The following is a 57,018-nucleotide window of genomic DNA, read 5'->3' as shown; positions in this document are numbered from 1 at the left end:
GAGCCCGGACTGGACAAAAACGGCTCACCCTCGCTGTTTAGCACATAGATGTTTCTCCACTCCGTATTTTGTCGTAAGTCTTGTTCCAGCTCATTGTAAGACAAATCGACGATCAGCATCCCTTTCGGCTGAGAAGAGGAGTTGATCATGGGCAGCTTGACAATCAGGCGGATTTTATAAGGTTCGGCCACTTCGTCGGCCGGCTGATCCGCCTGATTTGCAGCCTCCGCGCGCCAATACATCTTCTTCGATTGCAAAGCGTATTCGCTCATCCGGTCGCGGTCTGAGAATGTCCCGGAAGGAGTAAAACCGAGCTCGCTAATCATCCAGTTGTGGTCGAGATTGATCAGAAAAGTGTCTGTCACGCCTGCAATGGAGTGAAGATTGTATAAACCCTTAGACAAAGCCGTTATGTTTTGAAAATCGTCGGCCGTCAAGGCGCGGTCGTACAAGTTGGCCGCCAGGGGAGAGTTGATATACTGCACCGCGCCCATTTCCACATTTTTGAATATTTGCTCGATTCGCGTTTTGTTTTGCAGCAAAATCTGCTCATTGCTTTCGTTGACTTTTTTCTCGATATCCTGCTTGGCAATGAAGTAGGAGATCGTCCCGGTGGAGACGACCGGAACGGCAACCAGCAGCAGGGTGAAGACGAACAAACGGACTAAATATCTGGGCATCGGGCATCCTCCCCCTTCGACTACTGTATCAGGCGTGCAAGGTTATACCGACACCCATTATACCAGAAATTTGCTTTCGAAAGTCTGGTTCCGGCTCTCCTCTTATTTGTCCAGCTTGTTGTACCCTTCCGTAAACTCTTCCATGACCTTGTCACCACCGGCTTTTCGCCAGTTGGCTACTTCCGCTTCCCAGCCTGCTTCATCCACTTTACCCATGATGAATTTGGTCTGGGCGTCGCGGATCATCGTATCCAGTTCGCTGCCTCTTTCCGTATAAGTCGGCGACAGCAGCGTCAACGCCACATTCGGAACGGCATGCTCCAGGTTCGCAGCAACGATATCCCAGCCTTTAGCCTGCAGCTCGTTCAGCTTGAGCGGAAGCCCTTGTCCTCCCACCTCGAACGACGGCAAGCTGTCACGGTACGGCTTCACCTCGAGATTGAACAGCGCCAAATCGGTAATTTCCGCTTTGCCGTCCTCTGTTTTTTTGAAATGCTTGCCTTCGAACCCGCGGCTCAGCAGTGTGGACATGTCAGGCTCCAGCAGCTTGTCGAAGAAGGCGAGCAGCCGCTTCAATTCCGCTTCGGATGTCACGGACGATTTCGGGAATACGAAGAAGCCATTATTGCCCGGCTCCGCTGGCAGGCGATAGCCCGACGGTCCTTCGAACTGCGCAACATCAACAACCGCATGAGGCACCGCCTTGGATACATTGATGTACGAAGTGGCCGCAGCGGACGCCACCGCATTGCGCATCGCGGCTTGACCCGCATTCCATTTGTTATCGGCATCGGCCGTTTGCACGACAGAGAAATCCTGATTGATCAATTTTTCCTCATATAGTCTGCGGAGCAGCTTCATGGCGTCCATATAAGGCTCGGTCATGAATTCCGGAATAACTTTGCCGGCCACAACTCCCCACTTGTTCGGGGCGCCTTGCGATACGGCGAGCCGTGTCAGGAATGCGCTGCTGGCGGCCGGATCGTTGTACGATTTGTCAAGGAACAGCAGATATGAATCCCGCTGCCCATTTTTATCCGGGTCCTTCTCGGCTACGGCCTTCGCCGCCTGGTACCAGTCGTCCAGCGTAACCGGAATCTTCAGCCCCAGCTCGTCGAACCAGTCCTTACGGTAAACGATGCCAGCGCGGCCGATATCCCGATAGAGCGGCAGTCCGTACAGCTTGCCATCCACTTTGATATTGTCGTAATGCATGGGGTTGATCTCTGCCAAATTTTTGTAGTCCTGCAGGTACGGGCCGATCTCCCAAAACAGGCCGGACTGAATTGCGTTCAGCGTTGAAGCGTTATACGTAATCTTGAACGCTTTCGGCATTTCGTCGGAGGCGATCATGATGTTTTTCTTGTCTTCAAACGCGGCGGCCGGAATCCATTGAATATCGATTTCCGTATCCGTGTATTTTTCGATGGCCTGCTCGACCTCCGTGTCTTTGCCCGGGGCTTCCCCGACCTGCGGTGTGGCGATGGTCACTGCCAGGGGCCCATTCTCCGCCTGCGCGCTGTCCTGTCCTGCTTCGTTCTTCTCTCCACAGGCGGCGAGAATGCTTGCTGCGGCGATCAGGATGCCGAATGCTGATACGACGGATATGACATGCTTTTTTTTCATTGACGAAACCTCCTGTATGATGGGTATGATGAAGACGCTTAACCTTTAACCGAGCCCAGCATGACACCTTTCGCAAAATATTTTTGCAGGAAAGGATATACGATGACGATCGGAATCGTGGCGATCACGATCGACGCCATGCGAATCGTCTGCGGCAAATACTCCATCGGCTCCGCCTGTGCGGTGGAATCACCGATCATGTCCTGGGACAGCAGCACAATTTGTCTTAACACGATCTGCACCGGCCATTTTTCGGAATCGTTGATATACATCACCGCATTGAAATACGAATTCCAATGAGCGACCGCGTAAAAGAGCCCGAACGTCGCCATTGCAGGCATCGACAAGGGCAACACGATCCGAAACAGGATGCCCAGGTCGTGACAGCCGTCGATTTTCGCCGCTTCTTCCAGTCCTTCCGGAATCTGTTGGAAAAAGTTTTTGAGCACGATCAGGTTGAAGGCGCTGATAGCGCCGGGGATGATCAGAGACCAGTAGGTGTCGATCATACCGAACGCTTTGACAACGAAATATGTCGGGATAATCCCGCCGCTGAACAGCATCGTGAACAACACCAGGAACAGCACGACGCCTCTTCCCCGTAATATCGGTCTGGCCAGGGGATAAGCCATAAATGAGGTGAGCAGCAGATTGATCAGTGTGCCGAGCACGGTCACATAGATCGATACCAGGATGCTGCGGACCAGCGTTTCGGTGGAGAAGATGTACTCGTACGCGCCGAGAGTAAACTTCGTCGGCAAAAGCATAAGTCCTCCCTTCGCCACTTCCTCGGGGGTCGCGAACGATACGGCCACGATGTAAAGAAAAGGAATAATGGTAATGATAGCACTGAGAGTCAGCAGCGAATAGTTGATGATTGTGAAAATACGACTGCTGATCGATTTATCCGCCAAAGGCATGGCTCGATCGACTCCTTCCGCTTAGTAAACGCCTTCTTCGCCCATTTTTTTGGCCAACCGGTTCGCCCCCATGACAAGCACCAGGCCAACCAGCGATTTGAACATGCCGACGGCTGCGCTGTAGCTGTATTGCGCTTGCGTCAGCCCCTTCATGTACACGTAGGTGTCGAACACCTCGCCGACTTCCCGGTTCATGGAATTCAGCATCAGGAAAATATGCTCGAAGCCCGTATCCAGGAAACTGCCCAGTCTCAAAATAAACAGGATCACAATCGTGCTGCGGATGGCCGGCAGCGTAATATGCCACAATTGGCGCCACCGTCCGGCTCCGTCGATGCGGGCCGCTTCATAGAGCTGAAGATCGACGCCGGACAAGGCCGCCAGGAAAATAATCGTGCCCCAGCCTGCTTCCTTCCAGATCGATTGGCTGACGATCATCGTCCTGAACCATTCCTCGCTTAACAGGAACGGAATTTTCTCCATGCCCAGACTGGCGATGAATTCATTAACAACGCCTCCTTCAGTCGTGAACAGCACGTAAAAGATGCCGACAGCGACAACCCATGACACAAAGTGCGGCAAATATACGACCGTTTGCACGAATCGCTGGAACAGCTTCATGCGCACTTCATTAAGCATCAGCGCCAGAATGATGGGCAGCGGGAAAAAGAAAACCAGGTTATACACGGCAAGCACGAACGTGTTGCGAAACAGCATCCAAAATTGCGGCTCCGTAAAAAAACGCTCAAAATGCTTCAGACCGACCCAAGGGCTTTCCCAAAAACCCAAATGCGGTTTGTAGTCCTGAAAAGCCATGACCAGACCGGCCATCGGAAAATATTTGAAAATAACGAAATACAAGACGCCCGGAAGGAGCAGAACGTACATCCAACGGTCTCTTAAGATGTCTTTAACAAACTGCGACTGGATCCGTTTCTTCTTCATTTCTAGTGGCGCCTGGGCAGCGTATTGCTGGTCCATCTCCTGATCCTCCCAACCTGATGATATCTTTTTTTGAAGCGCTTACATTTCACATCATAGGTTCTGCCTGCATGACAGGCAATCATACGCTGCTAACCGTTTTGAATTTCAAGCAATTCTGCGCCCTTTTAGCGCGTATTCTGGGCGAATCATCATCTCTTTCAGCCGGATCGTACTGATTTAACCTACTGATTTAGCCTGCAGAATTTTTCATTTCACACCACCATAACGTGCCTCCACTCATCTTGCTAAAAGAAGCCTTCAATGCAGCCGTATCGGGATTAAGCTTATAGTTCAAGTCCATAAAGTTCGTGGCAAGAATACCGGTTAAGTCGTATGATTAGTTACAAGTTACTGCAAGGAGGACATTCATGGACATTCCCAGAGGCACCTACGGCTTTCGGTTTGCTGAAGATCAGGAGCTCCAGCTCTCCGTACTATTTGCGGCCGGCTGCGATTCTATCACTGCTCCCTCTTATCACTGGGACGGACTGGAGCGAACCGATGGGCCTCTCCTGCTGTTCCAGTACACCCTCTCCGGCGAAGGCATGTATGAGTCGGGGGACCGTATACATCGTGTCAGCGCTGGACAAGCTTTTCTCGCCGAAATTCCAGGACCCCATCGCTATTATTATCACCCGGAATCAAAAGAGCCTTGGGAGTTCTTGTTCCTGCTGTTCCGGCCCAACCTCATTCTGCCCCATTGGCGCAAATTTCTGCGTGAAGCCGGAGAAGTCCCTCATCTGCCCGCAGACTCTGCACCAGTCCGGCTGTTGCGAATGATGGTAATCGATGCAGGTGCAGGCAGAATCTCTGATCCCCTGATCGCGTCGTCCTGTGTCTATCAGTTCGTGACAGAACTGGCCAGAATGCAGATCACAACGCTGCGGGATAGGGAGAACTGGCCGGAGAACGTTAAGCAGTCAGCCGAATTTATAGAGCTCAACTATTCACGGATGATCAGTATCGATCAGCTTTCCGAGCATGTCTCCCTATCCAAATACCACTTGATCCGCCGATTTTCGGCCAGTACGGGTCTGACACCCGGCGCTTACCTGACCCGTGTCCGCACCGAAAAGGCCATGGAGCTGCTGCGGGGGACCAGTCTTAGCGTTGAGGCCATCGCCGAGCGGCTTGGCTACTCTAGCGGAAGTTATTTTATCAAAGCGTTCCGCAGCTTGACAGGGCTCACACCGGGAGAATTCCGCAGCGGAGGCGAAAGCCTTGCCTATCGCAAGCTGTTCTTCGATTAACCGCAATATTGTACAATCAGACTTGTAAGATTACTGTAGATATCGACAATATCCTTTATTATGATGAACATGGCAAGAGCAATAATGAATCAGTAAAGGAGCTTTACAATGGATCATAAGCTTACTGCGCCTACTCCGCCGCTCGGCTGGAACAGTTGGGACTGCTACGGTGCGGCCGTAACGGAAGAGGAGATCCGAGGCAATGCGGAGTACATGGCGGAACATCTTAAAGCATTTGGCTGGAGCTACATCACCGTCGATATTCAGTGGTACGAGCCCTACGCGAATTCTTCGCAATACCGACCGTTTGTTCCGCTCGTGATGGATGAATATTCCCGGCTCATGCCTGCCGAGAATCGCTTCCCTTCCGCAGCAGGCGGCCAGGGTTTCAAGCCGTTAGCCGATTATGTGCACAGCCTCGGACTGCAATTCGGCATTCATATCATGCGCGGCATTGCACGGCAGGCCGTTCATGCCGCCACTCCAATTCTGGGTACAGCCGCGACAGCACGCGATATCGCGCATACAAACTCGATCTGTCCATGGAATACAGATATGTACGGGGTAGATGCCTCGAAGGAAGGAGCACAGGCCTATTACGACTCTCTCTTTGAGCTGTATGCAGAGTGGGGCGTTGACCTGGTAAAGGTGGACGACATCGCAGCCTCCAGGCTGTACGACACCCATCAGCCAGAAATCGCCCTGATCTCCAAAGCGATCGAGCGCTGCGGCCGGCCCATGGTGCTAAGCCTGTCTCCCGGACCCGCTCCAGTGCAACACTCAGCATTCTTCGCCGAGCATGCCAACATGTGGCGAGTCACGGACGACTTCTGGGACCAATGGCCGCTCTTGCTGGATATGTTCGACCGTTGCCGGACATGGCAGGGCATACCGCAGGCAGGCTGCTGGCCGGACTGCGACATGCTGCCGCTCGGTCATATCGGCATTCGCTCTGTAGATGGCGGAGGCTCGGACCGTTGGACCCGCTTCACACGTGACGAGCAATTGATAATGATGTCGCTTTGGAGCATCTTCCGCTCGCCGCTCATCTTCGGCGGGGAGCTGCGGGACTGCGACGACTGGACGCTGTCGCTGCTGACGAACCGCGAGGTGCTGCGGATGCACCGGGAGAGCTTCGGAGCGAAAGAAGCGCTGCGCAAGGACGACCTTATCGTCTGGACGGCTGAAGATGCCGCAGGCTCCTGTTACGCCGCCGTCTTCAACATTGGCGAGAGCCCGCTGCCGCTGGACCTGGCCAACGAACAGCTTGGCCTGACAAACACCACCATAGGCACCGAGCTCTGGAGCGGAACACCAGCCGAACTTACGGAAGGTACGCTGCAGACCACCGTGCCGCCGCACGGGGTACGCCTTTACCGATTCTTTTGAAAATACCCCCATAAGAAAAATCTCGCTTGCCGCAGTCTGTATCGTGCCCCCCTCACTATAAGGTCCATTCGTGTCTTGGTGTCCCTGTATGCCCCCTTTGCACGATTATCCCTTTCGCTCAGGGGGGGACAGGGGGCGACTGCGGCCTGATCGTGGCGCTTGGATCATGGAGCTTTGACGATAGGGGTAATCACGGTCTGCTCGTTCCCCATGTTTGTCCTCCATCTACTGTCCGGTCTGCTTTACTTCACCTCTCCCTGCTCCCTCCCCATTTTCCTAAACTTATCTATTTTATCTTTAATATATCTTATTATCCTCAAAATATTATTTTCTCCCAAAATTATCTATTTTCTTTGCTACCAACCTGATCAAATGGGATAATCATGCAAGGCAGCTGGACAGCGAGTATTGATCTTCTTTCAATTATTTTTGCCGTTAAGATACGCGCGGATGACAATATCTTGATCATGATTACCAAATCCGGAACCATAGAGTGTTAATCCCCCTACGTTAACTGCCTGCTCATCAACCGCGAATCGAAGCGTCCAGAACGGTTCTTGCAGCTTGATATCCGCGAGGGTCACCCGCGACATCTGCTCACCATCTATAAATGTACCCGATGCGTCAATGCGGATCGTCTTCAATAACCCGTATTGATTCACATTACGATGCCACCATTCAGGTGTAAATCTCCCCCGCGCAGCTCTTCCGAAGTCAGCCGGGCTTGTCCATGTGCCAAGGGAGATGCCATTGAATATGAACTCAATATCCGAAGGCCAATAATCTCTTAAGCCAGGAGCTTCCGAAGCAATCTCCATTGAGATTTCGATGGCCTTCGCGGTTTGGTCGGCAAGCAAATAGTTAGGCATTTTGTATTCAACATAACCCCACCCGAACCACAGAATGGCGGCGTGAACCCGCTCGGGATCAAGAAAGTAGCGCGGGTCATCCCACACTCCGATTTCTTTCTCTCGCGTACCGAGCCCGCAAGTAGGATGGACTTCAAAAGCGGTGTAGTGACCGACTGAAATACTCTGCTCGCTGATCTTCGTGATGTGGCTGGCAGACGGCAGCTCAATCTCGATGTTTTTTTGTTTGAGGAAACACATTTTATGCGTTCCCCCACTCAGCCGTACCCTGTGGCTTCCGACGAGCCCGGCTTGTTCGAGTTTTCGGATATGCATGGTAGTGATAGAGGGACTGAGCCCCAACCGATCCGCAATATCCTTCACATTCATCTCGTGATTGGCAATAAGGTCCATAATTCTCCATCTTACCTCACTGGCCAACGCCTCGTATAACGGCATAAATTTCGCTTCCCCGTTCGCTTTGATGATCATCATCATCTCCTGATTGGTTCTATTGAAATCACATATATATTAATTTAAAAGTTTTAACAAGAACCATCAAGCCTAATCCATTGCAAGGTTCTAAACAATAGTGTTTAATTTCCTTAGCTACTGATCACATTAGATTTATATCATTGTGAATTTATAAAAGAGGTGGAACGATGAAATACAATAACCCGGTCATCAAAGGATTTTATCCTGACCCCAGTGTATGCAAAGTAAAAGATACCTATTATCTGGTATGCAGTTCCTTTCAGTACTTTCCCGGTGTTCCGATTTTTGAGAGTAAAGACCTGCTTAACTGGAAGCAAATCAGTCATTGTCTAACGAGAGAGAGTCAGGTCCAGCTCGGCAAGGTGGGTAGTTCCGGCGGAGTTTTCGCTCCCACGATCCGGTACAATGACGGGAGATTCTACATGACCACGACCAACGATACCACCCGTCAAAATTTCTATGTATGGACTGACGATATTTATGGTGAATGGTCTGAACCGATCTATGTGGATCAGGGAGGAATCGATCCCGATTTGTATTTTGAAGACGGAAAGGCCTTCTTTATGAGCAACGGGAAAGACGATTACGGGATTGGCGGGATTGCTCAGTGTGAAATTGACATTGAAACAGGCAGCAAGCTGTCGCCAAGCCGTTCGATTTGGCGCGGAACAGGCGGAAGATACTTGGAAAGCCCACATATGTATAAAATAAATGACCGATATTACCTGATGGTGTCTGAAGGCGGAACGGAATATGGCCATATGGTCACTTATGCACGGGCGGATTCGATCTCTGGTCCATTCGAAGCCTACCCGAACAATCCGGTGCTGACCAATCGCAATCTGGGCGGTTATGAGGTGCAGGGGGCTGGCCATGGTGATCTGATTCAAGATCATGACGGAAATTGGTGGATGCTGCATCTGGGCTTCCGTCAAATCGGTCGCTGGCTGACCTACCATCACCTTGGCCGCGAAGTTTTCCTGACACCGGTTACTTTCAGTGAGGATGGCTGGTTTACAGCAGGACATAACGGCACCACCCTTACCAGTTTTGAGACCGACCGTATCCCAAGCCATGTCGTGCAGCAGGAGAAAAAGATCTTTACTTTCGAGAACACGGAATGGAATCTGGACTGGTGTTATCTCCGTCATCCTGTTGCGGAGAATTATGTGTTAGAGCTTGATAAGATAAAGCTTAAAGGAACCAGGGTAAGTCTGGATGTGCCGGAATCCCCGACATTTATAGGCATTCGCCAGAGAGACTTCAATGCGGAAATCTCTTGCGATGTACAACTTGCAAACGGGGAAGCTGGCATCACGCTCTATATGGATGAAAATCATCATTATGATTTAGCAGTACGTAAAGGTGAGAATGGGTATAAAGTGATCGAGCGCCTGAATATCGGTGATATTAAATCCGTTGAACATGAAGTGGACTTGGGGAGTGAGAACCAAGCTGCTCTGATTATACGGGCAAGTCATGAACGCTATAGCTTCTTCATTCACGCCAACGGAAAGGACATCCCCTTAGGCACGGCTCAAACCAGATACCTTTCCTCTGAAGTTGCGGGAGGATTTACAGGCGTACTCATCGGTCTATATGCCTCAGGAGAAGGCTCTATGGCTGAGTTTTCAAAATTTAAGTGCGAGTACCTTTAACAGATAATATATCGCAGATGAACAGGCAGTCCTGATTACGGCGACTGCCTGCTTTACATTTCGTCTCAAATTCAGCAAACCCTATCAATTTTAAAGCATAACCATACCTTTTTCCTTTAATAGCGACATATGTCCTTCCACTTTTCCATTCTCTCATTAATTGGACAGATTAAGCAAGCGGTGAACCAGAATGCTATAATAGAAATTGACAGAGATCTGAAAAATGTCTCGATTTTATCGAATAAAAAAAGAACGATGGTTCAATTAACGCTAAGGATGTGAATCCCATGTTTGAAGTGATCAGAAGTGAATACGGCAAAGAACTTGGAAGATTCAAACTCGATTATTTAGGGGAGCATCCCCGGTTAGACGCAATTGTTATGAACGCATCGGTCAAACTGTTTGAGCAAGGGCTTCTTATCAGTTAGTCATGCTTGAACGATAAAACCTGAACAACGGTTGCTTGGAAAGCGTTATTTCCTTTATGCTGGTGGTAGGAAATATTCAACTCCCAGAATGTACAACATTCAAATAAATGGCAGGTGATAACATGGCCACTCATTATCAAATTGACGAGATCAAATCAAAACTCCGTCCCATATTTGCTGCGGTTCCCGTGTATCAAGCCGTTTTGTTCGGTTCCTATGCACGCGGCACCGCAACCGCTGAAAGCGACATCGATATTGTCATCGACAGTCAAGGTAAGTTATTAAATCTTCACTTCTACGGCTTGCTGGAGGAAATTACCGAACAACTGGAAAAATCGGTCGACTTGTTCGAATGGACTGAACTGAAACGCAATCCCGCCATGTGTGCTGCCATTGAGCAAGAAGGAGTTGTGCTGTATGAAAAGTAAAGAACGGATTATTCTGCAGAAACTGAGTAGTTACGTGCAGGATATATTACAATACGTGCAGGGCTACACCTTTGAGCAATTTATGGACGACAAAAAAACGATCTCTGCCTGTGCTTTTACGGTTTCGCAAATGGGCGAGTTAGCTAAACACATCAGTCCGGAGACGCAAGCCGAACATGCCCACATCCCTTGGAGAGGCATACGCGGCATGCGAAATCGAATCGTTCATGAATATGAAAACATTGACCTGGTTGTACTTTGGGGTACCATTTCCAGCAGTCTGCCTGAGCTCCAAAAACAAATCGAAAAGATCCTGCTCCGACAAGCGCAAGAAGCGGATATTTTATCATCGATTGAAGACAAAGAAGAATACGAGCGGTAAAACGTTTAATAACAGCAAACCAGCCACATTCCAAATGAGGGATGTGGCTGGTCTGCTCTGTTCCGTTCTAGCGCTGTGTCCCGGAAGAAATCCAACATTTAGATACAAAGGGCTTTACTCTTGTATGTCCACTTGAAGGGCTTGGCCATGGTCCTGAAAAAGCATAATTTACGGCGGATTCGATTTCACGATCTTCGCCATAGTTGTGCCAGTTTACTCCTTGCTAACGGAGTCAGCTTAAAAGATATTCAGGCATGGTTGGGGCACAGCCATTATTCCACGACCGCCAACATTTATATTCATCTTGAATGCAGCTCGAAGCTTTCTTCGGTTCAAGTAACGAGCAATACTTTACAAATTCCGAGTATGCAAAAAGCTCCTGAGTCGCCGCCAAGGACAGATTCAGGAGTTCGTTCATTTAAATATAATGCGGTCGAGAGGACTCGAACCTCCACGGGGGTTAGCCCACACGGACCTGAACCGTGCGCGTCTGCCAATTCCGCCACGACCGCAAATTGTAACGTCTTCTTTGAAATTATTATTTCGCAGCGACAAGACAGATCATAACATATATATCATTAAAAAGTCAACAATTATATAGATATTTTGGGCAGAGGCATTTCTCAGAAGCGATTTCGGAAAATATCTGTACGAAAAGAGCTGATTTTTCCATATTTATATTGATTACCGCTCATACGTTCGGTTATAATGAAGAAAAACAAGAACATGAGTTCCTCTCAATGTGGTTATGCTGCACACAAATAATCGAAAGCGGTGACTGGATATGATTACTGCAGTCGTTACGAAAGAAGATTTTGCTTTAATTAAGAGCTATCTGTTGCTGCTGTTTATTCAGAAGGTTTTCGAGCGGGACAGTCATATATTGGAAGACAGCGGTGTGCTGAGAACACCGGATTTATATGTCGAGCTTGTCCACTCCGGAGCGGACCGAACCGGCATTCTGATGTCCGAGGTCAAACATGAGTTCAGAAAGCGCGGCATCGCTGTTCATCATATCCGGCAGAACGAATCCGCTGTGCAAGCCTCCTGCACCTGCGGGGATTCCCAAGGTGAAATCAGCATCCCTATGCCTGAATTCCGTCAGGAAATGTACGAAAGAATGCGGGCTTACCTGGGATTGACAACCTCCCTGCCCGTCACTTCAGTGTCCACAGGAGCTGAACTGTACAAACGTATCGGACCGTCCCGCTATACCGGACGCCGTTCCAGACCAGTTGCAGCAATGTTCACCTCCGCGCAGCGCAGACCGCTTCGCCGTCCCGCTGCTGCAGCGGCAAGAGGTTAATTGAGCAATAGGGTAGGAAAACCTGAAGATTTCCTGTCTTATTGTTTAGTCCTGTCTTTGTCAGTGGCGTCATTCTGTTCCATGCTCAGGATATCCGGGCGGGGTTCTTTGAACGGCTGCACCTTATAACTTCTGCTGAGCTTGACGACTCTCCGATTCGGTCTGCGGATCAGCAGATGCTCATCATCCCATGCCAGGACGATACCAACAACATCATTTTCCTTCAGACTGTCCCGAATCACGCGAACTTTTTCACCGGAAACCCGATAGGCATCAAGTACTTCATCTCTGCTCATTGACTCACCTTCTCTCTTCTCTAAATCATCGATCCTATGGAGAAGAGACCTAAACATAATCATTTAGGCCTCGCTTTTGTATATTGAATGCCGACTAAGCAACAATTGTCCTGAATGATTAACGCTGTGCGTGCTCTTTGCTGTCGTTCTTCTCAAACCAGAAATCAAGCACTTTTGCAGACAACACACGTTGTTCTACATACGCTACCTGGTGAAGAGTAAATTGTTCCTTCCAAGGAAAAGACAGGTCCTCGCACAAATTAACGAGCGTCAGTAATTCAGACCAAGCTACATATCGCTTATACCAGAAAAATTGAGGATGCTCGATCATATAGGGATACAGATCATCAAACTCTGTGTGCTTACAATCCAGGGCACGTTCAAAATGAGTTTTTGCCGCCGCCAACTTTTCCAGAAAGTATTGCTCCGTCAATTGCTCTTTCCCCATGTTGCTGCCTCCTCTCCCAAAACCTTATCTATATTATAAGCGATAATACCTTCGTTGCAAAGGTATTGCAATAAATTAGGTCAAGGAATTGGAGGAATGTTACTATTCTGCAAACTGGACAGTTCCATCAGACAAGGATGCGATTCGGACAAGCGATTCAATCCGGATTCCCTGCTCGCGAATAGTCCGTGCCCCTGCCTGAAAGCATTTCTCAACGACTACTCCAAAGCCGACCAAATGCGCGCCGGAACGCTGGATAATTTTCACCATTCCTCTGGCCGCATCACCGTTCGCAATAATATCGTCAATAAACAGCACCCGGTCATTCTCATGAATAAATTGCCGGGACAGCATGATGTCTGTAACGATCCCTTTCGTAAACGAAGGCACCCGCTCGGAGAGCGCATCAGGATCTGCCAGCAGCGTTTTCTTGCGCCGGGCAAACACAAGCGGTACCCCCAACTCATATGCCGTGGCGAATGCTACAGCAATACCGGAGGATTCTACTGTGACTACCCTGGTAATATTCTCATCACGAAACCGTTCAGCAAATTCTTTTCCCATCTGCATTGTCAGCACAGGATCCACCTGATGATTCAATAGTCCGTCCAGCTTCAGAACCTGATCCGAAGCGACAACGCCTTCTTCCAATATGCGTTTTTTTAAAGCTTCCATATTTATTACCTCCCATGCCGAACCTACTGCCGTAAAATTACCACAGTGGGCTCCAGCTTTCAAGCTAAAGTGCTCAACCTGTAGAATTGCGCCCGACGATCGTGCGGGTAATACTTTTAAGATCTGAAGTCATGTCCATCACCGGCAGGACATACCTTGTATTATGCGCAGTTCTCATGAGTACAAGGATTGGGGGAGGGACATGAGACGCAATATTCACGTACTTCAGATCGCTTTTACATACATAGGGACCATCGTAGGGGCCGGTTTTGCAACTGGACAGGAAATTTTACAGTTTTTCACCCGGTTCGGAAGCCTTGCGACCGCTACAATCATGCTGGCAACCGCTATTTTCATTTGGCTTGGCACAAGGCTCATGCTCATCGCTCATGAGATCTCCGCACATTCCTACGAGGATGTGAACCTGCATCTGTTCGGCCCGAAAGCAGGAAAATGGATCAGTTGGATTACACTGGTCATTCTGCTCGGTGTGAACAGTGTCATGCTGGCGGGCTCCGGCTCGGTATTTATGGAGCATCTGCATTTAAACTACCAGACCGGCCTGCTTCTCACCCTGCTCTGTACGTTTTTGCTGCTTAGAAAAGGCATGCATGCCATCCTGCAAATGAACTCCATCCTGGTGCCTGTAATGATGCTCCTGTCTTTTTTAATGATCATCAGTACACTGAATACGCCCAATTATGACAATTTCATTGTCATCAAGACTGATCATCACCCGCTGGCCGTATGGCTGGCTCCGATTCTCTACACTTCCTTTAATCTCAGCATGGCGCAGGCCGTGCTTGTCCCCCTTGGAAGCCAAACGGCATCCAAAAGCACTATCCGCTGGGGGGGCGTACTCGGCGGAATCGGTGTCGGGATTATGCTGATGGCGGCCCATTTCGCCATGTCAGCCCAAATGCCGGGTATTCAGCAGTTTGAAATTCCAATGGGAAATGTCGCTGTCCAGCTTGGAATCGCCGTGCAAACCGTCTATATGATTATGATTTTCCTGGAGATTTTCAGCACCTTCGTAGCCGATATCTATGGCTTGACCCTGCAGCTGCAGAAGTATGTGTCCGTTTCGCCCCGCATCATTACATTGTTCATTATGCTCGTCTGTTTTCTGATCAGCCAATTCGGATTCAGCTCGCTGCTATCCCTTTTGTATCCCATCTTCGGCATGGTCAGCGTGTTTTGGGCAGGGGTGCTCATTTATTACGGGCATAAAGGGCATCCCCTGACTCCATTTAACCGTAGAAACGGTATCCTTACAGGCAGACTCAAGCAGACTACCTACAAAAGGTGAACATCACTTATTGGCGTATTCAAGATACATCTTCTTCAGCTCATGGACTGCCCTGCTGAGCGAATAATTGGCCTTCGCCCGCTCACAGGCAGAACGGGCAAGCTCATATCTGTACATGGGATCGGCAATCACCCCGGCAAGCGCCTCCGCCAAGGCCACAGGGTCATTCGGTGGAACGAGCAGGCCGTTGACTCCGTTCTCAATCTGCTCGGCGATACCGCCCACCTCCGTACCGACGAGGGCAAGACAGCTGAGCGCCGCTTCCGCGAATACCGAACCGAATGCCTCCGCCCGGGAAGGCAGGACAAAAATATCGAAAAAAGGCATAAATTCTTCCGGGTGGAGCGTGTAGCCGTAAAAAATCGTTTCATTGTAGATGCCTAGCTGCTGTGCCATCTCCTCAAGCTCAGTTCGAATCGGACCGTCTCCAATAATATGAAGCACGTATTCAACCCCTTGCTTCTTCAATTCCGCACATGCCCGCAGCAGCACATCGAGCCCCTTGGCAGGGACGAGACGGCATACCGTAATCAACTGGGCGACCTCGTTTTCATGCGGGATCGGCTTAAATCTCCGTTCATCATAGCCGTTCGGAAGAACTCTGATATCTTCATGGCGATCCACATAAGCAGCCATATACCCGCAGAACGATTTGGAAACCGTCATCAGTTGGTCCGTACAATATTCAAGCTCCCGGTACATGGATATCAGAAATTGATGCTCAGGTCCTCCTTCTGCAATTTTGCCATTGAGGATCAGCTCACGTTCGTAGGAGGAGTGAAGCGTCTGAATCAACGGAGTATCGGGAAAGACAGTCCTCATAGCCAGACCGGCAATGGGGTGATGCGCATGAATCAGGTCAAACGGTTTATGAATGCGCAGCCGGGTCCACCATAGATAGTCGCGGTAGGTCTGGATATATTTCTGTACGACCGGGCTCTCACCGTATTGAGTCCAATCAAAGGTGTGGAACTTGATTTCTTCCTTCCCCTTGTTGCGAATTCGTTTCGGCAGCGAGAACAATTCCATCTCCCAGCGCGGTGAGGTGAACCGTTCCTGCAAATAAGGAATCATCGACGATACGCCCCCCGGCTGTTCCGGAGGGAAAAACAATGCCTGCAGCAGTCTCATATGTGTTGCTTCCCCTTTCAAGCACGACCGTACTGCACGATAGTGATCATCAGCATGCAGTTGAATGATTTGTATGATATATTGATTTCTGATGAACTGAAAAGGCCACCTTCAACAGATCGTATGGAATGGATTGCCTTGCCTTGTGCAGTGCGAACATCTCTGTATATTATATTCCTTACAGTCTCACGATGTCAGAGGGCGGCGAGCGGAAATAAATGATCTTCTCATATTATCGCATGTGCCGCCACACACAGCAAAGCGTAACTGTTTATGCAATTTTAGCACTAAAGGAGCCTCATCATATGGACAAGCCAACGTTGCCATCAGCATACACCGAACAAATCGCCGGCCTGCTCGGATCAGAAACCCGGGCATTTCTGGAGTCCTACAGCCAGCACAAAGTACAAGGGCTCCGCATCAATCCGCTGAAAGCCACCCCGGAGCTGCGGGAAACGATCATCAGCGAGTGGAATCTGAAAGCTGTTCCGTGGTGCTTCGAAGGCTATTATTATGAAGAACCTCACCGTCCTGGCAAGCATCCCTGCCATGCAGCCGGGCTTTATTACATCCAGGAGCCGTCGGCCATGTCAGCGGTGGAGCTCCTTGATCCCCGTCCCGGTGAAACTGTTCTGGATATGGCTGCCGCCCCTGGTGGCAAAACAACACATATCGCCTCCAAATTAAGGGGACATGGGCTGCTCGTATCCAATGAAATCCATGCCGGAAGAGCGAAGATACTGGCTGAGAACGTCGAGCGTATGGGTCTGAGCAATGCGATTGTAACCAACAGTACGCCTGCGGGACTGTCCGAGCGCTTTCCCGCTTGCTTCGACAGAATCATGCTTGACGCCCCCTGCTCGGGTGAAGGCATGTTCCGGAAGGACCCGGAAGCCGTCCGCGAATGGAGCCCTGAACTCGTCGCCATGTGCGCCTCAAGACAGCAGGACATTCTCCGGGATGCATATAAGCTGCTGAAGCCAGGCGGCTGGCTCGCCTACTCGACGTGCACGTTTAATAAAACGGAAAACGAAGAGGTCATGGCCTGGTTTGTATCCGAATTCCCGGATATGAGCCTGGTGCGGGCCGAACGCATCTGGCCCCATCTACAGCGGGGGGAAGGGCATTTCGTCGCCCTGCTTCGCAAGGACGACACTGAAACGAATGAAACAGCCCGCACTAAGGACACCACCAAAGCCAAAAACAGCCGCAAGCGACCGTCCAGAGAGCTGGACAGTGCCTGGGCAGGCTTCAATGCCTGGCAGAAAGCCGATCTTCCGGGATACACTTCTGGGCCGGGAAGGCCACTTTTATTCGGCGAATCCCTCTACTGGCTGCCTGAAAACGGCGGATTCGCCATTCGGGACGAACATTTGACCGGATTAAAGCTGCCCCGGGCAGGGCTTCATCTGGGGGAATGGAAGAAAAACCGCTTTGAGCCTGCCCATGCGCTGGCCATGGCTTCCAGGCCCGATGAAGCTCGCGGTGTATTCAACGCTCCTGCGGAATCGGAGGAAATCCGGTCATTCCTGCGCGGGGAGACGCTGGCAGTGGATGCTGCGCTTAAAGGCTGGGTGCTTGTTACGGCAGAGGGGCTTCCATTGGGCTGGGGCAAAGCAAGCTCAGGCCAATTAAAGAACCATCTTCCCAAAGGACTGCGCCAGCTTCATTAAAACATCAGCCTCCATCTGTGGAAATCGCAGCATGGAGGCTGTTTAATTTTGTAAGGGTTCCCTTCAGCTTAAGCAATATTTGATGAGGGCATGTCTCACACCCTGTTCATTATTGGATAAAGTGACCTCATCAGCCGCAAGCTTCACTTCTTCAGGAGAATTGGCCATGGCAATGCCTTTGCCAGCATAAGTCAGCATGCTGAGATCATTGTAATAGTTGCCGATCGCCATAATAGCGTCGGGTGTTATTCCCCGCCGCAGCGCCAGTTGATGCAGTGCTTCTCCCTTGGATGCCTGCTTGTGCATCAGATCGATAAAAAAGTCTCCACTGCGCAGCATATTAAACGGCTGCTCCCAACTGCTCCAATCCCGGTATATCTCGTCCAGCCGCTCCATGGAGCCAAACGCCGTAAACTTGACGAGCGGTTCCGACCAATCAGCCCATCGCGGCAGTTGCAGCGGCTCCATCAGAAACGCCTCATACATGCTCCGTACTTCCAGCTTCAGTCCCTCAAGCTGATCCACATACAATCCAAATGCCGTATTGACGTCAAAATGAACTCCGTTTTCCTTGCAGTAGCTTATGTATGGTTCCAGACTGCGTGTATCCATTTGGTATTGGAGCACGATCTCCCGGGTTGTCGCATCCACTATAGCCGCTCCGTTATGAGAAATGACATATCCAGTCAGACCCATGCGTTCCATGAGCGGAATGGCTCCAAACGGAGCGCGTCCCGTACAAAGTACGATTTCCGCGCCCTGGGCAGCAACCTCACGGATCGTATCCACTGTTTCAGGGGCAAGCTCATGCTGATCATCAAGTAGCGTGCCGTCGACGTCAAGCGCAATTAGTCCGTAACTCATCCATATCCCATCCTTATCTGTTTAATCAGCAATCCCTTTAGTGTCCTTCCGGCATCTCCCGGTTCAGCGAAGCGAGCTCCTCTGCACTCAGCTCACGGTACGCACCAAGAGGAAGCCCCGGATCAAGGCGCAGAGGGCCCATTTCCGTTCTTTTTAAATACAGCACTTTTTTGCCGACAGCTTCAAACATCCGCTTCACCTGGTGGAACTTGCCCTCATGGATAACAAGCGAGATATAAGAAAGCGGGCCATCCTCCGTTTGTGTTTTGGACAAAAGCGTCAGCCGGGCAGGCAGTGTTACATACCCGTCATCCAGCTCAACCCCCTCCGCGAAACGGGCTGCATCCTCTTCCCCAACGTCCCCCGCTACTGTTGCCTCATAGGTTTTGGGGACATGATGGCGCGGGGAAAGCAGCTCATGGGCGAGCTTGCCGTCATTCGTCAGAAGCAGCAGCCCCTCGGTATCCTTGTCCAGCCTGCCTACCGGAAAAGGCTCAAAATGGCGCTCTTCCTCATCCAGAAGATCAAGGACCGTCCGCTCACGCGCATCCTCCGTCGCGGATATCACCCCTGGAGGCTTGTGCAGCATGAGGTAAATGTACCGTTTATAGCTGACCGCCTCCCCGTTTACCTCAATCCGGTCCCGATAAGGATGAACCTGCATGCCGCTGTCTTTGGCAACCGTGCCGTTAACGGTGATGCTGCCCTGCTTGACCTGTCTTTTAATATCGCTGCGGGAACCGAAGCCCATGTGGGTGAGCAGCTTGTCCAGGCGCTGTGTCTGTTTGCCCTGCCCCTTCATACGGAAGTCCACCTCCATCCTGCCGGATATTCATTTTTCAGCATGCCGTCCTGCCATTTCCCCCATCCTGAAGCATATCCGTCAATACAGATCAAAGCGTAGCCCTTTGTGGAAGCTCCTTCGGTAAGCATAACTCTGTCTTCTTCCAGCGGCAGCGTTTCGCCTTTAAGATAGCGGACAGCCTCCGGACGGCTCCCGTCCAGCATAATGGACCTGACAGCGTCATTTCTATGCAGTGCCGTTGCCAGCGGATGAGAGGGAGCAAAGCGCCCGTTTTTGACCGTGCCCACGAACCAACCCGGCCGGACCACCTTCAGGCCGTTCAGCATATCCGGATTCAGCGGCGATTGGTAGACACGGTCTCCGTATACAACGGTGCGGCCCGGAAGCTGCAGCTTGAGCTGCCCTGCGGCAAATGCAGCCAAAGCCTCTGCAGCGGTCTGCTCTGTCCCCGCCTTGCCGCTGCGGCGGCCCTCCCCGGTTTGCCCGCGGCCGCTCTTGTGCCGCTGCGCTTTGGCTCGGCCGCGTGTACCCGCCTCTTCCCCCGCTGATCGCTCAGATATAGGCAGCGTTCTGGCGGAAGCTGTCTCCTCCACGGCATCCCCTTCCCATTGCAGCACGGCTGCAAAATGGCCTTCTCCTTCAATCCGGTGCGGCCACAGTCTACCGGTCCCTGCTAACTGCTCAATATCGGGATAACGCTCCTGGGACGGAATCCATTCCGGCCGCCCCGGGGAAAAACCGGGCCTACCAGTTAACGGCACCACACGGAATCCAGGATTTGTATTCAGAAATTCCGCGATCATCTCCTCGTTCTCCTCCGGTGCAAACGTACAGGTCGAATAAACGATGACACCACCCGGAGCGAGCAGACGTGAAGCGATACGCAGGATATCCCTTTGCATCACCGTACATTTCTCGACCGAATGGGTCTCCCACTGACTCGCCATGTTCTCGTCCTTTCGGAACATGCCTTCACCGGAGCAGGGAGCGTCAATCAGCACCTTGTTAAAATAATGCGGAAAAGCTTCCGCAATCCGATCCGGGGATTCATTCAGCACCACCGCGTTGCGTACTCCGTAGAGCTCGATATTTTTGGCCAAAGCCTTGGTGCGCTCTGCATGAATATCATTGGTGACGAGAACGCCGCTCCCCTGAAGCTTGGCCGCAATTTGTGTCGATTTCCCTCCCGGTGCGGCGCACAGGTCCAGAACCCGGTCCCCGGGCTGAATACCAAGCAGCTCCACGGGAGCCATGGCACTCGGTTCCTGGATGTAATACAGGCCCGCATGGTAATAAGGGTGCAGCCCTGGCTTGGACCCGTAAGGAACATAGAAGCCTGTCGGACACCAGGGAATAGGCCGCAGCTCAAAAGGTGATATTCTCACAAATTCCTCTACTGATATTTTCAGTGTATTCACGCGTATTCCCGTATGGGGCACCGTATCATAGGCCGCCATAAAAGCCGCAAATTCTGTCCCCAGCAGCCTGCGCATTCTCTCTACAAAAAGTGCCGGAAGTTGTACAGCCATGTCATCTGATCATCCTGTTCTGTTGAAAATCATTCGCTCTTCATTTTATCAGCGCTCTATATTTTAACACAAATGACGGACGGGTTATCCTGTACGCTGAAAAAAGCATGTCAGGTTTTATGTATTCCCCCTTGTTTCACTACACGCTGTAATGCTGTATAATGATAGACAGTCGCCATACTATTTATACTTTGATAGGAGAGATTATTTTGAAAGCAAACAACAAAAAACTTATTCCGATTATCGGCTTCTTTGTCGTACTGGCCGTGCTGATCGGTGTTCTGATTGCCATTAATGCAGGCAACCGGAGCGAGCTGTACAACAAATCTGTTTCCACCCTCGACCCTGCTACCCGAGAGCAGCTGAATGACCCTAACTATCAGCAAATCATTCTGCCGGATGCTCTTCAGCAAAAGATCAACAACAAGGAAAGCTTTTTCGTCTACTTTTTCGCTTCCGACTGTCCTCACTGCCGGGTTACCACTCCTCAGCTTATGCCGCTGGCAGACCAGGAAGGCATCACTCTGCACCAATTCAATCTGAAGGAATTCGAAGAGGGCTGGAACCAATACCATATCGAATTCACACCTACCCTGGTCTACTATGAAAATGGCGTGGAAAAGGAAAGAATCGTGGGCGGTCTGAGCGAAACGGCCGGAGACAACGGCAACACACTGGACCAGTACAAGAGCTTATTTGAAAAATACAAAACAAACGCCTCCTGACGTCTGACTCCTGATAGAACTCATAGAAAGATAAAGCAAAGGAACCTCCAGTATCACCATTGTGCATTGAAGGTTCTTTTGCTTTATTCATTCCGACCAGAGTCCTCTTTCCGACGGCTAGCAAGAATGATCTCCCTTTCCTTATGCTTGGCTCCCCTCTGCGGTTTAACCTGCTGCGGGATGTTGGGGAAGATCCGGGCTGATGCCTGATCCACTTCCCGCTGCAGCTTCGGGGCGGTGATGCGGATCGTCAGGTCATAGAAGCCGAAAGGAGTCTGTTCATAGGCTGCCAGCAGCTCCGTGTAATGAGCCGTCTCGCTCACCAAACGGCCCATATCAATCCCGAGAGCCGCCTCCTCCGCAGCCTTCAGCTTCTGCAGCGCGCTTTCCAGCATCATCCTTGCCCCGCGCACGTTACCGTTGCGGAAATGAAACAGGCCGACTGCAAGCTGGAGTAAGCCTTTATACAGCGGATTCCGTCCGGTTTCCAGCCACAGCTCCTCCAGCACCTCATGACACTCGAAATAATCGCGGTCCCGGTTAAAATATACGAGGTACGCTATATAAAGCGGTGGATAGTTAACCGCCATGCTCAAACTTCATCCCTGTCCTCATCCGTTTTGGAGCTGTCGAGCAGCCTCTTGATCTCGTCCAGCAGCTCCTTGATACCTTCCATATCCTGTCGTTCCCACAGCTCGTTAAACCGGTTCTGGGCTTCGATCGCTTCGTTCACTTTATGGTAAAAATAGAGCTTGTGCACTGCAGTTAATGTCTTGGATACGATGTTGGATTGGTCCTCAAATGTTTTTTGCGCGTCCAAAATTTCCAGACGGATCCCGGACATTTCATTATCGAGCACAGAGGCCGCCTCCGCCGCTTTTTTAAGCCGCTCTTTGATAACCTCCGGCAGGCTCTCCCGGTATTTATAACTCAGGGAATGCTCAATGGTTGCCCAGAAATTCATCGCCAAGGTCCGGATTTGAATCTCGGCAAGCACAATTTTCTGACCGAGGGCCGTTTGCACCGGGTACTCCACGATCATATGGAAGCTGCGGTACCCGCTTTCTTTAAAATTGGTGATATAGTCCTTCTCGTATAAAACGGTTAAGTCCTTCCGCCTCCGGATATACTCGGCCACACGGCGGATATCTTCAACAAACTGGCACATAATGCGGATACCGGCGATATCTTCAATCCCCGTTTCCAATTGGTCCATCGGAACTGAAAGCCGTTTTGCTTTATCCAGAATGCTGGATATTTTTTTAATACGACCGGTAACAAACTCGATCGGCGCGTATTCCTCGCGTTTTTTCAGTTCCGCACGCATCGTTTTGAATTTGACCTTTAGCTCTTCAACTGTCTGTTCGTATGGAAGCAAAAATGTTCCCCAATCTCTTCCATCCATATCATCGCGCCTCCTGTCCGTTCATCTGCTTACCGATGGTCAGCGCCCACCGCCTCGCTGATGTGTTTAAAGCCGTCCTGCCGCAGCAGCTCGCGTAAGCCGGCATGAATTCTTCTGTTAACACCCGGTCCCTCATAGATAAGAGCAGTATATATTTCAACCAGACTGGCTCCGGCCCTGATTTTGTCGTAAGCATCACGGCTGTCGAAGATGCCGCCCACCCCGATAATCGGTAGTTTTCCGCCCGTTTGGCGGTAAACGCTGCGGATCACCTCTGTCGACCGCTCACGCAGGGGCTTTCCGCTTAGGCCGCCGGTTTCTCTGGCATTATCATGTGTCAGCCCGTCGCGCGAAATCGTCGTATTGGTGGCGATAATGCCGTCCACGCCACTGGCTGCGATCACTTCTGTCATATATTCAAGCTCCGCGTCCGTTACATCAGGGGCAATTTTGACCAGAACTGCTTTGGACTGCCCCGATTTTGCCGCCTGAGCCCCCATTTCCGCCTTGACCGCAGCGAGCAGCTCTTTCAGTTCACTCCCATGCTGCAGCTTGCGAAGATCAGGCGTATTCGGGGAGCTGATATTCACCACAAACAAATCCGCATACGGGTATAAAGCGGCTATACACTTCTCATAATCCGTATAAGCCTCCTCATTGGGTGTCACCTTATTCTTGCCTATATTCACGGCGACCGGGATCACTCTGTTCTTCAAGGAAGCCAATCGTTCCGCCATTTCCGCTGTCCCTTTATTGTTAAAGCCCATCCGGTTGACCAGCGCCTCATCGGGCGGAAGCCTGAACAGGCGGGGCTGCTCATTCCCAGGCTGGGCGAGCGGCGTAACGGTCCCGACTTCAATAAATCCAAAACCGATGGCAGAGAAGCCGCCCACCGCTTCTGCATTTTTATCTAGCCCCGCAGCCAGCCCGACCGGGGTCGGGAAATGCAGTCCAAATAAATCCACAGCCAGATCGGCTGTTTCCCGCACACCATACATGCCGCGCAGCAAGCCAGTCCCGCCGGGTATCCCGGCCGCCTGCTTCATGCCGTCGATCACGATATGATGCGCTTTTTCAGGGTCCATTTTAAAAAACACAGGTTTGGCAAAATTGCGGTACAACACTCCATCCACTCCGTTCTCTACCGTCTCCGCTTCAGCGGCGTCTCTACTGACTACTCTGAAATAGTTTAGCTTTTTCTTCCCGAAAAAGAAAGTAATAAGGATCACTATTATGAGACAGGCAGGAGAGTGAAAGCGCCTTAGCGAATCCATTGCAAAGGAAGTGCAAATGATATTTCAAGAAGGAGTGATTTCCATGTCAGTCAAAAGAAAACCACCTGCCCTACAACAGAAAAAGGAAGAGGTAAATAAAAAAGCTATTGCCTGGACTGCCGGCAGTCTGGTTCTTCTGCTTTTGCTTATCGTGGTCGTCATTGTGCTGGCCAATGCTGGCAATCAATGAAGCCAGTGGTAGATTTTGCGCGGATTGGTCTGCTCGTTGACCTGCTCGCTTGTGAAACGGACACCAGGGACAAGCACCTGATCAGGCAGACCGCCTGACTGGATCGTAACCTTGGTGCCTGAAGGCACGAGGGCGAACAGTTCTTCGACGTCCTCCTTGCTCATACGGACACATCCCAGGGACTCATCCTTGCCGATGCTGTCCGGCTCATTCGTTCCATGGATGGCATAGTTGGTATCGGACAGCTGCATGCCGCGGCTGCCGAAATCTCCATCCGGTTTGCCGTTCGGATTCACAACCTTATCTGAAATCTCAAAGCTGCCTTCGGGGGTTCTGTTTCCGCCAAGCCCCACTTTATAGTTGCGGATCATGACGTTCCCGCTTACAACAGCAAGACGGTGGTTGGATGTGTCCACGATGATCCGCAGCGGCTCAGTGAAATAGGGGGCTCCGTCCAATGAGGAGGCAAGCGCCGTCCCTTGGGCGGATGGCTGATTCTCTGTCAAAGCCTCCCCACCCTTAGAGCCGGCGAAGCGTTTTTTTAACAACGGAAAAGCCGGCTTCATGCCCTCTGATATCCCGTCCATCACATTGTCGGGAAATGCCCCTGTCAGGTCGTTCAGACGGTCCGGAAGCTTGCCGTATCGTTTGCGGTAGGCAACGAGCGAGCTGTTAAGCACAGCCAGTTCAACCTGTCCGGAAGTCCAGGCCGCTGCTTTCGCTTTGACGCTTGAGACGTCCTCAGGCTGGCAGCGACATTGCGCAGGATCAAGGGACTGCACCAGCACCTTGCCACTGCCTTCTTTGTCCAGCCGGTATACAGCTTTAAGCTGCTCACCCCACAACAGCCAGTCCCCTTCCTTCTCCATTCCAAGAATGGCAGTGCTCGCAGGAAGATTGACTTGGCGGCCGAGGAGAGAGCCCAGCTTCACAGACATCGGTCCCGGGCTGCCGTCTGCCGCTGTAAATTTGATATCCGGTTTGGCGCTGCCCGCTGCCGGACTCCCCTCTTCCCGCAATCCCTGCTCTTCAGCACCTTCCATGCGGGCTAAAGTTTGCTCGCTTTCAGGCTCAGTGCTTGCCGTTCCGGTCCCTGGTGAAATCTTCCCGGGCGCATGAGCCGGCGGCATCAAAATCAGCAGCAGAAAAAGACTGCTGACCAGCAGCTTGCGAAGGCGGGTGTTTCTTTTCTCCTTCGCACGGGCGATCTCCACAAGCTTGTTCTGGTATTCCTCCCACACGTCCTGGGGAATCTGTTTTTTCTCGAACGCTTCGAACACTTCTCCCGCTTTATTGAAGCAATAGTTTGCTTTACCTTCCTGTCCGCTGTTCTGATATTCCTTGCCGAGCAAATACCAGCCCATTTTATTGTCCGGATGCATTTTTACATAAGTTTTAAGATGTGATGTATCGCTCACGGAAACCCCCGGTTGTATTAGTCATGCAAACCCATCTATGTATATTTTTCGGCTTGAGTTGTTATGCTTTATATAGGTCAGTAAGAAAAATGACATCTCCCACCGCCATTACGGTAAAAGATGCCATTTTCAATGTTACGGCAGTGCTGATATAAATTAATTTTTGTTAAAAGGCTCATCCGCGATCTTGATCGAATCCGTCGGGCACCCGTCGCAAGCATCCTGCATATCATCGTACAAGTCTTCGCCAATCGCTATAATGCCGCGGTTGTTATCCCCTTCAAAGATGACTTCGGCAAGACCTTCATCATCATAATCATAAATGTCAGGTGCTGTTGCGCCACAGGCGCCGCAAGCGATGCACGTATCCTTCTCAACCCAAGTATATTTAGCCATAGTATTCTCTTCCTCCTATACAATAAAACCAACCTGTCTTATTTCCATCTATAGAAACATATTAATACAAAAATATTGTGAATACAAATGATTTTAACCACACGGAACGTCTATTTTTAGTCCAAGGCCGGCAAATTATCCTTTTGCAGCGAGGTTCCCCGCAGCTTGCTGTTGCGAATCAGGACGGATGGATCATCTCCCAGCATGCCTGCTGTCAGCACCGCATTTTCGCCAAATTTATCACGCAGCGCATCCATCGCTTTGATCAGGCTTTCTTTTTTGGGCTGCTTCTCATAATCAAACAGATCCAGTTGCACTGCCGCCTCTTCCTTAGGTACAAGCTGCTGCAGCGTAATGCCGAGCAGTCTGACCGGCTTTTCCTGAGTCCAGTGACGACGGTAAAGCTCACATGCTTCCTTATATATTACTTCGGCATCCTCTGTCGGATGGTTAAGCATGTGGGAACGGGTAAATGTCCGCATCTCAGGTGTTCTGATCGTAATCTGCAGTCCTCCTGCCAGCATGTTCTGCCGCCGCAGCCTTCGCGCCACCTGATCGCTGATATTCAGAAGTATTCGCCGAACGTCCTCCGGCTTATTCACGTCCTGCGGAAGAGTTGTGGTATGCCCGATGGACTTGTTCGGCTCTCTCTCCGTCCGGACAGGAGATTGACTGATACCGTTGGCTGCAAGCTTCATCCATGAGCCGTTGACCCCAAAATGCTCAATCAGCAGCTGCTCTTCTGCCTGAGCCAGCTGACCTATTGTCCGGATGTTAAGCTGCACCAGCTTGGCGGCCGTTTTGCGGCCGATTCCGAATAACTGGGCACAAGGAAGCGGCCATAATACCTTCGGTACGTCACGCAGCCTGAGAATCGAGATCCCGTTCGGTTTTTTCATGTCAGAGCCCATCTTCGCCAGCAATTTATTGGGCGCGATTCCGATAGAGCATGGCAGGGACAGCTCTTCGGCAATACGCCCCTGAATCGCTTCGGCGATTTCAACAGGGGTTCCGAACTGCTTGGAGCCGGTAATGTCCAGGTAGCATTCATCTATGGATGTAGCCTCAAGCATGGGCGTATAGGAATAAGCGATTTGCATAAAGTCTCTGGAATACTGCCTGTAAAGATGAAAGTTCGGCTGAATGATGATCAGGGACGGACAGATGCGGAGCGCCTGATTTACAACCATGCCTGTCGATATGCCCAGTTTGCGGGCTTCGTAAGAGCAGGTGACGATAACTCCTTTGCGCAGCTCGCTGCTTCCCGCAACGGCGGTCGGGCGTCCTTTATATTTATGCGGCTCTTCGGCGGCATGTACCGAGCAGTAAAATGCGTTCATGTCGACATGAAGAATGACACGGCCATCCGCCGGATAATAGTCACTGACCTTTTTCACTTGCAACCCTTCTTACTCTAAGTGTATTTTATAATCGCCGGGATGATCCGAAAAATCGCAGTAGTTCTAATTTTACATCAGCCCCATGCAAATTTCATGCCCTGGAACACCCTCCCACCGTAAAATCTCTTATAGTAGGTTACACTTCGCGCAATTAATTGCTATAATCATATAAATTATAGATCTTCATTACACAAACGCTTTACTGTAATTTATTCCAATCCAAAATTCGCTTATGAGACGCATTCCAAAAGGAGGATCTTCATGTCAAAGACCATCTCCATCTTTGATACTACCTTGCGAGACGGAACCCAGGGAGAAGGCATCAGCCTGTCTGCGGACGATAAATTGAAAATTGCCAAAAAGCTGGATGATCTTGGTGTTCATTATATTGAAGGCGGCATTCCCGGCAGCAACAGCAAGGACATCGAATTTTTCAAAAGAGTTCAGCAGCTTGGCCTGAGCGCCAAAATCACGGCATTCGGCAGTACCCGCCGTAAAGACAGCGTTGCAGAGCAAGATGTCAATTTACAGCGGATTCTTCAATCCGGAGCGCATGCAGCTACGCTGGTTGGCAAGTCATGGGATTTTCACGTGCATACCGCGCTGCAGACAACGCTGGAAGAGAATCTCGCCATGATCTATGACTCTATTGCCTTTCTCAAGCGAAACGGCATGGAAGTGATCTTTGACGCCGAACACTTTTTTGACGGCTACAAGCATAATCCCGAATACGCGGTTGCAGTCATGAAAAAAGCCCAGGAAGCGGGTGCGGACTGGCTTGTTATGTGTGATACGAACGGCGGCTCCATGCCACATGAGATTTATGAAATTGTAACGAGCCTCGGCCAAGCCGTTGAATCGGCCCGTCTCGGCATCCACACTCATAATGACTGCGAATTGGCGGTTGCGAATGCGCTCACTGCCGTCCAGGCCGGGGCAAGACAGGTTCAGGGCACCATGAACGGGTACGGTGAACGGTGCGGCAACGCCAACCTTTGCTCCGTCATCCCGAACCTGCAGCTCAAGCTGGGTTATGAATGCATTGCAGGAGAGCAAATGAAGCAGCTTACAAACTCCGCCCGCTATATCAGCGAAGTTGCCAATGTCAATATGCCTGTGAACCAGCCCTATGTCGGCAATGCTGCTTTTGCTCATAAGGGAGGCATTCACGTTTCCGCTATTATGCGTGACTCCCGCACGTATGAGCATATTGCTCCGGAGGAGGTCGGCAACAAGCAGCGTGTCCTCGTATCCGAGCTGGCCGGGCAGAGCAATGTGCTGTCCAAAGCGCAGGACATCGGCATCCATCTGGATCCGAGCAGCGCGGAGGCCCGCTCCGTCATCGACAAGATCAAGGATCTGGAGCATCAGGGCTATCAGTTCGAAGGAGCTGATGCGTCGCTGGAGCTGCTCATCCGTGAGGCCAACGGTGAAATGAAGGAGCTATTTACTTTTGAGTCCTTCAAGGTGCTGGTTGAGAAATCCGCCGACAGGTCCGTCGTATCGGAAGCGTTTGTCAAGCTGAATGTGGCAGGCAGCAGTGTATATACGGCCGCGGAAGGGAACGGACCGGTTAATGCGCTTGACAATGCTCTTCGTAAAGCGTTGGCTCAATACTTCCCTGCTCTGCGGGATATGCACCTGTCAGACTATAAAGTACGTGTGCTGGACGAAAAAGACGCTACTGCGGCGAAGGTCCGGGTTTTGATCGAATCAAGAAATTACGAAAATACGTGGAATACGGTGGGTGTATCCGGCAACGTGATCGAAGCAAGCTGGGAGGCGCTGGTGGACAGCTTCCGCCATGCCCTGCTCTCCGAGAACATCGAGCTTCCTCCTTCCGGAGCGGCCGCTTCTTCCAACGGGATTGTCAATCATTAGTATATATTTCAGCTGTAGCTCCGGGTTCAATGCACAAGGTCCCGGAGCTTTTTCACTTCGTATCCAGTTCCTCTGTCAACTTGCGGATTTTCTCCTCCAGCTCTGTTTTACTGTACACACCCAACAGCACCTCACGTACCTTTCCATTTTCGTCAATAAGCACACTGGTAGGAAAAGCAGCTCCCCGATAGACGTCAAATACTTCTCCTGATTTGTCCAGCAGGATCGGATAGGCTAATCCCAGAGATTTTGCAAATTTCCTTACATCTTCCTGGCGATCATATTTCGTGACATTGATGCCGTATACATCAAGCTTTGTTCTGTATTTGGCTGATAGCTCATTGAGCAGTGGCGCCTCGATTCTGCAGGGATCGCACCATGAAGCCCAGAAGTTGAGCAGCTGTATTTTGCCATTTCCCTCGCCTACCGTATAGGTTCTGCCATCCAGGCCCTTCAAACTGCTAACAGGCGCTGTTGCCCCCTCCTGTGCCATAACAGGAGCCGTCTCCGCTGCTGCCGGGTCATCGGCGAAGACAGGTGTCAGGTTAGTTGATGTGATTCCCGTGAAAGCTGCCCCAATGCTCAAGCCTGCCATCAAAATAGTTTTGATTTTTGTATACATCATGACCTCCATGTTTTTTTAATACATTCTCCCCTATTACCACATTTTTATAGCCTGGCTTCGATCTTTTCATCCCTGCATGATCTGCACCCAGACGGGTTACATTACTGACGACAGAAAGTGAAAGGACTGGTACCATGAACGGCACAAGAGGCAGAAGCAGATGGATGCCAGAGGGAAGACAGCTTCGCAGCAGGCACAAAGAGGAAAATACAAAAAAATCATCGAATGGTGGAGGAAAGTGGGGCGAATATACGGCCCTTGCCAGCGTTCCTCTCGTTCTGGTGCTGGGCAACTCGATGATCGTACCGATTTTGCCTGAGCTGCAAAGCAAGCTGCACATCAGCCAATTTCAAAGCAGCCTCGTCATAAGTCTGTTTTCCATTGCCGCAGGAGTCATCATCCCTGTTTCCGGTTATTTATCCGACCGTTTTTCCCGTAAAAGCGTCCTCATTCCAAGTCTTATTGTGTATGGCAGCGCGGGCATTCTTGCAGGCATGGGAGCGGTTTGGAATTCCTACACGGTGCTTATTATCGGACGGGTTATACAGGGAATTGGAGCAGCGGGCACTTCAGCCATTGCTATGGCACTGGTGGGGGACATGTATAAAGAAGGAACCGAATCCCAGGCTCTCGGCTTAATCGAAGCCGCCAATGCTGGCGGTAAAGTAATAAGCCCGATTCTGGGTTCGCTGCTTGCTTTAATAATCTGGTATGCCTCCTTTTTTGCATTTCCGGTTTTTTGCCTGCTTTCCCTTCTGGCCGTCATTTTTCTGATACATGAGCCGAAGAATAAACGCGAGCCAGTTCCCATCGGCAAATATGTTCATAATATAGTCAGCGTGATCAAGGAAAAAGGAAGATGGCTGCTAAGCTCTTTTTTTACAGGAGCTGTAGGGTTATTCATTTTATTCGGCATTCTGTTTTATTTATCCGATACGTTAGAAGAACCTCCTTATAATATCGACGGAGTGGTAAAGGGGCTGGTCTTGGCCATCCCGTTGCTTGGCATGGTGGCCACCTCATTTATAACGGGTTCAAAAATAAAGAAAAACGGCATCCTCATCCGCAGATTGATCATTATCGGACTGCTGACGATGGCTGTCTCACAGGCTGCCGCCATTTTTACCGGCCGGAACATTTATTTCTTAATCGGACTGTTGACATTAAGCAGTATCGGAACCGGTCTGCTTTTGCCATGTCTGAATACGATGATCACCGGTTCGGTCGAAAAAAGCCAGCGCGGGATGATTACCTCCCTGTATAACAGCCTGCGCTTTTTCGGTGTGGCCTTTGGCCCCCCGCTCTTCGGCTGGCTGATGGGGATATCCCATGCGGCTGTATTCGGCAGCGTTGCATTGCTGTCTCTGCTCACCTTTTTTCTGGCCTTCAAGCTGATCAAGCCTTCGGAAACGGTTCAGTAATCCTCTTGCAGGGATTTCCCTCTCGCATTAGTATTAGAGACACATGATTACAAAATGAAAGAAGCTCCCACCTTGGGAGCTTCTTGTTTAAGGGAGCAAATATACTATTGGTTCATTCATCCGTACATATTCCTTCCGTTCTGCTGGAACGCCTTGAGCGATATGTCCGCTCCTGCCTGCCGCAGGAAGCCTGCGGAGCACTGCTTGGGCACACAGAGGGGGAGTATATCCACATTTCACAATTTACCGCCATTCCTAACATCGCGGCCGATCCGTTGCATCATTTTGAGTTTGACGGACCAAACTGGGTAACCTGTGTGATGCGGGAGAAAGCTTTAATCGGCATATTTCATTCTCATCCCGCATCCCCCCCTGTTCCATCAGAGGAAGATTTGCGGCAGCTGCAGCTGTTTGGCCCCGGACTGACGGTTTATTTGATCACAGGGAGCGACCATTCAACCGGAGGAGTTTCCACCGCATCTTATGTGGTTATCTCCGATGCAGTGTATCCATCATCGATATCACTGAAGCCGGTGCCTTTAAGCGTGACTTAGATGGTTATACAAATCCGCCAGATTGGTGACGCCGCGTTTCATAATTTCCGTCATGTAGCAGACCCATAATTTCGCGGTCATCTTCGCGTCTTCGAGCGCATGGTGCCGGCCTACTACAGGTATGTCTTTAGATTGAAGCAAATCATCCAGAGTATAGCTGCCGTGCGGGTTCAGCCATCTGGCCAGCATCATCGTATCGATCACCCGGTGGGTCAGCTGAACCTTGGATGTTTTCCAAAGCGCGGCATTCAGAAAAGCTTTATCATGAGAGCTTGCATGAGCGACAAGCACCCTACCGCCGACAAAGGACATAAAGTCATGCAAACCGTCGATCAAAGCCGGAGCATCATCGCTCATTTCCTGGGTAATACCCGTCAATTCTGATATATGCCCAGGAACCGGTATGTTCGGTTTAACCAGTGTATAGAACTGCTCCTTTTCCATAATCGTGTCACCCACTACACGCACAGCACCAAAGGACAATATTTCATCCCCATGCTGTGGCGAAAAGCCGGTGGTTTCCAGATCAAACACCACGGTCTCTAGCTTTTCCAATGGGGTCCGCATGGCTTCCGACCGGCGCTGCTCACGGGCAAGTGAGCGGATGAATGCCATTTGCTGCGCGGTCGGGGTTCCCAACACGGAAGCAATCGCTGACGGCATACCACCCTGGCGGAGCACACTCCAGAATCCGCTGCCACCCCTAACCGGCTCTTTCATAATTTTCTCCTTTCCATGAAGCGAAGCTGCCTCTGCAGCGCCCTGTGCACTCTTCTGACGACAGTGAGGCTTTCCCGGAGCTCATACCATAGCTCACGCTGCTTCAGTTGTTGAACAGGCATATAACCGCTGCTGACCAGGAACCCCTCCTCTTCCTCACAAGGCGTGCTATTTCGAAAATGGAGTGCGATTAGAAAGGCTCGCTGACAGGAATCCAATAGCGGAAAGGGGGCTGCTTCGAGCGAAGCCAGTTTTTTCAGCCGTCTTAAAGTCGATGTTTCTGTTATGCCATTTTGCAGTGCCATGAACCGGACAGAGTTCACTAGCGGAATATAGCAGCCATACTTGATATCGAAATCCCCGGCATGCTCACCGAAGCGTTCGGTGACGATTTGTCCCAGAATATTCAGTGTCGCTTTATGTTTGACTGTATTCCGCAGAACTGCTCCCGCAAGCCCGGGATCCCTGCGAAACACGGCGCTGAAGAACTCCTTCCACTGTCTGGACAAGCCTTCATCTCCCGCGATATGCCTCATATCAGAGGCGATAATCAAATGCCGGATTGAATCCCAGCTGTAATCGGAGCTCCACTCCTCGAGTTGTTTCTTCCATGCTGCGGCCTCCTGCCGCCATAATGGCTCCGAGCACATGACCTTTCCTTCACATTTACGATAACCGAGCCACTCAAGCATATCCGAAAGACGTGATCCGAAGGACGAAAAGTAAGCTTCCTTCCCCTCGTCGGCTTCATCACTGATGATCATTCCGTTATCCTGATCGCTCCAGGGCGTGGATTCCGAGCGCCCCATACTCCCGAAAGCTATAAAGGCATAAGGGACGGGAGGAGGGCCGAAGCCATCCTCAACCATCCCTTGTTCACATAACTGTACAGCTTTCACGGAAATTGCATCATGCATCTCATTGACCTGCTTGAGCCAAGCCTCCGTCGAGGCTTCCGCCCGTATTTCCAGCAGGCGATGCTGGGTATCCATCCTTGCCTTTCGCAGGCGATCAGGCGAATCGGCGTTATGAATCGCCTCAAATGATATTTTGCACGCTTCTATGTGCTGCGATTCCATACCGCCAGCCTCCCTCGCTCGACCCAACCGTCATCATTAGTTCAATGTACGCTTCTCAGCATCCGCAAGCAGCTTCATTTGCTCCGGGTAACCGTATGTGCCATGTTCGCTCATATCCAGACCCATCGTTTCCTCTTCTTCGGTAACACGGATGCCCATTACAGCTTTCATCGCACCGAGAATAATGAAGGAGATGACCAGAACGAATGCAAATGTGCCTACCAGGCCGAGCAGCTGTACACCCAACTGTCCGAAGCCTCCGCCATAAGCCAGGCCCGGTTTGCCTACACCTGTGATTTCCACCAATTCAGGTTTGGCAAAGATACCTGTGGAAACCGCACCCCACATCCCTGCAACACCATGCACGGAGAATGCGTAGATGGGATCGTCAATGCGTCTGCGCTCCAGCCATTGGGCAGTGAAGAAAGTGATAATACCTGCAACCGCACCGATAATAACAGCCGCCCAAGGAGCAACAAATGCACAAGAGCCTGTAATCGCGACGAGAGCCGCCAGCACACCGTTCAGCATGCTCGGAATATCTGCTTTGCCAAATACCATCCAGGATACAGCCAGGGCGAAGACGGCGCCTGCTGCAGCCGCAATGTTGGTTGTCAGCGCCACATAACCGAAGAAACCGTCGTTCATGGCAGAAACCGCGCTACCCGGGTTAAATCCGAACCATCCGAACCAGAGGATAATTACACCAAGAATGGAATACACCTGGTTGTGACCAGGAATCACATTTGGCTTGCCATCCTTGTTGTATTTGCCGAGACGCGGCTTCAGCAAAATGGTAGCTACCAGCGCAGCCGTCGCGCCCGTCAAGTGAACTACCGTCGAGCCAGCGTAATCCTGCATGCCAAGCTGAGCGAGCCAGCCGCCGCCCCATACCCAGTGAGCGACAACAGGATAAATAACGATGGAGAACAAAATGCCGAAAACAATATATACGCTCAGTTTAGCGCGTTCAGCCATACCGCCGCAAGCGATGGCCAGCGAAATAGCGGCAAAAGCAAAGTGGAACAGGAACATGATCGTTACTGGAACATCGTAAGCTGACAAGGAAGCAAAAGAAGGCGCCGCATCGGTGCCGCTTACGAAGAAACCCGTAAGTCCCATAAAACCGTTGCCGTTATCATTGCCGAACCCCAGACCGAAGCCCAGCGCCCAAAACGCCAGAGCGGAAACACCAAGCGTCAATACCGTTCTTCCCGCTACGTGACCGGCGTTCTTCATTCTTGTTGATCCCGCCTCAAGCAAAGCAAATCCGGCTTGCATGAAAAATACGAGAATAAACGCAAGGAAGGTGAACGCAGAGTTCAGGCCAGCCTGAAGTTGAACGTTGGTAGGTCCCTCCTCCGCTGCAAACGCTCCGACCGGAAAAGCCAGAATGGTCAGCAGGGCAAGCAGTGGAATTAACCATTTTTTCTTCATCAAGAACACTCCCCTTAATGTCACTTATCTTTACACAATATGAAATCGTTAATGTCATTATAAGCAGAAGATAAGAAAGTTGACAAGAGAATTTTTCGAAAGAATGAAAAAGGCAAAAAAGCGTGACGTTTGACTGTACGGTTGCGGATCATGTATCATTAAATAATAGCACTGAAGCCACTGCTTGTGGGGCCAATGATTTATCAGGAATCGCGAGGTGAGCGCAATGGGGATATGAAGCTGTACCGGATCGGTGAGCTTGCCAAAGCTGCCGGGGTAAGTGAACGGACGATCGATTATTATACGAAGATGGGACTTATTGCTCCCGAAGAACGTTCTTTGAAAAATTATCGCCTTTACAGTAATGAAACCTTGAACAGGCTTGAACGTATTAATCAGATGAAACAAGAGAAATATAGCCTGGAAGAGATCAAGCAATCGCTTGAGAAGTGGAGTGGGCTGTCCAGCGAGGAACAGGTAACCGACAAGCTTACGACTCTTGAGATGCACATGCAGCGCCTGGAGCGGGAAGTGAATGAGCTGCAGCCCCTACTGAAGCAGTTAAAGCCGGTTCAGGCCCGCAAGGTGCTTACAGGTCTGCTGCCGCAAAGCGCAGCCTGCATAGAGGCGCTGAAGTATTTGCTTGAGCACAGTATGTAGTTTCTCTTGTCCAATTCTATTTTTTTATTTTGGAGGTAATTGAAAATGAGCGGCATGTATCTGTTGGTGATCATTGCCTTTATCTTTTCGTTGTGGGCGCAGTTTCGTGTCTCCGGCACGTTCAAGCGCTGGGCCAAGGAGCGCAACCAGCGCGGTATGACAGGTTACGACGCAGCCCGGCATATGCTGGATTCCAACGGGCTGCACGATGTTCCGATTGAACCGGTGAGAGGCACGCTCTCTGACCACTATGACCCGATCAATCGGGTTGTCCGTCTATCGGAGCCTGTATATTACGAGAGCTCCATCTCGGCCATCTCCGTTGCCTGTCACGAGGTGGGTCACGCTATTCAGCATAAGGAGCATTATCCGTTCCTGACGATGCGGCACCGCATTTTCCCGGTCGTGAACATCGCTTCCGGCATCGCGCCATTCCTGCTGATTGCCGGCATGTTGTTCAGTTCTTTTAATCTGATCGGTCTCGGGATCATCTTCTTTTCCGCTACCGTAGCTTTTCAGTTGATCACGCTTCCGGTTGAATTCAACGCTTCCAACCGTGCACGTGAAATTATGGTCTCGGAAGGTTATATCCGCAATGATGAGGAGCGCGGCGTAGCCAAAGTGCTCAACGCAGCGGCACTGACCTATGTTGCTGCCGCACTGGTCTCCCTGCTCGAGCTGATTCGTCTTATCGGGATCTTCAACAACCGCGAATAACGTGTAATCAAAAAAACAAAATGAATGGCGCCCTGAGCTTCGGCTCAAGGGCGCCATTCATTTTGTTTTACTTTCAAGAAATATCAGGTTTGCAGACAGCTTCAGTATTCTGCTGCAATCCAAAATAATTCAGCAAAAATGTCCGGAATGATTGCGCCACTAACGGGAGCTTGCCATCTGTCCGGTGAATCAGGCCGATGGTGCGGGTGACCTTCGGCTCCGATATTTTCACTTTGGCCGGCTCTAAGCGGTTCGTTTGAAACAATGCCATTTCAGGCAGCAGACTGACCCCCATACCTGCAGCCACCAGCCCCCGGATCGTATCCGTCTCCTCACCTTCAAACGATACATGAGGCGTAAACCCTGCCTGAATGCACGCATCCCACACGATGGGCCGCAGCGAATATCCACTTCCGAATAAAATAAACTTCTCATCCTTCAGTTGCTCCAGCCGGATGCTCTTCTCCCCTGCAAGCGGATGATTCGGAGGCAATATGGCCTGAAGCTCTTCCGTTAGCACAATATCGCCGCCGATTTGTTCATGACTGTGCGGAAAAGGCGATACAAACGCCAGATCAATCTCACCTGACAGCACATCCCGAATAAGTGTTGGATACATCCCCTGTTTAAACCGGAATTTCACTTTGGGATAGCGGTTGCGAAACTCTGCCACAACGGAAGGAATTAAATGAATGCCCAGACTGTGCGGAAATCCGATCCGGATTTCGCCATTTTCCGGATCCAGAAACTCATGGACCTCCATTACAGCCCGCTCAAGATCCTTCATAATGCCTTCTACCCGTTTGCAGAAGAGCTGTCCGACCGGCGTAAGCTGCAAGTTGCGGCCTTTTTGCATAAACAAATGGACGCCCAGCTCCTCTTCCAGCTGATGAATCTGTCTGCTTACTGCGGACTGGGCTACATGAAGCTCTTCTGCGGCTTGCGTTACATGTTCTTTTTGAGCTACTTTTACAAAATACTGCAGCTGTCTTAGTTCCACTTCACTTTATCGCTCCATTTCTGTTTGCCTATTACGGTAAGGCTGATCAGGCCTGTGTGCGGCGCTTGAACAGGCGGATCATGAGGCCATAGATAAAGAATCCGCTGATCAAGCCGCCAAAGTGCGCCATCCAATTGATGTTCGCCATGGCCAGTGAGAAGATTACACCGAGGATCAGCAGCGAATACAACGTTTTTCGCGATGCCTCGTCCATCATATGACGCTGGAACAAGGCGATGTATAAAAACGCGCCATATATCCCGTAGATGGCTCCGGAAGCCCCGATGGAAACGGTAACTTGCCTCATTGAGGTGAAGTAGGCATCCGACATGATGTTCCCCACAATGCCTGTACACAAATACAAAACAAGGTAGCGCACAGAGCCGAGCAGCCTTTCCAAAGGCGGCGCAAACACCAGGATGGCAAAGGAGTTGAATAACAGATGGCTGAATCCCCCATGCAGAAAGATGGAGGTCACATAGCGCCAGTACTGTGTATCGTATATCCCCACATTCAATTGGGCCCCCAGCTCGACCAGCACGTTTGTGGTAAATCCCCCCTTGAGGATCACCAGCCCTGCCATAATCAGATTGGCCAACAAAATAAGACAGGTTACGGGATAATAACGAATGTAATTGTTCCAGCTTTCATGTCTTAAAAAAATCAAAATATGGCCCCTCTCTGCATTACCGTTTTCTAACAAGTGGACATCATCTTTCACAAAAGATTATAATGGATTTTGGCACCAATCACCAATGTTATAAGGAGGAAATACATATGACCCAGGAACGTACCGGAGTAGCAACCTTCAAAGGCAATCCGATTACCCTCATCGGACCGGAATTAAAGGCCGGCGATAAGGCTCCTGATTTTACGCTGAATAAAAATCTGCTCGAAGAGGCTTCACTAAAGGATTTTGCCGGCAAAATCAAACTTGTCAGTGTAGTGCCTTCTCTGGACACCGGAGTTTGTGACGCGCAAACCCGGCGCTTCAACGAAGCAGCAGCAGGCCTTGGAGATCAGATTGTCGTGCTCACCGTCAGCGTGGACCTGCCGTTTGCCCAGGCACGTTGGTGCGGAGCTGCCGGAGTTGACCGTGTCATTACCCTGTCGGATTATAAACATCACTCCTTCGGCGAAGCCTACGGTGTATTTATCAAGGAGCTTCACCTGGACATGCGTTCCATCTTTGTCATTGATGCAGATGATAACATCGCTTATGTAGAGTATTTGACAGAAATGGCCAACCATCCTGATTACGAGAAAGTGATCGAAGCTGTGAAGAAGCTTGTTTAAACCAAAAAAAGCGAGGAAGGCCAGTCCTTCTCTCGCTTGATTTTTTACAGGCACATTCCGCCCTTACTCGCGAATTCTGTAGGCACCCATTTTTTTGTCCAGCACACCATACAACTGCAGGATAATACGATAGTTGGCCCCCAGATCCCCCATGGAGCCCCGTGAAGCAGAGTATATATCGATCGCGCTACGCACCGGAGAAACTGAAAGAATCGAAATGGTAATATCGATAACACGCCCGAAAGCGGTACGCTTCTCCAGCGTAATTTCCCCTACCGAGGATACCTCATGCAGCACCTTGAATCCGGGTATCTTTTTTAATGTCGATGAGACTTCTTCCCATGCCTTATCCTTCGATAAATTATAGTATCGTGTTTTGAGCAGGGGATCCTTCGCCTTGTCACCCGTACCTTCGTGACTGCGGATAATCCCCACAAGCGTCCTTTTCAGCGACAACCTATTTCCTCCTTCACCATCACCGTGCCCTGTGGCATTCTCTGCAGATGCGTAAAGCACTTAATCTATTGCAAACGCTTTAATACATACTGAACGTACGAACCTTATCCTTAGGCAGACGGTATTTTGCTACTAACAGTTTATCATTGTTGCACAACAAAAAACACCCCTGTTTCTTCGTGAAAAGAAAAGAGATGTTTCTCATTGAACAATTGGCCCCGCCGTTGCCGTCCGACCATAGTGTCTTCTGAACCTGCTTCAGCAGGTGGGTGACCGCAGAAACAGCATTTGAAGTCCCCTTGTCGAAAGTGACAGGGCTTTTCAGCCGCTTTCCATGTAGATCTCCCTAGACATCATCATTGGTTCAAAACAACGAATGATCGTAACGTACACAGCAGGAGGTGTTGAAACTTATTATAGACGTTACCACTAAAAAAGTAAATATTGACGAGAAATGTTTTAATTTTTCGTTTCCTCTGCTGCCGCCTCTTTCCCTTCCAGTTCACCGTCCGTCTGCTGCTTCTGCAACTGCTCCTGCATCTTCAGAAAGGTGCCGTAGAAGTTGAAAAAAGCAAACCAGGCGATGATGCAGGGAATGAAGAAAATAAACAGCACAGGATAGCGAATCCCTACATATACAAGCACAGCGCTGCCGAGCAATGTGGAAAACACACGGAATGGCCGGATCAGAGTGAGCAGAATCGCGTTTTTGATAATCTGCCTGCTGCTCATATGATAGTGCGCCACCATGGAAAAGAAATTGAACATCGACACAAACAGGATAATTAGCAAAATCAGCATAATTACGCCGATCATCTGCAGATTCGGAAACTGCGTCATGTACACGGTGTAATCCACATACATTACAATGGTCAGCAGCGTATAGAACAGCCCGCCGATCAGGCTTTGCTTGTAATTTTGTTTAAATCCGGCAAAATAGGTGCGGAATACGGGTATGTCGCTATCCCCCATCACCCATTTCCGCACAACTGTAAACATGGCTGCCGTTGCCGGAAATAAAGTAAGCGGTGCCACAATCGCCATCGCCCAATTCATTTGCAAAGATTCATTGGTCAGCTGCTGGCTCATGACGATCAGCTTCATGATCAAAAAAAACAGAAAGGGCGACGAACAAAGCGCCCACAGCAGGTTTGTGGCGGCAAAGCGAGTAATCCATTCCGTCAGGCGGTAGAGGCCGCCCATGGCTCCCTTGAATTCCAAATTTAGTCTCCCCCTCAGCGGTTGCCCAATCTCATTCGGTTATTATTTATACTATAACTTAATTGGACCCGTTTCCGCCACCCGCACAAGCAAAAAGCCGGAGTGTCACCACTCCGGTCCATCTGCCTGTCTTTTTACCTCTGCTCAGCCAGCGGCAAAATCCTAGGATTCAAACGAATCCTCTCTTCTTGGCCGACGTGTATCCGAGCCTTCGCCGGTACGCGGTTTGCGGTCCCCGCGATCACGGTTGTACCCGCCACCGCCACCACCACTGCTGCGGTTGTCACGGTTGTAGCCGCCACGTCCACCACGGTTATCACGGTTATAGCCGCCACGTCCACTGCCGAAGTTGGAAGGCTTGCGTCCGCCAGATCGGATATCCGGTTTGCGGCGCTTCGCACGAATCGGATCCTCCGGAGTCAGCTCGATCTGCGCATCACGCTTCTCGCCTGTCAGGAGCTTCATAGCGGCTGACAGCAGCTGCACGGAGTCGTACTGCTCCAGCATTTGAATGGCAAGTCCTTTATATTCATTCAGTTCGCCCTGCTCCACGATCTCAAGCAGACGCTCGGCTGTAATGCGCTGTTTGCCTTCGATGGCTTCCGCCAAAGTAGGCAGCGGTTTGCGTGGAATACGGTGGCGCGTCACACGCTCGATAAAATGAAGATGATCGATTTCACGCGGAGTCACAAAGGACCATGCCGCCCCTTCCTTGCCTGCGCGTCCGGTACGGCCGATCCGGTGCACATAGCTTTCAGGGTCCTGCGGAAGATCGAAGTTCACAACATGGGTTACACCGGATACGTCCAGACCGCGTGCGGCCACGTCCGTCGCAACCAATACATCAATGCTGCCGTCGCGGAATTTGCGCATTACTGTATCACGCTGGTTCTGCGACAGGTCGCCGTGCAGTCCGTCAGCGGAATAACCACGTTTTTGCAAGGCCTCGGCCAATTCATCGACACGGCGCTTGGTACGTCCGAAAACGATAGCCAGCTCAGGGGATTCCATATCCAGCAAACGGCTCAGAGCTTCAAATTTTTGACGCTCAGGAACCTCGATATAGGCTTGGTCGATCAACGGAGCACTGACCTGCTTCGGAATCACCGATACATGCTCCGGATTTTTAAGAAACTGCTGCGCCAGCTTTTGAATATTCGGCGGCATCGTAGCCGAAAAGAGCATCGTCTGACGATCTTCCGGAACCTGCTTGAGGATGGATTGAATATCTTCCATGAAGCCCATATCCAGCATTTCATCCGCTTCATCCAGCACTACGGTGTTTACGTCTTCCAGCTTGATGGTTTTGCGGTTGATATGGTCAAGCAAACGTCCTGGTGTACCGATAATAATTTGGGGTTTCTTCTTAAGGGCACGGATCTGGCGCACAATATCTTGTCCACCGTAAATAGGCAATGTGCGAAGACCTTTGAAGCGGGAGAGTTTTTCTATTTCTTCGGCCACCTGGATGGCAAGCTCACGTGTAGGCGCCATAATGAGGGCTCTGATTTTATCGTCCGTTTTGGAGATTTTGCTGATCAGCGGAATACCGAATGCTGCGGTTTTGCCTGTACCGGTCTGTGCCTGACCGATCATGTCGCTGCCTGTCAGTGCGATAGGGATCGATTTCGCCTGAATCGGAGTTGCCTCCTCAAATCCAAGCTCCGTAATAGCTTGAAGTACCTTGGGTTCGAGATCAAATTCTACAAATGTTGTCAAATTTATTCATACTCCTTCTTGTAACGGATATAGTGGACAATCCGCGGTCTTGTCTGTATTCTTAAGTAGCAGTATTATGGTATAGGTTTTCCCTGCAGCAGCGGCAGATTACAGCTCATTTTCATCCGTACGAACCATGTATTTCCGCATCACAGAGGAATGACCTTATCACATTTTTCAAAAAATACGTCTGAGTGCCAGTGAAGCATTTCAAATTTAAAGCGTTCAGCTTGGAAATAGCTCCCTACTCAAGAATATCCACATCGCATTATAGCATAAAACAAATCAATTTTACCAGCAAGCTGGTTTACACATCTTTAAATGAGGTGAACTTCACCGTGCCAAGGTTGGCCTGGAACAGTTTTGTTATCATTCTCGGTGCCGCTGCCATCGCTAGCGGTTTTAATTTGTTTTTGGTCCCGCATCACCTGCTCAGCGGGGGTGTCTCCGGCTTATCCATGCTTGTCGGGTATTTTACAAGTGCGAATCTCAGCGTGATGTACTTCGTGTTCAACATTCCCATTCTGCTGGCGGGTTTATTCATTCTGGGCAGAAGGTTCATCGGACTAAGCATCCTGTCCGTTGTCGCCACCACCTGGCTGATCGCTGTCATTCCTGTGGGCACGCTTGTCTCGGATGCCCTGCTTGCCTCCGTATTCGGCGGAGTGCTTGTCGGCATTGGTGCAGGCATTTCGTTTCATGTCGGTGGCTCCTCCGGCGGCTTCGATATTGTAGGCTCGATTGTAACCCGCTACCGTGATTTTCCTGTCGGCACGGTCCTTGTAGGTCTGAATGGACTAGTTGTTCTTGCAGCAGGCTATTTAAGTGATGACTGGAATACTGCGCTTGCCTCCATGGTATCCATTTTTATTACCGGCAAAGTCGTCGATATTATTCATGTGAGTCATACCAAAGTAACGGTGTATATTATTACTGACCGGACTGAAGAAATGCTGTCCCGCCTGCTTACCCTTCCGCGCGGGGTCAGTAAAATCAAGATCGAAGGCGCCTTTTCCCATAAGGAAAAGGATATGCTAATGACGGTAACGACCAGATATGAGCTTGCTGAGCTGAAAAGGATCATCAAGGAATCCGATCCCGCAGCATTTGTTAATATTGTGGAAACGGTAGGTGTGATGGGTGCTTTTCAGAGAAGATAATCAGCTATCCGTGCACGAATGAACTGATTTATGTTACACTTATAGTGCACGGTTCCACTAAGACCAGCTTTTCCGGCTTTTCACAGGGCCTCGGCTTTTCCGATTTGCGCACTGAATGATTCATTGTGAATGATTCCGAGCAGAAACAGGAAAGGGTGATTTTTGTGGAAATGGAGACTGTAAAACTATCCGACATCGTAATGAAGTGGTTTCCTGAAATGCTTCCTTTTCTCAGGGAGAATGAGCTCAACTCCCGGATTGTGCTCAGGGACGGCATCGGTATTCTCGAAGCCGATGATGCTATGGAGATTATTCAGTACAGCATTTGCGAACACCAGAACCATTCTTTTCTTCACTAATTTTCTGGCAAGGCCTCAGCTAAAATAATGTACGACACGCCGCTGCACCGCAGGACTGTTCCTGCGGGGTACAGCGGCTTTTTTTGTTTTGGACATGCATATCATCGGCCGTTTCAGTCATCCAATAAAGGGTATAGATATTCTGGCATGTCAGAGCCTGATCGTTGTATGAATGGTTACAAACATGTCCTTTTTCGACAAAAAACATCTAGTATAATCAGGTAGACATAGCAAGAAAGGGAGAGAATTCGTAAAGATGAACATCTTATGGGCAATCATGGTCATATTTGGGGCCCTCGGAGGAACGGGAGATCCGGGAGACACGGCAGGCGGTACGTCTGTAAAGTCCTCTTTGGAGACGGCGATCAACAGTGCAATCATCCGATCACAGGGAGCAGACGCTGCTGTCGTGAACGCAGACAATCCTCCAGCCAAGGTTGACCCGCAGCCGGGAGCGCCACGCGTAAAGGGAATTTACGTGACCGCATACAGCGCCGGCGGAGAACGCATGGCCAAGCTGCTCAAGCTGCTGGATGACACGGAGCTGAACTCCATGGTCATTGATATCAAGGACGATGCGGGATACATAACCTACCCGACGCCAAATGCAAAGCTGAAGAAAATGGGCAAACCCCAGCCTTTTATCACGGATATTTCGGCTTTGATGACCCGGTTGAATAAGCATAACGTCTACCCTATTGCCCGTATCGTCGTATTTAAGGATACGGTCCTTGCCAAGAAAAATCCGAAGCTGTCCTTCCGCAACCCGGACGGCTCCTTATGGAAGAATGGCGGCGGCGACAGCTTTGTAAATCCGTACAGCAAGGAAGTATGGGATTACAACATTGAAATTGCCAAGGAAGCGGCCAAACTTGGCTTTAAGGAAATCCAGTTTGACTATGTGCGCTTTCCGGAAGGCTTTGAGAAGAAGGCCGGCAAGCTAACCTACGTCAAAACCGATAAATCGCGGGTGGATGCCGTTGCGGAGTTTGTCCAGTATGCCCGCAAGCAGCTCGCACCCCTGGGTGTCAGAGTATCGGTGGATATTTTCGGATACGCGGCATCTGTCCCTGCAGCGGAGGGCATAGGACAGGACTTTGTAAAAATATCGGAGAACGTGGATGTCATTTCGCCCATGGTCTATCCAAGCCACTACTCGACAGGCTGGTATGGTGTTAAGGACCCCGATAAAAATCCTTACAAGGTCATCAAAGGCTCCATGGAAGACACGCATAAGAAGCTTGAAGCCACCAAAGATCTGAAGCCTGTCATCCGTCCATGGATTCAGGATTTTACAGCCAGCTGGCTCGGCAGCAGCCATTATATCAAATACGGAAAGAAGCAGATCAAAGACCAGATTCGTGCCATGAAGGAAGCGGGTGTTGATGAATATTTACTCTGGAACGCCTCGAACCGATATACCCCTGGTGTCGATTATTAATCTTACAGCCATTATTATTCATGCTTATGGAATTTAAATTTATAAAGGATGCACTGCAATGAATAGAACCTTTACGACACCCGAGGCGCCGGTTTAGGGACAATGGATCTTTGGGGCCTTCTTCTTAATTAATTTGTACACTCTGGCTTCATAGGGCCGGAGTGTTTTTTTCTTTTCATTCTCCTCCGGCAGCCCTTCATAATTGCCGATTAGCAGCTCTCTCTCATCATATGCAGGCTGATCCGGCCACTCAAATTCAACGGTGGCATGGCTAAAGTTCAAAACGACCAGCAGACATTCCTCAGCAAGTGTCCGTGTATAGATATACAATTCCGGATCCTCCGGCAGCAGCAGTGTGTATTCCCCGTAAACCAGCACTTTATGCTGCTTGCGCAGGGCAAGCAGCTTACGGTAATGGTGGTATATGGAGTTAGGGTCCTTGAGAGCTGCTTCAACATTGACTTCCTTGTAGTTGTGATTGACCTTAATCCAAGGATTGCTGTCCGAAAATCCCGCATTTTCACTGGCATCCCACTGCATAGGGGTGCGGGCGTTATCCCGGCTTTTCGCATGGATTGCAGCCATCGTTTTTTCCTCAGGTACCTGCTGAATTTGTGACAGCTTGTAGAAATTCAGTGTTTCGATATCCTTGTAATCTTCAATATGCTGGAAGGAAGTATTCGTCATGCCGATTTCTTCCCCTTGATATATATAAGGGGTACCCTCAATTGTCAGCAAAAACGTGGCCAGCATCTTCGCGGATTCCACCCGATATTCTTTGTCATTACCAAAACGGGACACCTGGCGCGGCTGGTCATGGTTGCCCAAATAGTTGGCGTTCCAGCCCTTATTATGCAACGTAGTCTGCCAGTGGCTCATAATTTTTTTCAGCTCCGGCAGCGTCCATGAGCGGGATTCCCATCTGGCAGTGCCGGTCGATGGAGAATCCAGCGTCATGTGCTCAAACTGAAATACCATATTGAACTCATTACGTTCGTTTCCCACATACTCCAATGCGAGCTCTGGCCCAAGACCCGACGTTTCGCCCACGGTCATAATATCGGATTCCATCAGCACCTCTTCATTCAGCTTGCGCAGCAAGTCGTGAACATGCTCCAAATTCGAAAAAAACTGATTAGCCTGAACTACTTCCAAATGATTGGGATTCTCCGCATCCGGAAGTCCTTTGGCTTTGACGATATGCGCAATGGCGTCAAAGCGGAAGCCGTCGACTCCTTTTTTCAGCCACCAGCGGATCATTGTGTACAGTTCCTGAATCATTTCTTCGTTTTTCCAGTTCAAGTCAGGCTGGTATTTGGAATACAGATGCAAGTAATACTGCCCTGTTTTTTCATCAAACTGCCACACCGAGCCGCCAAAATAAGACTCCCAGTTATTCGGGGAAAGCCCGTTTTTTCCATCATGCCAAATATAATAATCCCGTTTCGGACTGGACTTGGAGGATCTGGATTCGATGAACCAGGGATGCTCGTCGGAGGTGTGATTCAATACAAGATCCATCATGATTTTAAGCCCCCTGTCATGCGCCTCCTTCAGCAGCTCATCGAAATCATCCATCGTGCCGAATTGCGGTTTGATCGCATAATAATCGCTGATGTCATAACCGTTATCCTGGCCGGGGGACTGATAAATGGGACAAATCCAGATCACATCTACACCCAGATCCTTCAAATAATCCAGTTTCGAAATAATCCCGCGCAGATCACCTATACCGTCTCCATTGGAGTCCTTAAAACTAATGGGGTAAATTTCATATACAACAGCTTCTTTCCACCACTTTTTATTTTTTATTGCTTCCTCCTGCCGGACATCCTCTTTTTCTTCTAATGTCGCCACTACCCTTACCTCCCTGAAATGAAGGAAATTTTGTCATCCGCCAGCTGCGAACAGGCTCTGCCTCCTGCAAAGCTTTTCACTCATTTTGCCCATAAGAAAAACGTCTATTCGATGTAACTCACAGAAGACAGACCGCATCCAGCAGTAGCTTTTCTTGCGATTAAAGAAAGCTTCAGCTTCGCTGAAAACTTATACTTTCTTTAATCTAAAAAAATCCCTTCCATGTAAACTGCGTCCTTCTGACACAGTCACACGGAAGGGATAATACCTGTCCAATCGGGCTCTATAATATTATTGGGAAAGACGGATCGCAAGCTCATACAGATCCATGTTAAATGGTTTTTTCGTATTAACTACTGTATTAATATCGGTGGCAACAAGTTCGCCTTTGATAATACCGCATGCCTTATCGGATAGTCCTTCAATCAGTTGACGCACCGCAAAATCGCCAAGTCTGCTGGCCAGATTACGGTCAAATGCCGTAGGCGTGCCTCCGCGCTGAATATGGCCCAGCACCGTTACACGCGGATCGTTCGTCGGGAAGCGTTTGACGAGCTCTGCCGCCACATCTTCCCCTTTACCCACACCTTCGGCGACGATAATAATACTATGTCTTTTGCCATGAGCGAAGTTTTGCTTCATTCGTTCTGCCACTTCGTCCATATTGAATTCAACCTCAGGAACCAGAATTGTCTCAGCCCCGGAAGCCAGTCCGGCATGAAGGGCAATATCGCCGCAATGGCGGCCCATTACTTCCACGATAGAAGAACGCTCATGGGAGGACATAGTGTCCCGCAGCTTGTTAATGGCATCCACGACGACGCTGACCGCCGTGTCAAAACCGATCGTATAATCCGTAAAAGAAATGTCGTTATCAATCGTGCCCGGCAGCCCCATCGTTTTGATGCCTTGCTGGCTCAGCTTGTTCGCTCCCTGGTAGGAACCGTCGCCGCCGATAACGATAAGCCCGTCAATACCACGGTCGCGCAAAATTTGCGCACCCTTCTGCTGCCCTTCCAGTGTTCTGAACTCCTTGCAGCGCGCGGATTGCAGCACCGTTCCGCCCCGATGGATGATATCGCCCACACTGCGCAAATCCATCGGAAAAATATCATTGTTCAGCAGGCCGTGATAGCCGCGCTGTACGCCGTACACTTCCAATCCGAAATACAGTCCGCTGCGCACGACGGCACGAACGGCCGCGTTCATTCCCTGAGAGTCTCCACCACTCGTTAATACTGCGATTTTCTTAACTGCTGTCATGTTCATTTCCTCCTACATTCTCTCATAATTGCCTTCGAATCCAACGACTGTTCACGAAAAAGAACAACCGCATCAGCGGGCTTTTCTTCATTAAAACCTTTGAGACAAGACGGACCTCCTGCTGCTCGCTGACCTTCGGATCGGATAAATATAACGCGAGCAGACCCTCGATAATCATCCGATGGAAGGAGCTTTCAGGTATTGAGGACACATCCGTCCGCGCCCGGTTTACAATGAACACGATCCGGTCAAGCATCGTTTCCGTGTCTTCGTAGTAGTTGCAAAAGTTCAAATCCCCGCCTATACGGTCTTCGTGTTGGTCGATCAGATAATCCAGCAATATATGCAGACCGCAGACATGCGGAAAATACGACCGGTGAATTGCGGCTGCCCGCGAATCGGTCAGATTGGGGGTGCTGGCAGCCAAAAACAGCATAAACACGCCTAGCGTTGAGCCCGTTGCCGCCGCAAATTCATTCCATCGCAATTCCGGTGTCCGCTCTTTATGAAGGTTCCACCAATCCATTAATGCTGCTTCCCGGAGTTCCGGCTTGATATGCTTGTATACCTGCAGATCGGTATAAAGCCTTGCCAGATCAAGAATATAAGGCATAGCAGCTTCATAACCCGGAAGCTTGCGTATGCATGATTGACAAGTCTCCACCAGGTGAAGCAGGTATCCTCCATCTTCCTGTTCTTCCCGCAAAGCATAATAATGAACAGGCTCCGCCGCCGGATTAACCGCATCGAGCATGGACTGGTGCAGCAGTCTGAAATCTTCCGGGTCCAAGGACGTGCTTCGGTCGCACAAATTATCGAGATAATCGCTGATTGTCTGATAAGCGACGATCAGCTGAATCAGCGTATGGCGAGCCGGCAGGTTAACCGCCGCATAGACCGCACCGCCGATACAGTGAAACGCCTTGCCTGATATACTTGCAAGCGCCTGCTTCTTTAGTTCGATATCCGGAATTTGTTCAGCCGTCTGGCGCCAATATTTCAGGGTACGCTGTGTCTCGGGAAGGATGTATCTGTACATACGGTTCATCAATCCCAAGGGACCTCGCGGAGCCTGAAACTGTCTTAGCTCAATATCATTCAAATGACGGTGCCTCCACATTTGTCTACGTTTTTCGCAACCTATCCAAACAAACTTATTATAATATGATCGCCAAGTTTGCACAAATAAAGAAAGTCACTTTTCGACAGGCTCCGAAGCTTATCCCGAGCGCCATCCATGGATCGTTCTTCCACTTCGTTCAGCCACAGCCATGATGATCAGCCCCTGCTGTTTATAGTCATTATGTATATTTAACACCAGTCAAACCTGCGAAAGCAAAAAAAGCGCAGCTCCCAATGGGAAAACTGCGCTTTTTTGACGTTCAGCCGAACTTTATAAGAGATCCGTTGCCGGAAATGTTCTTACAATTTAGTTACGTTAGCTGCTTGAGGTCCACGGTTACCTTCCGTGATTTCGAATTCAACTTCTTGACCTTCGTCCAAAGTCTTGAAGCCATCGCCTTGGATTGCGGAGAAATGTACGAAAACGTCTTCGCCGCCTTCAGTGGAGATAAAGCCATAGCCTTTCTCTGCATTAAACCATTTAACTGTACCCTTCAAGTGAACAACCTCCTAAAAATACCGCCATCTATGGCGAATATCCATATTATACTCCAACATTTTCAACATTGCAATTGATGTTTTGGCTACCGGGATGATTTGTTTTTCCCTGCCGTCTGCGGTATTATGGACCAAAACACTTACGGAGATATGCATATGATGAAAAAGCATGAAATATACAAAAAAGACAAGTGGAACATGATGACAGTTGAAGTTCAGGGCCGCTACATTGTCCTGCGGGAAATTTCCGACGACTGGGGAGAGGAAGCGCATACTTTTCTGAGCCGCCCTGCCCTGATGCAGTGGGCCAATAACCGCTTCCCGAAGGAAGAGTTTCAAGGCAACGAGGAAGAATGGGAGCGAATTATGAACGCTTTTAAGCAGGTATAAGACGCCGATGGATACGAGCAACTCCATCATTTTTATTATCCTTGCCTTTACCCTGGGAGCCGTACTTCTGATGATGCGTGACAGCATCCCCGCCCAGTTGAAGAAGTGGATGGCCCTGACAGCTGTCGTTATGATCTGTTTTGCCTTTTTCCTTATAGTATACGGTTTGATGCTAGGTGGTTCCAGCTAAAAGCAGCAATTTATATTTGCTTCCCCCTGAGGCCATACTATGACTTACATGTCATGGTAAAAGGAGGATGCATATGGCGCGGTCTGCCAAACCCCTAGTCATCCTGCTCGCCATCAGCCTGCTTTCTCCGCTGATGCCTGCAGATGCCAAAACCGAAACCCGAACATTGCTGATGAAAGAACAAAGGAGGCCCTATATGAGTAAAGTATTGAAGCGTGAAGAAGTAACACCGGAAAACAGCTGGAAGCTGGAAGATCTGTTCCCGAATCAGCAGGCCTGGGACAAGGAATACGAGGAAATCAAGCAGTTAACAAAGAAAGCCTCCTCCTTCCAGGGTAAGCTGGATCATGCCGAGGCGGTTCGCGACTGCTTCAAGCTGGAGGATGAACTATCCCTTAAAACAGAACGGGTATACGTATACGCCCATCTCCATCATGATGAAGATACTGCGGAGCCTACATACCAGGCTTTGTCGCAAAAAGCGAAAAAGCTCAGCGTGGAAGTCAGCGAAGCGCTCTCTTTTATTACTCCCGAAATTTTATCCCTGCCTGAAAACAAGCTGGATGAGTTCATTGCCTCTCCTGAGCTTGCTCCCTATAAATTCACGCTGCAGGAGATGAAGCGGGAAAAGGCGCATATTCTGAGCAAGCCCGAGGAAGCGCTGCTGGCCCAGGTCGGCAATCTTTCGCAGGCCCCGCAGACGATCTTCGGTATGCTCAATAATGCGGATATGAAGTTTCCGCGCATCAAGGATGAGAACGGCAACGAGGTTGAACTGACGCATGGCAGCTACATCCAGTTCCTGGAGAGCCCCAACCGCGAGGTGCGCCAGCGGGCCTTTAAAGCGGTATACGATACGTATGCCGCCAATAAAAATACGATTGCGGCCGCACTCAGCGCCAATGTAACCAAGAACATTTTTTATTCCCGGGTCCGCAAATACCCTTCCGTGCTGGAAATGTCCCTCTATGGCGACAACATTCCGAAGGAAGTGTATACGAACCTGGTTGATACGATCCATGAAAGTCTTCCTCTGCTGCACCGCTACATGAAGCTGAGAAAAAAGCTGCTTGGTGTGGATGAGCTTCATATGTACGATTTGTTCGCCCCGCTGGTGGATGAATACAAAATGGATATCACCTATGATGAAGCCAAGGATACTACGCTGGAAGGGCTGAAGCCTCTCGGCGGGGATTATCTGGCCACGCTGAAAAAAGGCTACACCGAGCGCTGGATCGACGTATATGAGAACGAGAACAAACGCACAGGCGCTTACAGTTGGGGAGCCTATGGCACCCATCCCTATGTGCTGCTGAACCATAAGGACAATCTGAACAGCATGTTTACACTGGCACATGAAATGGGCCACGCGCTGCATTCCTACTATTCGGATAACGCGCTGCCTTACCGTGACGCCCAGTATACGATTTTCCTCGCAGAAGTGGCTTCAACGACGAATGAGGCCTTGCTGATGGATTACTTGCTGAAAAAATCGCAGGATCCGAAGGAAAAGATGTATCTGCTCACCTATTATGCCGACCAGTTCCGTACAACGGTATTCCGGCAAACGATGTTTGCCGAGTTCGAGAAGATCATTCATGAACGGGCGGAACAAGGTGAATCCTTGACTCCGCGGCTGCTGTCGGATATCTATTACGACCTGAACGTAAAGTATCATGGAGCGGATATGCACGTGGATAAAGATATCGCCATGGAATGGGCGCGTATCCCGCATTTTTACAACAGCTTCTATGTGTACAAATATGCGACCGGATTCTCTGCGGCCACGAGCTTTTCCAAGCAGATTCTGGAGGAAGGGCAGCCGGCGGTGGACCGTTACCTCGGCTTCCTCAAAAGTGGGGGCAGCGATTACTCCATCAACATTCTGAAAAAAGCGGGCGTCGACATGTCTTCGCCACAGCCGATCCGCGAGGCTATGAGCGTATTTAAGGAACTGATCGAGGAGATGGAAAAGCTGTCGAATTAGAGCTTTCATAAAATCCCTTGCCTTCACCGGACAAGGGATTTTATACTTATGTAGCCAAGGAGGTGGCCCCTGATGAGATTACAATGGTCTCTGATCTCTGCATTAATTATCGCTTTGCTGACTGCAATCTTCGCCGTCATCAACGTCAAAGCGGTTCAGGTGAACCTGCTGTTTCAGGTTGTCGAAATCCCGCTGATTCTGTTGATTTTAGGCTGTACGCTGCTTGGGGGCCTGATCGTAGGCTCGCTGGGCATGTTCCGCCAGTTCAAACTACAGCGCGAGATTAAACGTCTCACGCGCCAATTGGAGCAGCAGCCCGCAGCCCAGACTTCCGGAACAGATGAATTGAAAAATACGTCAGGGGATGCCGCTGCCGGAACATCTCCCGCAGAGGATGCAGATCGGCTGGATAAATAAGGAGGAACCTGCATAAATGAATATTCAGCCAAATGAAGAATACATTATTTCTTTGCTCAAGAAATTGCTGGACACCCCAAGTCCGAGCGGATACACCCGTGAAGTGATGGAGATTGTGCGCGAGGAAGCGGACAATCTCGGGTTCCCGGTGGAATGGAATGCCAAAGGCGGCGCCATCATTACGCTGAAGGGCGAAGATGCGGATAACACGATTGCGCTAAGCGCTCATGTGGATACGCTCGGCGCGATGGTACGTTCAGTGACGAACCAGGGAACGCTGCGCATCACTTCTGTCGGCGGATTCATGATGAACAGCATCGAGAATGAATACTGTCAAATCCATACCCGGAACGGAAAAATCTACACTGGCACCATTCTGTCAGCCCATCCCTCCGTTCACGTCTATGCAGATGCGCGTACCTTTGAGCGCAGAGAAAGCAACATGGAAGTACGGATTGATGAATTGGTGGAAAGCAAAGAGGATGTCCTGGAGCTGGGCATTGGCGTGGGGGATTTCATTTCCTTCGATGCCCGTGCCGTCGTGACGCCAAGTGGATACGTTAAATCACGCCACCTGGATGATAAGGCCAGCGTTGCGGCACTGTTCGGGCTGCTGGAATCATGCCGACGCGAACAATGGACGCCGAAGCATAATGTTAAGCTGCTGATTTCCAATTATGAGGAAGTCGGTCACGGCGCAGCCTATATCCCTGCTGACATCCGTGAGATGATTGCAGTAGATATGGGAGCGATCGGCGATGATCTGAGCTGCAAGGAGACGGACGTCTCCATTTGCGCCAAGGACTCGTCCGGCCCATACGACTATGATATGACGAACCGGCTGATCGAGCTGGCCCATCAGCTTGAGATCCCTCACGCTGTCGATATTTATCCGCAGTACGGCTCGGATGCGTCTGCAGCGCTCAAGGGTGGCAGCAACATCCGTGCCGCACTGGTCGGTCCAGGGGTGCATGCCTCCCATGCGATGGAGCGCACCCATAAGCAATCGGTGCTGAATACTTCCCGCCTGCTCGCTGCTTATATCCTCACTTAATGCAATATGCATTATGGCCAAAAGGCCTCCCGGAACCGCAATCAGGCGGTCTTCCAGGAGGCCTTAGTACTGTCGCTCTACTTATGAGCCCTTGCTTTGCTCAATTTTTTCAGCTAATTCGTTCAGATAGGTCCAGCGTTCCAACAAATGTTCCAGCTCCTGCTCCGCTTCAGCCTGTTGGGCCGTCAACTCCTGCAGCCGGGCCGAATCGCTGAACGCCTGTTCCATGTCCGCAGCGATCCGGGCGAGGCGCTGTTCCGCCTTCTCTATCATTTCATCGATCTGCTCATATTCCCTCTGCTCTTTATAGCTGAATTTCAGCCTTTCTTTCGCCGGAGCCTTCACAGTGTCCGCAGCCTTATCCCTCTCTGTTTGACCAGGCCTTCCTCCAGATGATGCAGATGCCTGCTGCTTATCCGGTACATTGCGGGCGATCCATTCGGCATATTCGCTGTAGTTGCCTACATGCACTCGAACCTGGCCTTCGCCCTCGAAGGCAAATATTTTGTCAGCCGTGCGGTCCAGAAAGAAGCGGTCATGGGAAACCGAAATGACCACGCCCGGAAAATCGTCCAGATAGTCCTCCAACACACCCAGCGTCTGAATATCCAGATCATTTGTCGGCTCATCCAGCAGCAGCACATTCGGCGCTTCCATCAGCACACGCAGCAGGTACAAGCGGCGCTTCTCTCCTCCGGATAAGCGGGAAATCATAGACCACTGCATATTCGGCGGGAACAGGAAGCGCTCCAGCATTTGCGCAGCTGTAATGCTGCTGCCGTCATCAGTGCGGATGACCTCCGCACCTTCCTTGATATATTCAATCACCCGCTGATTCGGGTTCATCTCCTGATGCTCTTGGGTGAAATAACCCAGCTTCACCGTAGCTCCCAGCACAACCTGTCCGCGGTCCGGCTCAATTCGGCCGGCAATCATATTCAGCAGGGTGGACTTGCCGCTTCCGTTCGGTCCGACGATGCCGATCCGGTCGCCGGGCACCGTCGTATAATTCAAATGTTCAATCAACGTGCGGCCCTCAACCGATTGGGACAGATCGTCGATCTCCAGTATTTTTTTACCCAGCCGGGTTGAAGCGACAGACATATCCATCGTGCCCCCGCGCTGCTCAGGCTGCTGCTCCTTAAGGTTTTCAAATCGCTCGATTCTTGCCTTCTGCTTCGTGGAGCGTGCTTTGGCGCCGCGCCGGATCCAGGCAAGCTCATTGCGCAGCAGGTTTTGCCGCTTCTGCTCGGAGGCGGCTTCCCTCTCTTCGCGATCGGCCTTCAGCTCCAGAAATTTGCTGTAATTGGCTTCGTATCGAAACAACCGCCCATGGTCCAATTCCAGCATGACGGTAGCCACCCGGTCCAGAAAATAACGGTCATGAGTAATCATCAGCAGGGCGCCGCGTCTTTTCTGCAAATACTGCTCCAGCCATGCAACGGAATCATTGTCGATATGGTTGGTGGGCTCATCCAGGATCAGCAGCTCACAGGGCTGAATCAGTGCTGCCGCCAACGCTACCCGTTTGCGCTGTCCGCCGGAGAGCGCCCCCATTCTGGCATCAAACTGGGTAATGCCAAGCTTTGTAAGCACACTCTTGGCATCACTCTCCAGCTGCCATGCCCCCAGCGCATCCATCTGCTGATTAGCCAACAGCAAGCGTCTCTGAAGTTCCTCGCTGCCCGGATTCAGCTCCAGCAGCTCCATAACCTCCATGTATTCCCTTACCGCCCTCATTTCCGGAAGCGTCCCTTGAAAGATCTGCTGCAGGACCGTCACATCCGGGTCGAAATCGGGATTTTGCGCCAAATATTGAACCCGGACATCGTTGTTGACGGCAATCTGCCCGCTGTCCGGCGTATCGAGTCCCGCAACCACCCGTAAAAAGGTCGATTTCCCCGTTCCGTTGACACCCACGACACCGATTTTATCGCGTTCATCCATGCCAAAGGAAGCGTCCTGGAACAGTATTTTTTCCCCATAACTCTTTGAAAGATTTTCAACCGTTAATATATTCATCTATATATACCTGCTTTTCTAGTTTATTCGCTTTGGTCAGAAGACCAGTTGCACGACAGCTTCCTTTTATCTTACCACATGAGGCGAGCTTTACGTGAGCTCATTGAACAAACGTATATCACAACTTTTTACAGTGAATGAGAAACAAAACAAGCTGACGTCGATTGAGTTTCGACGCCAGCTTACATATCAGGATCTTCTTTTAATGTTTACAAAGTTGAGGCTGACCAATAAAAGACTACAGAATGTTCTATGCAGATAATTTTTTTAAAGCCTCGCTTCTCTCTGACCATAATAATGGAGTTATTTCGTACTGAAGGCATGCTTGAACTATACTCTTAATCCCTTTAGTATCACGGTCGTTTAAAAAAGCGAATAAACGAGAGTCTGGTTTTCTATTAAGTCTCACATCTTCCCATTGAAAAAGTAACGCACTCAAGTTTGTTTTATTAGGATTGTTCATAGTTTGCACAATTTTTTCTCCAGATTTTTTCGTCCTGGGAATTAAGAAGTCAAATTTTTGATTGAATCCACTTTTGC

Annotated in this window: 58 protein-coding genes, 1 tRNA gene, 1 other RNA gene and 1 pseudogene (2 of these 61 only partly in view); 26 read left to right on the top strand and 35 right to left on the bottom strand. The window is 50.2% G+C overall.

Annotated features, from left to right (window positions below; genetic code table 11):
* From ACE5LO_RS09025 to ACE5LO_RS09010, 4 genes are all read right to left on the bottom strand, one after another.
* A protein-coding gene (locus ACE5LO_RS09025; RefSeq protein ID WP_375519679.1) for a helix-turn-helix transcriptional regulator crosses the window boundary here: on the bottom strand, window positions 1-680 show its 5' end (the start). The gene continues 1,597 nt to the left of window position 1, outside the view; the window shows 680 of its 2,277 coding nt (coding positions 1-680); it begins with the start codon at window positions 678-680; the stop codon falls past the left edge of the window.
* Window positions 681-782: 102 nt separating this feature from the next.
* Window positions 783-2,306 (bottom strand): extracellular solute-binding protein, encoded by a 1,524-nt coding sequence (locus ACE5LO_RS09020; protein WP_375519678.1) that lies wholly within the window; start codon window positions 2,304-2,306, stop codon window positions 783-785.
* Between the two features lie 38 nt (window positions 2,307-2,344).
* On the bottom strand, window positions 2,345-3,226 hold the full coding sequence (locus ACE5LO_RS09015; RefSeq protein ID WP_375519677.1) for a carbohydrate ABC transporter permease: 882 nt from the start codon (window positions 3,224-3,226) through the stop codon (window positions 2,345-2,347).
* A 21-nt stretch (window positions 3,227-3,247) separates the two neighbouring features.
* A complete protein-coding gene (locus tag ACE5LO_RS09010) occupies window positions 3,248-4,171 on the bottom strand; it encodes an ABC transporter permease (protein ID WP_375519751.1) in 924 nt (307 codons plus the stop codon).
* 407 nt (window positions 4,172-4,578) lie between these two features.
* Here ACE5LO_RS09010 and ACE5LO_RS09005 point away from each other — a divergent pair, with 407 nt between their 5' ends.
* The gene (locus ACE5LO_RS09005) at window positions 4,579-5,460 is read left to right on the top strand and encodes a helix-turn-helix transcriptional regulator (protein ID WP_375519676.1); all 882 of its coding nucleotides are present in this window, start codon (window positions 4,579-4,581) and stop codon (window positions 5,458-5,460) included.
* Between the two features lie 108 nt (window positions 5,461-5,568).
* Window positions 5,569-6,849, top strand: coding sequence for a glycoside hydrolase family 27 protein (locus ACE5LO_RS09000; RefSeq protein WP_375519675.1), 1,281 nt, complete (start codon window positions 5,569-5,571; stop codon window positions 6,847-6,849).
* 419 nt (window positions 6,850-7,268) lie between these two features.
* Here ACE5LO_RS09000 and ACE5LO_RS08995 read toward each other — a convergent pair whose 3' ends face one another.
* A complete protein-coding gene (locus ACE5LO_RS08995) occupies window positions 7,269-8,186 on the bottom strand; it encodes an ArsR/SmtB family transcription factor (RefSeq protein ID WP_375519750.1) in 918 nt (305 codons plus the stop codon).
* Window positions 8,187-8,359: 173 nt separating this feature from the next.
* Between ACE5LO_RS08995 and ACE5LO_RS08990 the strand changes: the two genes are divergently transcribed.
* The 5 genes and pseudogenes from ACE5LO_RS08990 to ACE5LO_RS08970 form a co-directional block, all read left to right on the top strand.
* Entirely contained in the window at window positions 8,360-9,850 is a 1,491-nt protein-coding gene (locus ACE5LO_RS08990) for a glycoside hydrolase family 43 protein (RefSeq protein WP_375519674.1), read from the top strand.
* 287 nt (window positions 9,851-10,137) lie between these two features.
* Complete coding sequence (locus ACE5LO_RS08985; protein ID WP_375519673.1) at window positions 10,138-10,278, top strand: hypothetical protein; 141 nt, start codon at window positions 10,138-10,140, stop codon at window positions 10,276-10,278.
* Between the two features lie 122 nt (window positions 10,279-10,400).
* Window positions 10,401-10,706 carry a nucleotidyltransferase family protein gene (locus tag ACE5LO_RS08980; protein WP_375519672.1) on the top strand — a complete coding sequence of 102 codons (306 nt, stop codon included), beginning with the start codon at window positions 10,401-10,403 and terminating at the stop codon, window positions 10,704-10,706.
* On the top strand, window positions 10,696-11,088 hold the full coding sequence (locus ACE5LO_RS08975; protein ID WP_375519671.1) for a HepT-like ribonuclease domain-containing protein: 393 nt from the start codon (window positions 10,696-10,698) through the stop codon (window positions 11,086-11,088). The genes ACE5LO_RS08980 and ACE5LO_RS08975 overlap by 11 nt, the downstream gene beginning before the upstream one ends.
* Before the next feature lie 147 nt (window positions 11,089-11,235).
* A pseudogene (locus tag ACE5LO_RS08970) lies at window positions 11,236-11,385 on the top strand (tyrosine-type recombinase/integrase); the annotation flags it as partial.
* A gap of 131 nt (window positions 11,386-11,516) precedes the next feature.
* On the opposite strand, the gene ACE5LO_RS08965 reads toward ACE5LO_RS08970, so the two are convergent.
* Window positions 11,517-11,600: transfer RNA gene (locus ACE5LO_RS08965), tRNA-Leu, on the bottom strand.
* Between the two features lie 272 nt (window positions 11,601-11,872).
* On the opposite strand from ACE5LO_RS08965, the gene ACE5LO_RS08960 reads away from it, so the two are divergent.
* A complete protein-coding gene (locus ACE5LO_RS08960; protein ID WP_375519670.1) occupies window positions 11,873-12,394 on the top strand; it encodes a YhjD family protein in 522 nt (173 codons plus the stop codon).
* Window positions 12,395-12,432: 38 nt separating this feature from the next.
* On the opposite strand, the gene ACE5LO_RS08955 is transcribed toward ACE5LO_RS08960, so the two are convergent.
* The 3 genes from ACE5LO_RS08955 to ACE5LO_RS08945 form a co-directional block, all read right to left on the bottom strand.
* Window positions 12,433-12,690: a hypothetical protein gene (locus ACE5LO_RS08955; protein WP_375519669.1), complete on the bottom strand. Its 258-nt coding sequence runs from the start codon at window positions 12,688-12,690 to the stop codon at window positions 12,433-12,435.
* Window positions 12,691-12,808: 118 nt separating this feature from the next.
* Window positions 12,809-13,138: a hypothetical protein gene (locus ACE5LO_RS08950; protein WP_375354113.1), complete on the bottom strand. Its 330-nt coding sequence runs from the start codon at window positions 13,136-13,138 to the stop codon at window positions 12,809-12,811.
* Between the two features lie 102 nt (window positions 13,139-13,240).
* Window positions 13,241-13,813 carry a xanthine phosphoribosyltransferase gene (locus tag ACE5LO_RS08945; protein ID WP_375519668.1) on the bottom strand — a complete coding sequence of 191 codons (573 nt, stop codon included), beginning with the start codon at window positions 13,811-13,813 and terminating at the stop codon, window positions 13,241-13,243.
* Window positions 13,814-14,015: 202 nt separating this feature from the next.
* Here ACE5LO_RS08945 and ACE5LO_RS08940 point away from each other — a divergent pair, with 202 nt between their 5' ends.
* A complete protein-coding gene (locus ACE5LO_RS08940) occupies window positions 14,016-15,122 on the top strand; it encodes a YkvI family membrane protein (protein WP_375519667.1) in 1,107 nt (368 codons plus the stop codon).
* Window positions 15,123-15,125: 3 nt separating this feature from the next.
* Here ACE5LO_RS08940 and ACE5LO_RS08935 read toward each other — a convergent pair whose 3' ends face one another.
* Window positions 15,126-16,253, bottom strand: coding sequence for a glycosyltransferase family 4 protein (locus tag ACE5LO_RS08935; RefSeq protein ID WP_375519666.1), 1,128 nt, complete (start codon window positions 16,251-16,253; stop codon window positions 15,126-15,128).
* Between the two features lie 305 nt (window positions 16,254-16,558).
* On the opposite strand from ACE5LO_RS08935, the gene ACE5LO_RS08930 reads away from it, so the two are divergent.
* Window positions 16,559-17,926 carry an RsmF rRNA methyltransferase first C-terminal domain-containing protein gene (locus tag ACE5LO_RS08930; RefSeq protein WP_375519665.1) on the top strand — a complete coding sequence of 456 codons (1,368 nt, stop codon included), beginning with the start codon at window positions 16,559-16,561 and terminating at the stop codon, window positions 17,924-17,926.
* A gap of 63 nt (window positions 17,927-17,989) precedes the next feature.
* Here the strand turns inward: ACE5LO_RS08930 and ACE5LO_RS08925 are convergent, their stop codons facing one another.
* The 3 genes from ACE5LO_RS08925 to ACE5LO_RS08915 are packed head-to-tail and all read right to left on the bottom strand — an operon-like array spanning window position 17,990 to window position 21,124.
* Window positions 17,990-18,790: a Cof-type HAD-IIB family hydrolase gene (locus tag ACE5LO_RS08925; protein ID WP_375519664.1), complete on the bottom strand. Its 801-nt coding sequence runs from the start codon at window positions 18,788-18,790 to the stop codon at window positions 17,990-17,992.
* 37 nt (window positions 18,791-18,827) lie between these two features.
* Window positions 18,828-19,592, bottom strand: coding sequence for a pseudouridine synthase (locus ACE5LO_RS08920; RefSeq protein ID WP_375519663.1), 765 nt, complete (start codon window positions 19,590-19,592; stop codon window positions 18,828-18,830).
* Complete coding sequence (locus ACE5LO_RS08915) at window positions 19,589-21,124, bottom strand: RsmB/NOP family class I SAM-dependent RNA methyltransferase (RefSeq protein ID WP_375519662.1); 1,536 nt, start codon at window positions 21,122-21,124, stop codon at window positions 19,589-19,591. The genes ACE5LO_RS08920 and ACE5LO_RS08915 overlap by 4 nt, the downstream gene beginning before the upstream one ends.
* Before the next feature lie 161 nt (window positions 21,125-21,285).
* Here ACE5LO_RS08915 and ACE5LO_RS08910 point away from each other — a divergent pair, with 161 nt between their 5' ends.
* Window positions 21,286-21,849, top strand: coding sequence for a thioredoxin family protein (locus ACE5LO_RS08910; protein WP_375519661.1), 564 nt, complete (start codon window positions 21,286-21,288; stop codon window positions 21,847-21,849).
* Between the two features lie 83 nt (window positions 21,850-21,932).
* On the opposite strand, the gene ACE5LO_RS08905 is transcribed toward ACE5LO_RS08910, so the two are convergent.
* From ACE5LO_RS08905 to ACE5LO_RS08895, 3 genes are read right to left on the bottom strand one after another with little or no spacing between them, the layout of a single operon-like run.
* Window positions 21,933-22,439 (bottom strand): DUF309 domain-containing protein, encoded by a 507-nt coding sequence (locus ACE5LO_RS08905; protein ID WP_375519660.1) that lies wholly within the window; start codon window positions 22,437-22,439, stop codon window positions 21,933-21,935.
* A gap of 2 nt (window positions 22,440-22,441) precedes the next feature.
* On the bottom strand, window positions 22,442-23,254 hold the full coding sequence (gene yjbM / locus ACE5LO_RS08900; protein ID WP_375519659.1) for a GTP diphosphokinase: 813 nt from the start codon (window positions 23,252-23,254) through the stop codon (window positions 22,442-22,444).
* A gap of 29 nt (window positions 23,255-23,283) precedes the next feature.
* Complete coding sequence (locus ACE5LO_RS08895) at window positions 23,284-24,378, bottom strand: quinone-dependent dihydroorotate dehydrogenase (protein ID WP_375519749.1); 1,095 nt, start codon at window positions 24,376-24,378, stop codon at window positions 23,284-23,286.
* Between the two features lie 193 nt (window positions 24,379-24,571).
* Between ACE5LO_RS08895 and ACE5LO_RS08890 the strand changes: the two genes are divergently transcribed.
* Window positions 24,572-24,718 carry a hypothetical protein gene (locus ACE5LO_RS08890; protein WP_375354090.1) on the top strand — a complete coding sequence of 49 codons (147 nt, stop codon included), beginning with the start codon at window positions 24,572-24,574 and terminating at the stop codon, window positions 24,716-24,718.
* Here the strand turns inward: ACE5LO_RS08890 and ACE5LO_RS08885 are convergent.
* The 3 genes from ACE5LO_RS08885 to ACE5LO_RS08875 form a co-directional block, all read right to left on the bottom strand.
* A complete protein-coding gene (locus tag ACE5LO_RS08885; protein ID WP_375519658.1) occupies window positions 24,712-26,136 on the bottom strand; it encodes a L,D-transpeptidase in 1,425 nt (474 codons plus the stop codon). The genes ACE5LO_RS08890 and ACE5LO_RS08885 overlap by 7 nt on opposite strands.
* 156 nt (window positions 26,137-26,292) lie before the next feature.
* Window positions 26,293-26,532, bottom strand: a complete 240-nt coding sequence (locus tag ACE5LO_RS08880; RefSeq protein WP_375519657.1) for a ferredoxin — start codon at window positions 26,530-26,532, stop codon at window positions 26,293-26,295.
* A gap of 116 nt (window positions 26,533-26,648) precedes the next feature.
* Window positions 26,649-27,929, bottom strand: a complete 1,281-nt coding sequence (locus ACE5LO_RS08875) for a DNA polymerase IV (RefSeq protein ID WP_375519656.1) — start codon at window positions 27,927-27,929, stop codon at window positions 26,649-26,651.
* A gap of 264 nt (window positions 27,930-28,193) precedes the next feature.
* Between ACE5LO_RS08875 and cimA the strand changes: the two genes are divergently transcribed.
* Entirely contained in the window at window positions 28,194-29,813 is a 1,620-nt protein-coding gene (gene cimA, locus ACE5LO_RS08870; protein WP_375519655.1) for a citramalate synthase, read from the top strand.
* A gap of 52 nt (window positions 29,814-29,865) precedes the next feature.
* On the opposite strand, the gene ACE5LO_RS08865 is transcribed toward cimA, so the two are convergent.
* Window positions 29,866-30,435, bottom strand: a complete 570-nt coding sequence (locus ACE5LO_RS08865; protein ID WP_375519654.1) for a TlpA family protein disulfide reductase — start codon at window positions 30,433-30,435, stop codon at window positions 29,866-29,868.
* Between the two features lie 137 nt (window positions 30,436-30,572).
* Between ACE5LO_RS08865 and ACE5LO_RS08860 the strand changes: the two genes are divergently transcribed.
* Entirely contained in the window at window positions 30,573-31,859 is a 1,287-nt protein-coding gene (locus tag ACE5LO_RS08860; protein ID WP_375519653.1) for an MFS transporter, read from the top strand.
* A 107-nt stretch (window positions 31,860-31,966) separates the two neighbouring features.
* Window positions 31,967-32,413 (top strand): M67 family metallopeptidase, encoded by a 447-nt coding sequence (locus tag ACE5LO_RS08855; RefSeq protein WP_375519652.1) that lies wholly within the window; start codon window positions 31,967-31,969, stop codon window positions 32,411-32,413.
* Here ACE5LO_RS08855 and ACE5LO_RS08850 read toward each other — a convergent pair.
* From ACE5LO_RS08850 to ACE5LO_RS08840, 3 genes are read right to left on the bottom strand one after another with little or no spacing between them, the layout of a single operon-like run.
* The gene (locus ACE5LO_RS08850; RefSeq protein ID WP_375519651.1) at window positions 32,399-33,133 is read right to left on the bottom strand and encodes an exonuclease domain-containing protein; all 735 of its coding nucleotides are present in this window, start codon (window positions 33,131-33,133) and stop codon (window positions 32,399-32,401) included. The genes ACE5LO_RS08855 and ACE5LO_RS08850 overlap by 15 nt on opposite strands.
* On the bottom strand, window positions 33,130-34,212 hold the full coding sequence (locus ACE5LO_RS08845; protein ID WP_375519650.1) for a DUF294 nucleotidyltransferase-like domain-containing protein: 1,083 nt from the start codon (window positions 34,210-34,212) through the stop codon (window positions 33,130-33,132). Before ACE5LO_RS08845 ends, ACE5LO_RS08850 begins: the two co-directional genes overlap by 4 nt.
* A gap of 36 nt (window positions 34,213-34,248) precedes the next feature.
* A complete protein-coding gene (locus ACE5LO_RS08840) occupies window positions 34,249-35,649 on the bottom strand; it encodes an ammonium transporter (protein WP_375519649.1) in 1,401 nt (466 codons plus the stop codon).
* A 234-nt stretch (window positions 35,650-35,883) separates the two neighbouring features.
* Here ACE5LO_RS08840 and ACE5LO_RS08835 point away from each other — a divergent pair, with 234 nt between their 5' ends.
* Window positions 35,884-36,309 carry a MerR family transcriptional regulator gene (locus ACE5LO_RS08835; RefSeq protein WP_375519748.1) on the top strand — a complete coding sequence of 142 codons (426 nt, stop codon included), beginning with the start codon at window positions 35,884-35,886 and terminating at the stop codon, window positions 36,307-36,309.
* Between the two features lie 45 nt (window positions 36,310-36,354).
* The gene (locus ACE5LO_RS08830) at window positions 36,355-37,026 is read left to right on the top strand and encodes a zinc metallopeptidase (RefSeq protein ID WP_375519648.1); all 672 of its coding nucleotides are present in this window, start codon (window positions 36,355-36,357) and stop codon (window positions 37,024-37,026) included.
* Window positions 37,027-37,099: 73 nt separating this feature from the next.
* On the opposite strand, the gene gltC is transcribed toward ACE5LO_RS08830, so the two are convergent.
* Entirely contained in the window at window positions 37,100-38,026 is a 927-nt protein-coding gene (gene gltC / locus ACE5LO_RS08825; protein WP_375519647.1) for a glutamate biosynthesis transcriptional regulator GltC, read from the bottom strand.
* A 46-nt stretch (window positions 38,027-38,072) separates the two neighbouring features.
* Window positions 38,073-38,693 (bottom strand): rhomboid family intramembrane serine protease, encoded by a 621-nt coding sequence (locus ACE5LO_RS08820; protein ID WP_375519646.1) that lies wholly within the window; start codon window positions 38,691-38,693, stop codon window positions 38,073-38,075.
* Between the two features lie 110 nt (window positions 38,694-38,803).
* On the opposite strand from ACE5LO_RS08820, the gene tpx reads away from it, so the two are divergent.
* Window positions 38,804-39,322 carry a thiol peroxidase gene (tpx, locus tag ACE5LO_RS08815; protein WP_375519645.1) on the top strand — a complete coding sequence of 173 codons (519 nt, stop codon included), beginning with the start codon at window positions 38,804-38,806 and terminating at the stop codon, window positions 39,320-39,322.
* Window positions 39,323-39,385: 63 nt separating this feature from the next.
* On the opposite strand, the gene ACE5LO_RS08810 is transcribed toward tpx, so the two are convergent.
* The 4 genes from ACE5LO_RS08810 to cshA form a co-directional block, all read right to left on the bottom strand.
* Window positions 39,386-39,778: a DUF1499 domain-containing protein gene (locus ACE5LO_RS08810; protein WP_375519644.1), complete on the bottom strand. Its 393-nt coding sequence runs from the start codon at window positions 39,776-39,778 to the stop codon at window positions 39,386-39,388.
* Window positions 39,779-39,989: 211 nt separating this feature from the next.
* A non-coding RNA gene (gene ssrS, locus ACE5LO_RS08805) (6S RNA) lies at window positions 39,990-40,182 on the bottom strand.
* Between the two features lie 55 nt (window positions 40,183-40,237).
* A complete protein-coding gene (locus ACE5LO_RS08800) occupies window positions 40,238-40,999 on the bottom strand; it encodes a YesL family protein (protein ID WP_375519643.1) in 762 nt (253 codons plus the stop codon).
* 162 nt (window positions 41,000-41,161) lie between these two features.
* Entirely contained in the window at window positions 41,162-42,718 is a 1,557-nt protein-coding gene (gene cshA / locus ACE5LO_RS08795; protein ID WP_375519642.1) for a degradosome RNA helicase CshA, read from the bottom strand.
* A gap of 338 nt (window positions 42,719-43,056) precedes the next feature.
* On the opposite strand from cshA, the gene ACE5LO_RS08790 reads away from it, so the two are divergent.
* The 3 genes from ACE5LO_RS08790 (at window position 43,057) to ACE5LO_RS08780 (ending at window position 45,678) form a co-directional block, all read left to right on the top strand.
* Window positions 43,057-43,878: a YitT family protein gene (locus tag ACE5LO_RS08790; RefSeq protein WP_375519641.1), complete on the top strand. Its 822-nt coding sequence runs from the start codon at window positions 43,057-43,059 to the stop codon at window positions 43,876-43,878.
* A gap of 164 nt (window positions 43,879-44,042) precedes the next feature.
* Entirely contained in the window at window positions 44,043-44,237 is a 195-nt protein-coding gene (locus tag ACE5LO_RS08785) for a hypothetical protein (protein WP_375354490.1), read from the top strand.
* A 256-nt stretch (window positions 44,238-44,493) separates the two neighbouring features.
* Window positions 44,494-45,678 carry a putative glycoside hydrolase gene (locus ACE5LO_RS08780; RefSeq protein WP_375519640.1) on the top strand — a complete coding sequence of 395 codons (1,185 nt, stop codon included), beginning with the start codon at window positions 44,494-44,496 and terminating at the stop codon, window positions 45,676-45,678.
* Between the two features lie 93 nt (window positions 45,679-45,771).
* On the opposite strand, the gene ACE5LO_RS08775 is transcribed toward ACE5LO_RS08780, so the two are convergent.
* From ACE5LO_RS08775 to ACE5LO_RS08760, 4 genes are all read right to left on the bottom strand, one after another.
* Window positions 45,772-47,490, bottom strand: a complete 1,719-nt coding sequence (locus ACE5LO_RS08775) for a glycoside hydrolase family 13 protein (RefSeq protein ID WP_375519747.1) — start codon at window positions 47,488-47,490, stop codon at window positions 45,772-45,774.
* A 336-nt stretch (window positions 47,491-47,826) separates the two neighbouring features.
* Entirely contained in the window at window positions 47,827-48,798 is a 972-nt protein-coding gene (gene pfkA / locus ACE5LO_RS08770) for a 6-phosphofructokinase (protein WP_375519639.1), read from the bottom strand.
* Window positions 48,799-48,820: 22 nt separating this feature from the next.
* Window positions 48,821-49,846, bottom strand: coding sequence for a tetraprenyl-beta-curcumene synthase family protein (locus ACE5LO_RS08765; protein WP_375519746.1), 1,026 nt, complete (start codon window positions 49,844-49,846; stop codon window positions 48,821-48,823).
* A gap of 374 nt (window positions 49,847-50,220) precedes the next feature.
* Window positions 50,221-50,418, bottom strand: coding sequence for a cold shock domain-containing protein (locus ACE5LO_RS08760; protein WP_305755326.1), 198 nt, complete (start codon window positions 50,416-50,418; stop codon window positions 50,221-50,223).
* A 156-nt stretch (window positions 50,419-50,574) separates the two neighbouring features.
* Between ACE5LO_RS08760 and ACE5LO_RS08755 the strand changes: the two genes are divergently transcribed.
* The 5 genes from ACE5LO_RS08755 (at window position 50,575) to ACE5LO_RS08735 (ending at window position 54,456) form a co-directional block, all read left to right on the top strand.
* Window positions 50,575-50,808 (top strand): hypothetical protein, encoded by a 234-nt coding sequence (locus tag ACE5LO_RS08755; RefSeq protein WP_375355510.1) that lies wholly within the window; start codon window positions 50,575-50,577, stop codon window positions 50,806-50,808.
* Between the two features lie 7 nt (window positions 50,809-50,815).
* Complete coding sequence (locus tag ACE5LO_RS08750) at window positions 50,816-50,998, top strand: hypothetical protein (protein WP_375519638.1); 183 nt, start codon at window positions 50,816-50,818, stop codon at window positions 50,996-50,998.
* 196 nt (window positions 50,999-51,194) lie between these two features.
* The gene (pepF, locus tag ACE5LO_RS08745; RefSeq protein ID WP_375519637.1) at window positions 51,195-52,985 is read left to right on the top strand and encodes an oligoendopeptidase F; all 1,791 of its coding nucleotides are present in this window, start codon (window positions 51,195-51,197) and stop codon (window positions 52,983-52,985) included.
* A gap of 72 nt (window positions 52,986-53,057) precedes the next feature.
* The gene (locus ACE5LO_RS08740; RefSeq protein WP_375519636.1) at window positions 53,058-53,402 is read left to right on the top strand and encodes a LapA family protein; all 345 of its coding nucleotides are present in this window, start codon (window positions 53,058-53,060) and stop codon (window positions 53,400-53,402) included.
* Between the two features lie 16 nt (window positions 53,403-53,418).
* Complete coding sequence (locus tag ACE5LO_RS08735) at window positions 53,419-54,456, top strand: M42 family metallopeptidase (protein WP_375519635.1); 1,038 nt, start codon at window positions 53,419-53,421, stop codon at window positions 54,454-54,456.
* An 81-nt stretch (window positions 54,457-54,537) separates the two neighbouring features.
* Here ACE5LO_RS08735 and ACE5LO_RS08730 read toward each other — a convergent pair whose 3' ends face one another.
* Window positions 54,538-56,478, bottom strand: coding sequence for an ABC-F family ATP-binding cassette domain-containing protein (locus ACE5LO_RS08730; protein ID WP_375519634.1), 1,941 nt, complete (start codon window positions 56,476-56,478; stop codon window positions 54,538-54,540).
* A gap of 250 nt (window positions 56,479-56,728) precedes the next feature.
* Window positions 56,729-57,018 carry the 3' portion of a DUF1829 domain-containing protein gene (locus ACE5LO_RS08725; protein WP_375519633.1) on the bottom strand. The gene runs 502 nt beyond the window's last position, so the window shows 290 of its 792 coding nt (coding positions 503-792); the start codon falls outside the window, past its right edge — the gene reads right to left on this strand; it ends in the stop codon at window positions 56,729-56,731.

The sequence above is a fragment of the Paenibacillus medicaginis genome, assembly GCF_042138635.1.
Lineage (GTDB): Bacteria > Bacillota > Bacilli > Paenibacillales > Paenibacillaceae > Paenibacillus > Paenibacillus medicaginis.
This window is presented reverse-complemented; position numbering and strand designations above follow the sequence as displayed.

Coding starts and splice junctions, on each gene's coding strand:
- ACE5LO_RS09020 (WP_375519678.1), bottom strand. CDS start 2,306: ATGAAAAAAAAGCATGTCATATCCGTCGTATCAGCATTCGGCATCCTG.
- ACE5LO_RS09015 (WP_375519677.1), bottom strand. CDS start 3,226: ATGCCTTTGGCGGATAAATCGATCAGCAGTCGTATTTTCACAATCATC.
- ACE5LO_RS09010 (WP_375519751.1), bottom strand. CDS start 4,171: ATGAAGAAGAAACGGATCCAGTCGCAGTTTGTTAAAGACATCTTAAGA.
- ACE5LO_RS09005 (WP_375519676.1), top strand. CDS start 4,579: ATGGACATTCCCAGAGGCACCTACGGCTTTCGGTTTGCTGAAGATCAG.
- ACE5LO_RS09000 (WP_375519675.1), top strand. CDS start 5,569: ATGGATCATAAGCTTACTGCGCCTACTCCGCCGCTCGGCTGGAACAGT.
- ACE5LO_RS08990 (WP_375519674.1), top strand. CDS start 8,360: ATGAAATACAATAACCCGGTCATCAAAGGATTTTATCCTGACCCCAGT.
- ACE5LO_RS08985 (WP_375519673.1), top strand. CDS start 10,138: ATGTTTGAAGTGATCAGAAGTGAATACGGCAAAGAACTTGGAAGATTC.
- ACE5LO_RS08980 (WP_375519672.1), top strand. CDS start 10,401: ATGGCCACTCATTATCAAATTGACGAGATCAAATCAAAACTCCGTCCC.
- ACE5LO_RS08975 (WP_375519671.1), top strand. CDS start 10,696: ATGAAAAGTAAAGAACGGATTATTCTGCAGAAACTGAGTAGTTACGTG.
- ACE5LO_RS08960 (WP_375519670.1), top strand. CDS start 11,873: ATGATTACTGCAGTCGTTACGAAAGAAGATTTTGCTTTAATTAAGAGC.
- ACE5LO_RS08955 (WP_375519669.1), bottom strand. CDS start 12,690: ATGAGCAGAGATGAAGTACTTGATGCCTATCGGGTTTCCGGTGAAAAA.
- ACE5LO_RS08950 (WP_375354113.1), bottom strand. CDS start 13,138: ATGGGGAAAGAGCAATTGACGGAGCAATACTTTCTGGAAAAGTTGGCG.
- ACE5LO_RS08945 (WP_375519668.1), bottom strand. CDS start 13,813: ATGGAAGCTTTAAAAAAACGCATATTGGAAGAAGGCGTTGTCGCTTCG.
- ACE5LO_RS08940 (WP_375519667.1), top strand. CDS start 14,016: ATGAGACGCAATATTCACGTACTTCAGATCGCTTTTACATACATAGGG.
- ACE5LO_RS08935 (WP_375519666.1), bottom strand. CDS start 16,253: ATGAGACTGCTGCAGGCATTGTTTTTCCCTCCGGAACAGCCGGGGGGC.
- ACE5LO_RS08930 (WP_375519665.1), top strand. CDS start 16,559: ATGGACAAGCCAACGTTGCCATCAGCATACACCGAACAAATCGCCGGC.
- ACE5LO_RS08925 (WP_375519664.1), bottom strand. CDS start 18,790: ATGAGTTACGGACTAATTGCGCTTGACGTCGACGGCACGCTACTTGAT.
- ACE5LO_RS08920 (WP_375519663.1), bottom strand. CDS start 19,592: ATGAAGGGGCAGGGCAAACAGACACAGCGCCTGGACAAGCTGCTCACC.
- ACE5LO_RS08915 (WP_375519662.1), bottom strand. CDS start 21,124: ATGGCTGTACAACTTCCGGCACTTTTTGTAGAGAGAATGCGCAGGCTG.
- ACE5LO_RS08910 (WP_375519661.1), top strand. CDS start 21,286: ATGATAGACAGTCGCCATACTATTTATACTTTGATAGGAGAGATTATT.
- ACE5LO_RS08905 (WP_375519660.1), bottom strand. CDS start 22,439: ATGGCGGTTAACTATCCACCGCTTTATATAGCGTACCTCGTATATTTT.
- yjbM (WP_375519659.1), bottom strand. CDS start 23,254: ATGGATGGAAGAGATTGGGGAACATTTTTGCTTCCATACGAACAGACA.
- ACE5LO_RS08890 (WP_375354090.1), top strand. CDS start 24,572: ATGTCAGTCAAAAGAAAACCACCTGCCCTACAACAGAAAAAGGAAGAG.
- ACE5LO_RS08880 (WP_375519657.1), bottom strand. CDS start 26,532: ATGGCTAAATATACTTGGGTTGAGAAGGATACGTGCATCGCTTGCGGC.
- cimA (WP_375519655.1), top strand. CDS start 28,194: ATGTCAAAGACCATCTCCATCTTTGATACTACCTTGCGAGACGGAACC.
- ACE5LO_RS08865 (WP_375519654.1), bottom strand. CDS start 30,435: ATGTATACAAAAATCAAAACTATTTTGATGGCAGGCTTGAGCATTGGG.
- ACE5LO_RS08860 (WP_375519653.1), top strand. CDS start 30,573: ATGAACGGCACAAGAGGCAGAAGCAGATGGATGCCAGAGGGAAGACAG.
- ACE5LO_RS08850 (WP_375519651.1), bottom strand. CDS start 33,133: ATGAAAGAGCCGGTTAGGGGTGGCAGCGGATTCTGGAGTGTGCTCCGC.
- ACE5LO_RS08845 (WP_375519650.1), bottom strand. CDS start 34,212: ATGGAATCGCAGCACATAGAAGCGTGCAAAATATCATTTGAGGCGATT.
- ACE5LO_RS08840 (WP_375519649.1), bottom strand. CDS start 35,649: ATGAAGAAAAAATGGTTAATTCCACTGCTTGCCCTGCTGACCATTCTG.
- ACE5LO_RS08835 (WP_375519748.1), top strand. CDS start 35,884: ATGAAGCTGTACCGGATCGGTGAGCTTGCCAAAGCTGCCGGGGTAAGT.
- ACE5LO_RS08830 (WP_375519648.1), top strand. CDS start 36,355: ATGAGCGGCATGTATCTGTTGGTGATCATTGCCTTTATCTTTTCGTTG.
- tpx (WP_375519645.1), top strand. CDS start 38,804: ATGACCCAGGAACGTACCGGAGTAGCAACCTTCAAAGGCAATCCGATT.
- ACE5LO_RS08780 (WP_375519640.1), top strand. CDS start 44,494: ATGAACATCTTATGGGCAATCATGGTCATATTTGGGGCCCTCGGAGGA.
- pfkA (WP_375519639.1), bottom strand. CDS start 48,798: ATGACAGCAGTTAAGAAAATCGCAGTATTAACGAGTGGTGGAGACTCT.
- ACE5LO_RS08765 (WP_375519746.1), bottom strand. CDS start 49,846: ATGAACCGTATGTACAGATACATCCTTCCCGAGACACAGCGTACCCTG.
- ACE5LO_RS08755 (WP_375355510.1), top strand. CDS start 50,575: ATGATGAAAAAGCATGAAATATACAAAAAAGACAAGTGGAACATGATG.
- ACE5LO_RS08750 (WP_375519638.1), top strand. CDS start 50,816: ATGGATACGAGCAACTCCATCATTTTTATTATCCTTGCCTTTACCCTG.
- pepF (WP_375519637.1), top strand. CDS start 51,195: ATGAGTAAAGTATTGAAGCGTGAAGAAGTAACACCGGAAAACAGCTGG.
- ACE5LO_RS08740 (WP_375519636.1), top strand. CDS start 53,058: ATGAGATTACAATGGTCTCTGATCTCTGCATTAATTATCGCTTTGCTG.
- ACE5LO_RS08735 (WP_375519635.1), top strand. CDS start 53,419: ATGAATATTCAGCCAAATGAAGAATACATTATTTCTTTGCTCAAGAAA.
- ACE5LO_RS08730 (WP_375519634.1), bottom strand. CDS start 56,478: ATGAATATATTAACGGTTGAAAATCTTTCAAAGAGTTATGGGGAAAAA.